The following is a 56,064-nucleotide window of genomic DNA, read 5'->3' on the forward strand; positions in this document are numbered from 1 at the left end:
GCAATACGGTCGACGGGGTGTTCACGACCGTTCAGGACGTCGCGCAGACGGTGTTGTTCCTGTCGGCCTTCCCGAGCGCCGCGCTCACGGGCCAGTCGTTCATCGTCAGCCACGGCTGGTTCATGCAATGAAGCCGCACGCCCGCACCGAAAAGCAGGCCGTCGATGCGGCGGACCTGCATCACGAGGCCGGCGCGCCGGCCGCCGCGCGCACGCTGCCGTACGAAACGATCGCGCTCGTGCTGCAAGGCGGCGGCGCGCTCGGCGCGTACCAGGCCGGCGTGTTCGAAGGGCTGCACGAGGCGGGCATCCCGCTCGACTGGATCGCGGGCATCTCGATCGGCGCGCTCAACACCGCGCTGATCGCGGGCAATGCGCCCGAGCATCGTGTCGAGCGGCTGCGCGAGTTCTGGGAAACGATCTGCAAGCCGGCGTTCTTCCCGACGATTCCGGCCGCATTCGAGTTCGCGCTGTTCAACAGCATCGACCAGGTCCGCACCTTCTTCACCGCGTCGCAGGCCGCGAGCGCGATGATGCAGGGCCAGCAGGGCTTCTTCGTGCCGCGCTTCCCGCCGCCGCTGCCGGGCGTGTCGGATCATCCGGAGAAGATCAGCTGGTACGACACGTCGCAACTGCGCGCGACGCTGCTGAAGCTGTGCGATTTCGACCGGATCAATTCGGGCGAAACGCGCGTGTCGGTCGGCGCGGTCAATGTCGGTACCGGCAACTTCGTGTACTTCGATAACTCGCGCATCCGTCTCGCGCCCGAACACTTCATGGCGTCCGGCGCGCTGCCGCCCGCATTCCCGCCGGTCGAGATCGACGGCGAGTACTACTGGGACGGCGGGGTGGTATCGAATACGCCGCTGATGGAAGTGCTCCGCGCCCGGCCGCGCCGCGACACGCTCGCGTTCCAGGTCGATCTGTGGAGCGCACGCGGGCCGCTGCCGCGCACGATGGCCGACGTCGCGGAACGCACGAAGGACGTGCAGTATTCGAGCCGCACGCGTTTCGTCACCGACACGCTGCAGCGCGAACAGCGCTACCGCAACGTGCTGCGCCACGTGCTCGACCAGGTGCCGGAAGCGCAGCGCAAGGCGGATCCGTGGTGCGTCGAGGCCGATGCGATGTCGTGCAGCAAGAAGTACAACATCCAGCACCTGATCTACCAGCAGAAAGCGTACGAGCATCACTACAAGGACTATCAGTTCGGTCTGTCGACGATGCGTGACCACTGGTCCGCGGGTCTCGACGACATCCGCAAGACGCTCGCAGTCAAGGACGGCCTCGCGCTGCCCAACAACGACGCGGGCTTCGTGACGCACGACATTCACCGCAAGCGGTAATGCCGTGTGCGACGGATCGGCGCGATGCATGCGCCGGTCCGTCCTCTTCTCCGATTCGCCATGCCGATCTTCATCGCACTCTTCGCGCTCATCGCTCTCGGATGGGGCGCGGTTCACCTGTTTCACGTCATCGCCGCGCAGTTCGGCCAGCCGGTCGCGATCGCGGCTGCCGTGCTCGCCGCCGCGATCCTGATCGCGCTCGTCGCCTGGTGGATCAAGCGCCGTCGCGACATCGCACCGAATACGAAGGAAGAAGGCTGGACCCACGTCGTGCATCGCGCGTGGGGCGAGCTGCGGGTGTCCGCGACGCAGGGGCTGCTGTGGCTGTCGCACGACGGCGCGGACGGCCGCTATACGCTGTCGCAGCTCGACGGCTGCCAGGCCGCACCGATCGGCGGCCGCTGGCATCTCGTCGTGCGCGTGCGCGACGCCGTGCGCAGCGAATGGAAGCTGCCGATGACGGACAAGCGCGATGCGCAGCGCTGGGCGCGCGTGCTGACGCTCGCGAAGGACAACCGGCTCTGACACGACGCTCGGCGAATGCGCACGTGCGCCCGGCACGAACCGCCGCGCAGGCTGTCCCGTCGTGCGCGCGCTAGCGCGCCTTCAGCGCCCACAACGCATCGAGCACGTGCTGGGTCGCCCGCTCGACCGGCCCCGCCCGATGCGCGATACCCAGTTCACGCCACAGCGCCGGGCGCAACGCCCGCATGACGATGCGTGCATCGGGTAGCGGGGCGCCCGCCTCGTGCGGCAGCAGCGTCGCGCCGTAACCGGCCGCGACCAGGCTCTTGATCGCATCGTTGTAGTTGAGTTCGATCCGCGGCTCCGGCCGGTGGCCGCCGAGCGCGAACCATTCCGTCGTGAGCCGCGACAGGCGGGTGGTCGCATCGTTGAGAATCAGCGGGCGGGCGGCCAGGTAGCCGGGCGTCACGCGCGCCGGAAGCGGCCAGTCCGCCGGCAGAAACGCCATCACCGGATCGCGCCGCCACGCGCGAATCGACAGCCCCGCGACCGCCGTCTGCGGCAGCGCCACCAGTCCGACATCGAGCGTGCCCTGCGCAATGCGCGCCAGCGTGTCGTGCGACGTGAGCACCGCAATCTGCACATCGATATCCGGATGCGCGTCGCGCAACCGGGCGACCGCCTGCGGCAACAGGTGGGCGATCGCCCCGGTCGATGCACCGAGGCGTACGCGCCCGGACAGCCCCTGCACCTGCCGCTGCACATCGTCCAGCGTGGATTCGACCTCGGCCAGCAGGCGGCGCGCCCGTTCCACCAGCACTTCACCGATCGCAGACGGCCGCACGTTGCCACGCGTGCGGGACAGCAACGGCGCGCCTATCCGGCTTTCCAGTTCGGCAATGTGAAGACTGACGGTTGGCGGCGCGAGATGCAGCCATTGCGCCGCCGCGACAAAGGACCCGTGGTCCGCGATCGCGACCAGCGTGCGCAGGCGGTCCAGGCTGATCTCTCGCATCCTTCACCTCTCGTTCAAGAAAACTGAATCTCGCAGTCAGCAAATTCAACTTTTCCTATTCTAGGTGTTCGGCGGACGATACGGCTTTCCCGACGACCGAACCGAAGGAACGCGACCCTCATGAGCCAGCCCACTGTCTACATCGACGGCGATCAAGGCACGACCGGATTGCTGATCCACGAACGCCTGCGCGGGCGCACCGACCTGCAGCTCGTCACGCTGCCGGATGCCGAGCGCAAGGATCCCGTGCGGCGCGCCGAAGCGATCAACGCAGTCGACATCGCGATCCTGTGCCTGCCCGACGCGGCCGCGCGCGAGGCGGTCGGCTTCATCCGCAATCCGGCGGTGCGCGTGATCGACGCGAGTTCGGCCCATCGCACGCAGCCGGATTGGGTCTACGGCTTTCCCGAGATGGCGAGCGGGCACGCACAGACGATTGCGCACGCACGGCGCGTCACCAATCCGGGCTGCTATCCGACCGGCGCGATCGCGCTGCTGCGACCGCTGCAACAGGCCGGCCTGCTGCCGCGCGACTACCCGGTGAGCATCCATGCCGTCTCCGGGTACTCGGGCGGCGGACGGGCCGCCGTCGACGCATTCGAGTCGAACGATGCTTCGCACGCGAAACCGCTGCAGGTCTACGGCCTCGCCCTCGCGCACAAGCATGTGCCGGAGATCCAGCTGCATACCGGTCTGACGAATCGCCCGATGTTCGTGCCGGCCTACGGTGCCTATCGGCAAGGCATCGTGCTCACCGTGCCGATCGAGTTGCGCCTGCTGCCTGCCGGCGTGACCGGTGAGCAGTTGCATGCGTGTCTTGCGCACCATTACGCCGACGCGCGTCACGTCGACGTCACGCCGCTCGCGGAAACACACGCGATCACGCATCTCGATCCGCAAGCACTGAACGGCACCAATGGCCTGAGGCTCGGCGTGTTCGTCAATGCGGATCACGGCCAGGTGCTGCTGTCCGCCGTATTCGACAATCTCGGCAAAGGGGCATCCGGCGCGGCCGTGCAGAATCTCGACCTGATGCTCGGCGCGGCAAGCGTGGCGCAGGCGGCGTAAGCCGCGTGCGGGCATCATCGTCGGCCGGCCCTGCACATTGCGGCCGCCAATGCGTCGGTGCAAGGTGGACGCTACCGGCTCGCGACGCGATTGCGAGCCGGAAACAAGTGGCTGCCGATGCTCCGCACATGCCCCCGTAAAAGCTCACCTTTAGCCGGTTTCAGGCCGTTTCGTCACCCGCGACGGCATTCAAGCCGGCCAGCGTCTCCACCAGAAAGTCCACGCACACGCGCACTTTCGCCGACGCCGCAACGCGCTCCGGATACACAGCCCAGATGTTCGCGGGCTGGATTGCGTCGGGCAGCACGCGACACAGTGCGCCGCGTTCGATCAGCGGCGCGGCTTCCCAGATCGAACGCAACACGATGCCGCGGCCGGCCAGTGCCCACTGCACCGCCACTTCGCCATGGTTCGTCGACAGCGCGCCGCCGACCTTCACCGTTGCCGTTTCGCCGCGCACGTTGAGCCGCCACACGCCGAACGGGTGATCGCGCTCCTTGATGGCCAGACAGTCGTGCGACGCGAGATCCGCGAGCGAACGCGGCGTGCCGCGTCGTGCGAGATAGTCGGGCGCTGCACACAGCACGCGATAGTTCGCGGCGAGGCGGCGCGCGATCAGGTGATCGGCGATCTCGTCGCCGATGCGCACGTCGAGGTCGTAGCCTTCGCCCGCAACGTCGACGAGCCGGTCGAACAGATCGAGCCGCACGTTCAGCTGCGGAAAGCGCGCGGTGAAGTCGAGCAGCGCCGGCGCGACGACGTGCCGCCCGAAGCCGAAGCTGCTCGAAATGCGCAGCGTGCCGCGCGGCACCGTGCGCGTGGTCGACACGTCCTCGACGAGATGATCGACGTCGTCGAGGATCTTCTCGGCGCGCGCGTACACGCGTTCCCCGGCTTCCGTCACCGTCACGCGGCGCGTCGAGCGATGCAGCAGGCGCGTGCCGAGCTGCGCCTCGAGCAACGCGATGCGCTTGCTGACATAGGCGGGCGATACCGCGAGCTGCTCGGCGGCCGCGCTGAAGCTGGTCAGGCGGACGACCAGGCTGAACACGCGCAGGTCGTCCAGATTCGGCGATTTGTTCACGATTCGTGGAAAGTCGATTAACCTTTCGCACGATTTTAATCTGAATGGAAATAAATAGAATGATGTAACGCGCCGCTACCGCCCGAGGCAGCCGGCCGCCCAGCCAAGGAGATATGCATGACCGACAGGACTTACAAGATTGCCGTGATTCCCGGCGACGGCATCGGCCGCGAAGTGATGCCCGAGGGCCTGCGCGCACTCGACGCCGTGACCGCGCGCTTTGGCGTGCGCTTCGACTTCGTTCAGATCGACTGGGCGAGCTGTGACTACTACGCGCAGCACGGCAAGATGATGCCGGACGACTGGAAGGCGCAACTGTCGGGCATGGACGCGATCCTGTTCGGCGCGGTCGGCTGGCCGGCGACGGTGCCCGATCACATTTCGCTGTGGGGCTCGCTGCTGAAATTCCGCCGCGAGTTCGACCAGTACATCAACCTGCGGCCCGCACGCCTGTTCGACGGCGTGCCGTCACCGCTCGCCGGCCGCCGCGCGGGCGACATCGACTTCATGATCGTGCGCGAGAACACCGAGGGCGAATATTCGTCGGTCGGCGGCACGATGTTCGAAGGCACCGAACGCGAGATCGTGATGCAGCAGTCGATCTTCACGCGTCACGGCACCGAGCGCGTGCTGAAATTCGCGTTCGACCTCGCACAGCGGCGCGCGAAGCGCCTCACCGTCGCGACGAAGAGCAACGGCATCGCGATCAGCATGCCGTGGTGGGACGCGCGCACGGCCGAGATGGCCGAGCGCTATCCCGACATCGCCGTCGACAAGCAGCACATCGACATCCTGTGCGCGCGCTTTGTGCTGCAGCCTGACCGCTTCGACGTCGTCGTCGCGTCGAACCTGTTCGGCGACATCCTGTCGGATCTCGGGCCGGCCTGTACGGGCACGATCGGCATCGCGCCGTCGGCGAACCTGAACCCCGACCGCAAGTTTCCGTCGCTGTTCGAACCCGTGCACGGCTCCGCGCCCGACATCGCGGGGCAATTCATCGCGAACCCGGTCGCGATGATCTGGTCGGCAGCGTTGATGCTCGACTTCCTCGGCAACGGCGCCGGCCCCGAACGCGAAGCGCACGACGCGATCGTCGCCGCGATCGAGGACGTGCTGCGCACGGGGCCGCATTCGCGCGATCTCGGCGGCAACGCGGGGACGCAGGAAGTGGGTGAGGCGATCGCCGCGCGGATCGCGGGCTGACGATCATGCCCGGCGTGATCGCACGCGCCGGGTCGTGACTGCGTGAATCGGTGCGCTGTGAGCGAAGTGAGGTGAGCAACACGCAACGCATTTGCGCACTCGTGCGCGTACCGTCGCCTGCACGGTGAAGTCGAGTGGTGAGCAACACCGCTCCGCAACGCGCCCGGCGCTCGCTATCCGTCGTCGACGTCGACCCGATCGGTGAGTTGCACATCGCGCGCGTGCACACCGATCGTCAATCCACTGCCGGTGCTGAGCGATCGGTGAGATGCATCACGCGGTGAAGCACACCGTTGCGTGCAAACACGTGCATCACGAGAGGCCAACGGGTGCGGCGCTCGGCCTTGCCCGATGCGATGCCGCGTCGAACCGCTCACTGCGCACAGTCCGACGCGACATTTCACCTCCTCCCGAAAAATCTCACCCTCAGCGCACCAGGTCCCGAATTTCCTCACCGTTGCATCCCGGTGATGCGTTCGTCGATCCGTCGAATCGAGCCGACGTGCGCGTCACAGCCCGAGATCGGACAACCCGGGATGATCGTCCGGACGTCGGCCGAGCGGCCAGTGATAGAGACGATCCTGCTCGCGAATCGGCAAGTCGTTGATGCTCGCGTGACGATGCGCCATCAGGCCGTTCTCGTCGAACTCCCAGTTTTCGTTACCGTACGAACGGAACCAGTTGCCGGCGTCGTCATGCCATTCGTATGCAAAGCGCACCGCGATGCGATTGCCGTCGAACGCCCACAGCTCCTTGATCAACCGGTAGTCGAGCTCGCGCGTCCACTTGCGCTGCAGCAGCCCGACGATCTCGTCGCGGCCGGTCACGAATTCCGCACGATTGCGCCATCGGCTTTGCGGCGTATAGGCGAGCGACACGCGTTGCGGGTCGCGCGTGTTCCATCCGTCCTCGGCGGCGCGCACCTTCTGGCGCGCCGTTTCGAGCGTGAAGGGCGGAACGGGCGGACGGACTTCGGGGGAGGCGGACATGGGTTGCTCCTGTTCAGGTTCTGGCCGCGGACAATCGCGGCCGGTTCGGATTCGCTGCTTCGACTAGCGGGACACCGCGTCGAGCAGCAGTTCGGCCGTTGCGCGCGCGTCGCGCGCAGCGTTTGCATCGCCGGTCACGAGTGCCACGCCGATGGCACCGTCGATCAGCACCAGCCATTGGCGCGCCAGACGCGCGAGCCCGCGTCGCTCGATGCCGGTTTCGTCGGCATACGCATCGAACCGCTCGCGTACGAATGCCAGCAGGCGTGCCTTGTGCTCGCGTGCGACGACGCGCACGGGGTCGTCCGCGTCGGGAATCTCGCCCGATGCGTTCAGGAACGCGCAGCCGTGAAAGTCGGGCTGCCCGAACCAGTCGCGCAGCACGTCGAACATGCCGAGCAGTTGCGCGCGCGGCGCCTTGCCGCGCGCCAGCGTGGCATCGACGAACCAGCGCATCCAGCGCTCGTCGCGGCGTTCGAGCGCGGCCACGACCAGCGCCTCCTTCGATTCGAAATGCGAATAAAAGCTCTTTCTGGCCGCGCCGGATCGCTTGACGATCGCGTCGACGCCGGTTGCATGGATACCGCCCGAATAGATCAGCGCTTCGGCTGCATCGAGCAGCCGGTCGCGAACGCCCGGTTCGGCGGAGGAGTCGTGAGGTGTGTTCATGGGTTTACAGTAGAACGATCGTTCTCCGTCGTCAACACCCGCATGAAAAAGCCCTGTCGGCGAGAGGGCTGAATCGAGACTTGGCCGCGTGACGTGGCCCGCCGCGTTTACGACATTTTTTCTTGAAGCGGACGCGCGACGCTCACTACACTTCGGTCACCCTGTCTGGGCGAAAGGACATCATGCAGCGACCGGAATCCGCGCGCCCCGCGCGCGCCTATGCGGCTTATGCGAAGCGGCTCGACGGCCGCGTCGTCGTGCGGCGCTTCGACCCGCGCAGCGATTCGTACGACGCGTTGACCGCGCTGCTGCATCGCGCGTTCGCACCGCTTGGCGCACTGGGCTTCAACTGCCCGGGCGTCGATCAGCCGGCCTCGGCGACGCGCGAATGCGTGCTCACCGGCGAGTGCTTCGTCGCGCTCGGCAACGCGCACCTGGTCGCGACGATGACGATGCGTTCGCACGATCCCGATTCCCGCTGCGATCCGTATCGCAGCCGGCACGTTGCAACGCTCGGCCAACTGGCCGTCGATCCCGTCTGGCAGGATCGCGGCATCGGCCGTTCGCTGCTCGCGTTCGCGCAACGGCGGGCCGCCGCGCGCGGCGCGACGCACCTCGCGCTCGACGCGCCGTATGCGGCCGTCCGGCTCATCGATTTCTATCGACGCGAAGGGTTTCAACCGGTCGATGTGATGCGCTTTCCGGGACACAACTACGACAGCACGATCCTGTGCAAAGCCGTCAGCGTCGGGAGCGGTCGCATCGTTGCCGGCGATACGGCGCAATTCGACGTCACGCGGCACGTCGGGGCAGCGTCATGAAACACGATATGCCGAAGCGCGACGGCGGCGACGATCACACCGGGCTCGACGTCCGGCAGGCACGGGTGCGCGCGGCGCGGCGGCTGCGCGGTGTGTTGAAGCTGACGATTCTCACGATCGCGGTCGCGCAAGTGCTGGCGTTCGCGTTCGAAAGCCTGCTGGTGATGGCCGGCTTCGCGCCGGATGCCGCGACGGTGCTGCTGTTCCGCTTCGTCACGTGCGCGCTCGTCAGTTTCTGGCTGCAGGCGGACGCGTTGCGCGCCTATCAATACGCGGCGCAACACGGGTTCGTCACCGTTCCCGGCGCGCACGGCGATCCGGCCGACATCGCGCCGCAATGCCCGAAGCGCTGGCTCGTCATGTTGAGTCTTCAGCTCGACCCGCGAGGGGCGAATGGTGAACGGATCTAGTAGTGGCCTGCGCACCGGTCGATATCCATCGATGTCGATCGCTTCGCGCATGAGTGAGTCGCAATGACGCGTGAAGGCTCACGGTTGATGATGCGGTTCGGCATGGCATCGCATGGCGTGCGTAGCGAACGATCACGCGGCAAGCCAGGAGGGAGGTGCGTGGAAGAGGGGAACCAGGTGCCGAACGGTGTGATGACGGGAAGCGAGGCAGCTGACGACAGGTGAAGTAAACGTGCGATTGCAGGTCACCGCTGTGCGACGGTGTCGCGATTCGGCGCGCAAACACAGCTCCCGAATAATCTCACCTTGAGCGCGGCTTCGCGTGTTTCGACTCGCACACGCAGACGTAAAACAGAAACGGGGCAGGCGGCAAACACGCCGCACTGCCCCTTCTCGGCACTCAGGCCGTCCAGTCGAGAATCACCTTCCCGCTTTCACCCGACAACATCGCGGCGAAGCCTTTCTCGTAATCGTCAGCCGCAAAGCGGTGCGTGATGATCGGCGACAGGTCGAGGCCGCTCTGCAGCATCGCGACCATCTTGTACCAGGTCTCGAACATCTCGCGACCGTAGATGCCCTTGATCTCGAGCCCCTTGAAGATCACCTGGTTCCAGTCGATCGCCGTCTGCGCCGGCGGAATGCCGAGCAGCGCGACCTTGCCGCCGTGGTTCATCGCCTCGAGCATGCTCGTGAAGGCGCTCGGTACGCCCGACATTTCGAGGCCGACGTCGAAGCCTTCGGTCATGTGCAGGTCGGACATCACGTCGCGCAGCGACTCGCGCGCGACGTTGACCGCACGCGTCGCGCCCATCTTGCGCGCGAGTTCGAGCCGGTAGTCGTTGATGTCGGTGATGACGACGTTGCGCGCGCCGACGTGCTTCGCGATCGCGACGGCCATGATGCCGATCGGGCCCGCGCCGGTGATCAGCACGTCTTCGCCGACGAGGTTGAACGACAGCGCCGTGTGCGTCGCGTTGCCGAACGGATCGAAGATCGATGCGAGATCGTCGGAAATCTCCGGCGGAATCTTGAATGCGTTGAACGCGGGAATCGCCAGATACTCGGCGAACGCGCCTTCGCGGTTCACGCCGACGCCGACGGTGTTGCGGCACAGATGCCGGCGCCCCGCGCGACAGTTGCGGCAGAAACCGCACGTGATGTGGCCTTCGCCGGACACGCGATCGCCGATCGCGAAGCCGCGCACTTCCTGCCCCATCTCGACGATCTCGCCGACATATTCGTGACCGACGTGCATCGGCACGGGAATCGTCTTCTGCGCCCAGTCGTCCCACTTCCAGATATGGATGTCGGTGCCGCAGATCGCCGTGCGGCGGATCTTGATCAGCACGTCGTTGTGGCCGACTTCGGGGCGCTTCACGCGCGTGAGCGTGAGGCCGGGGCCGCGCTCGAGCTTTGCCAGTGCTTTCATGATCGCGCCTCCGTCAGATGATGCCGAGCGACTTGCCGACGCGCACGAACGCGGCGACCGTCCGGTCGATCTGCTCGGGCGTATGCGCGGCGCTCATCTGCGTGCGGATGCGCGCGCGGCCGCGCGGCACGACGGGGAACGAGAAGCCGATCACGTAGACCCCTTCGTCGAGCAGCTTGTCGGCCATGTTCGTCGCGAGCTGCGCGTCGCCGAGCATCACCGGGATGATCGGATGCGCGCCGGGCACGAGCGTGAAGCCGGCTTCGGTCATCTGCTGGCGGAACCGCGCGCCGTTTTCGCGCACGCGCTCGCGCAGCTTTGCGCCTTCGTCGCTGCCGAGCAGCTCCAGCACCTTCAGCGATGCCGCGGCGATGCTCGGCGTGAGCGTGTTCGAGAACAGGTACGGGCGCGAGCGCTGGCGCAGGAGTTCGATGACCTCGCGACGCGCGGCGACATAGCCGCCCGATGCACCGCCGAGCGCCTTGCCGAGGGTGCCCGTGATGATGTCGACGCGGCCTTCCACGCCGCAGTGCTCGGGCGTGCCGCGGCCATGCGTGCCGATGAAGCCGACCGCGTGTGAATCGTCGACCATCACGATCGCGCCGTAACGATCGGCGAGATCGCAGATGCCTTTGAGATCGGCGATGATGCCGTCCATCGAGAACACGCCGTCGGTCGCGATCAGCTTGTGGCGCGCGCCCGCCGCGTCGGCTTCCTTGAGCTTCGCCTCGAGGTCGGCCAGGTCGTTGTTCTTGTAGCGGAAACGCTTCGCCTTGCAGAGGCGAACGCCGTCGATGATGCTCGCGTGGTTCAGCTCGTCGCTGATCACCGCGTCGTTCTCGTCGAGCAGCGTCTCGAACAGCCCGCCGTTCGCGTCGAAGCAGCTCGAATAGAGGATGCTGTCCTCGGTGCCGAGAAACGCGGCCAGCGCGCTTTCCAGTTGCTTGTGCACGGTTTGCGTGCCGCAGATGAAGCGTACCGATGCCATGCCGAAGCCGTCCTGGTCGAGGCCGGCCTTCGCCGCGTCGATCAGGCGCGAATCGTTCGCCAGACCCAGATAGTTGTTCGCGCAGAAATTGAGCACGCCGGCACCACCGGCGAGCCGCACGTCCGCCGCCTGCGGACTCGCGATCTCGCGCTCGGTCTTGTAAAAACCGTCCGCGCGGATCTGGTCCAGCGTCCCGCGCACCTGGGCGAGAAAGGCATCACGCATCGCAAAGCTCCTGACAGGGTTTCGCATTCCGCAACGCGCCGCTCGTGGCGGCGGCGCAATGGCCTGCTACTGTTATAGTCGGTCGTTCGGTTGACCGCATTTATCCGATATTCCGAACTAGAATTCGAAATATCGAACAACTCTAAGCGAACGGAATCCAAATGGCAAGTTCCTCCGGTTCGCGGCGCACGCCCGCCAGCGCCGCACCGCAACCGCCAGCCGCAACGCCGCCGCGTGTCGGCGAGCAGATCCAGCGGCTGCGCAACGAACGCAAGCTGACGCTCGACGACCTGTCGCGCGCGGCCGGCGTATCGAAATCGATGCTCTCCGAGATCGAACGCGACAAGGCCAACCCGACGATCGCCGTGGCGTGGCGGCTGACGAACGCGCTCGGCATCACGCTCGACGAGCTGTTCTCGCAGCCGAAGGCGCCCGAGACGATCCGCGTAGACGGCCCGCACGACATCCCGACACTCGCCGGCCACGACGGCCGCTACCAGTTGCGTGTGTGGGGCCCGATCGACCTCGCCGGCAAGTTCGAGTGGTACGAGCTGACGCTGCCGGGCGGCGGTGCACTGGTATCGAACGCCCACGAACCCGGCACGCGCGAGCACCTCACCGTGCTGCAGGGCGCGATGGAAATCGAAGCCGCGGCCGCCAGCCGGCGCCTGAAGGTGGGCGACACCGCGCGCTACCCGGCCGACGAGCCGCACGCAATCCGCAACCCCGGCAAGACCGAAGCGCGGGCATTGCTGATCGTGATCCATCGCTGACGGCGCGCATAGCTGGCCAAACGGCCAAAGGATCTGTTGCAGGCCAGTTGCGGAAAGTACTGTATGTTTGTACAGTATACGGACATTCCGCCATGCATGGGCCGGAGCCGGCGCACCGAGGCGCCAGCCCGGTCGACAGGAGCCTGCAATGACAGAAGAACAAGATTTGGCCGCGCTCAGCTTCAAGGCTGCCGCGCACGACCTCGAGCTGATCGTCCGGCATATCGCCGGGCGCTACATCCACCAGCGCGTCCCGCTGACGTGGCGGCTGCTGCACGCCATCGAGGCCGAGGCGCTTGCCGATCTCGGCTTTGCCAGCCGGCATGAGGCCGGCATGCGTCAATTGTTCGAGCGACAGTTGGACATGACGTTTCCCGAAACGGACGATCCGATCGACTTCGGGCGCTCGAATGCGCTGCCCGCCGTCTTTTCGTTCGCGGTTCTCGCCTATGAAGCAGCGTCAACCGCGTCGAACGACACGATGCCGCCCGCGCGCGTTCATCGCCCGGCCAAGGCATGGGGCGACTGAGTTCCAGCCCGGGCCGCCGTGTATGGCGGCCTTGTCCCGCCTCTTGCTGCCCGAGACGTTGCGGAAAGGGCTACCATACACGCAACTAACGGAATAAATCACATGTCTCTTCCCGCCTCTCCCGACACCCCTGCACGCCCGGAAGAAACAGATCTGTTCGACCGCGGCGCATCCGACTGGATCGTCTCGCCAGAAGCCGCATTCGATGCGTGGCTCGCGATGCAGGACTATCGCCGCTCGTCAGCCGACGTCTATCGTGCGCAATGGGGCGCGTTTCTCACGTGGATGCGCGCGCACCAGAAGAATCTGGCAACGGTCGATACGGCAACCATCGCGAATTTCGTCGGCGAACTGCCGATCCGGAAAACCCAGCGAATGCGCTATTTGCGGCTGATCGAGCGCGTGCTCGACCACATCCGGCGCACCGAATACGCGTCGACCAACCCGGCCCGGTTCATTGCTCAGGATGGCGAAGCGAACTGGCGCAAGGCGCGCGACAACGAACCGACCGGTTTCCTCACGCCGGCCGAGCGCGCGACGTTGCTCGCGTACCTGTTCTCGCCGATCGGCGTGTCCGGTTCCGCATACTGGAAAGAGCGGCGCGACCGCGCACTCGTTGCCGCCTTTCTCGGTGCCGGCGTCAAAACCGGCGAAGCGCGCGCACTTACGATTAGTTGCATTAATACGAGTGGAACGTCACTGCGGATCGAGTCGACGCATCCGGATTTCGCACGCGAAACCCACCTGGCATCGTTCGCGATCGCGCTGCTGGAAGCGTGGCTCACCGAGCGCAAGCGCCAGGAGATTCCGGGCGAGCTCGTGTTCCCGGCATCCCATGCCGGGCGGCCGATGCACAAGGCGACGATGCTGCGCGCGATCGACGCGATCGTCGAATCCGCCGGCCTCACGTCGTCGCGCACCGCGCGCGCGAGCCCGCAAACGCTGCGCAATACCTATGCGGCTGAACTGTTCGAACACGACGTGCCGCCCGAACGGGTCGGCAAATGGCTGGGCTTCATGCGGCCGATCTCGTCGAACCGCCTGCATCGTGCATGGAAGAACTGGCGTGACGGTCTCGCCGACAGCAACGGTGACGCGTCCGACAGCGACGAAACTCACTGATCACGAATGGGCTGCTCACGCGAAGCGATCCGTGAGCAGCCTTGTGTGGCGTAGCCTCACCGTTTCACAGCTCCCGAAAAACCTCACCTCAAGCTCCCCGGATCGTCTCACCTGTGCCGCGCGGGCTATGCCGGCGTCACGTGTGCGCGAATCGCGCGACCGCTTCGAATCGGGACGGCCATGCGCCCGAAGCATGCTCGCACTCGGGGCAGGCCACTTCGAAACCTTCTTCGCCGTGTGACAGCTCCGGTTCACCGTCGCAATGCGGACAATGGGCCGGCACCGGAATCTCCTGATCCAGCGAGGTGCCGATCGCGGCAAACCCCTCCGCATCCAGTTGCCCGGCATCGGCCAGGCGACGGATCAGCGCGGCGATTTCCGGACTCATGCCGCGGCTCGCGCGCAACGAACTCACATCGCGCGTCGCACGTTCCAGTTCATCACTCTGGCTGCGCAACTGTTCTTCGAGCCGGTCGGCACGTGCCTTGGCCGAACTCAGTTGCTGCAGGAAATCGAATTCCTTGCGTTGAACGTCGCGCAAACCGCTCTGGTAGGTCGACGCCATGCTGCGCAACGAATCCAGCTCGACCAGCATCGGCTTCACGCGGCGTTCGGCTTCGGCCACTGCGTCCTTGATTTGCTGCGCGTAGTGCTCGGTGCGCTGCTGCAGTTCGGCCTGCAGCGCATCGATGCGATCGCGCAGCGCCGCATTTTGCGTCTGCTCGGCTTCGACGCGGCCGGCGGCGGCCGCCAGTTCCTTCTCGAGTCGGGCGACTGTGGTGAGCAACGTCGCTTCACTGGCCGAACCATGCGTCGTTTGCGACGCGAGCTGGACCTCGAGTTCGGTCACGCGAGCCTGCAACTGCTCGTTTTTCGCTTCGCTACGTGCGAGCGCGCCTTCGAGCGTCTCCTGGCGGACGGTTGCGTCGCGCAACCGCTGTTCGGCGTCGGCAATGCCGGCGCGAACCTGCTCGCGATCTGCATCGAGACTGTCCCGCGCGGCTTTCAACGCTTCTTCATAGAGTGCGCCGAGCAACGCACCTGCCTTTTCCTCGACGGCTTTGGGAATTGCGGCACCGTCGAGCCTGATTTTGGAGGCGGAACGGATGCGCTCCCAGAAATGGTCGATGTCTTTCGGGATATCGCTGGCGCTCCCGGTCTGGGTGAGATCGCGGACATTGGCAGCCGACGGCCGGATGCCGAGATCGAAGAACAACCGCTTGCAGGCGTGCAGCGACAGTTCCTGCCGTCGTGCACCGCTCGCACGCAGCGATTCCAGTTCGTCCCGAATGGCTTGACGTATTTCGTCCAGGGTCATCGCTGTGCTCACAGACATTGAAATGTTGCAATCATAACGAAATACGTATCTATCGATACTTGTTTCAGCTTGCCGTTGTGAATTTACGTCGCTTTGCACAGAAATCGGGTCTGTTGGCCAATCCGGACGACTGTGATCTAGGATTCCGTGAAACAAAGCGAAGAAAGTCAGCCAAGTCCTTGTCTCGCAAGCATTTTCCTGCGGACCTCGAATTTCGGCATTTGTTTCACATGACAGCGCATCCGGTTGCCTGTCGGTGTTCAGGGGTTGGGGTGTCTGTGGAAAACTCGTCAGCCGATGTCTTGAGAGTATTAGAAGTAAACACCCTTGAACCCTTAGTTAAAAACGTTAACGCCACGGCACAGCCTTATGCTGCAAGGCTTTCCGGCCGACAAGGTGAAGTTTTACGGGAGCCAAGGTGATCTTCTGCGGGAGCTGACGTGATGGGGTTCAGGGAGCTGCGTGAGCCGTTGCGGGAAAGGTCGTGAGCGGATTCGGGATCACAGTGAAACACGAGATTTACCAAAGGTGAGGCTTTTCGGGGCCTCACAGCCACAGAACCCGCGCGGTGCCTCACTGCACAGTTTTCTGCCTGTGCAGACATAGGTGAGAATTTGCGGGACCTTCTTCGTGCCCCGATTCTGCCCATCTTTTAGGCAGTTTTTCTGAAAGGTGAGGTTTCACGGGACTCCACGGGCGTTTGGTGTGAGGATTTCCGGGAAACGAACGCCATTTTGCACAGCAAAAGCGCCCGTAGGGGCCTGTGAAGCCGTAAAGGTGAGGTTTTTCGGGAGGGAAATCCGGGTTTTCCTGCCCGGATCCCCTTGAGGTGAGATTTTTCGGGGCCCCGATTACAGGCTGTGATGCCGGCTACAGGTGAGACTTTTCGGGAATGGAATTTGCCCGAAAAATGGTCAAAGGTGAGGCTTTTCGGGACCTGTGAACGGCTGAATTCGTCGAAAAGCCCGCCAGGACTGGAAGAAATCTCGTTTTTGCTGTGCCACTTTTTGGCACAGGTGAGATTTTTCGGGGCCCGACATGAGGTTGTCGTATGAAGGATTTCCATCGAAAGGTGAGGTTTTTCGGGGGATGTCGGCGGCGCACAGCCAAATGCCTTCTGTGCATAAGTATCGGAAGGCATTGGGATTTTTGATACCGAGGCGGTTACGGTGAGGTTTTTCGGGAGTCGTTTCCCTGCCTGGGGCGGCACAGCGATTTTTAGGTAAGGTGAGCGTTTTCGGGAGGCCTTGGTAGGGAATCCCCCGCGTGTCGGGCATTCGCCGAGATCCGGACGAATGAAGTCACTGTGCTCGAGGTGAGTATTTTCGGGACCCGATACGGTTTGTGCGCTGTACAATGCGCGCCCGGCCCGGAAAAGCATGCTTGATCGGGTCGCGCGGGCCGGTTTCGCAGGCGTCTTTCGAGATGTCGGATCCGACTCCGATTTCCCGGCAAGTCACGCCTGTACATGCATACAGGCCGATGGAGGGTGATCGGGAGGCGCATCGACGTGGGATCGCAACCCTGTGCCGAACGCACGGCAGCGCAGTCGTAAAATTACGACAAATCGAAAGGTGAGCCGATACGGGAGCTCATTCCGCACGTGTCGTGCACAGGCGAAATTCTGTGAATCGGCGCATCCCGCAGCACGTCTGGACGAGTCCGGAACGCTGCAAATCCGGAGCGGTGAGGGTTTTCGGGAGCGTCTGGGGTGAGTGCCGTTTTGCACGCGCACTTCACCCGCTATGGTGAGCATGTCGTTCTGGACGCACTTCACCGCAGGCGCTATCCTTCCGGAAAACTTCTCCTCCGACCCGACGTATGGCCACGACGAAGCGCGCCAAGAAAACCGATGTGGATGTGGTGAGTGCCAGTTCAGCCGAATTGCGGAAGGCCGTCGAGGCGATCGCAATTCAGCCGAAGAGCGGCAAGATCACGCTCCTCACTCGCAAGCTGTTCAATGTCCTGCTGGCCGTGGCGCAGCAGGCCGACGATTCGGGCGATACGTATCGCGCGCTGCTGTCGGACATCGTCGCCAACTCCGCTTTCGATTCGAACGACACCGCGCTGGTGAAGGAACACCTGCGCCGCATGGTGTCGGTGCAGGTCGAATGGAGCACGGGGACGTCGAGCCAGAAGCCGGGCCGAAAGTGGGGGATCTCGACGCTGATTGCCGACGCGGAAATTCTCGAGGATCCGGCGACCCGCCGCGTGTGGGTCGAATTCTCGTTCGCGCCGAAGATCAAGAAGAAGCTGCTCGACCCGGTTCAGTACGCACGCCTGAGCCTGCAGTTCCAGAGCCAGCTGCGCAGCAGCGCCGGTCTCGCGCTGTACGAAATCTGCGTGCGCTACCTGACGAACCCAAGCCACCTGACGATGCGCGAGCCGTGGGAATGGTGGCGGCCGATCCTGTCGGGCACGCCCGACACGGAAGCCGGCGACGAGGCGAAGCGCGAGTACAAGTACTTCAAGCGTGACTATCTGCGTCCCGCGATCGCGGAAGTCAACGCGGTCACCAACATCTTCGTCGAGCTGATCGAGCATCGTGAAGGGCGCCGGGTCGCGGAGATCCAGTTCCGCGTGACCGAACGCAAGCAGCCGATGCTCGCGCTCGACGAACACCCGAACGTGTTCGACAGCACTCTGGTCGACCGGATGGTGAAGCTCGGGATCCCGTTGAAGGAAGCGCAGACGCTCTACGCGGATAGCGAGGAGAACCGCATTCGTGCGGCGCTGCAGATGACCGAGCAGCGGATGCGCAGCACGACGCTGCCGCCGGTGCGCAGCGCGCCGGCGTTGTTCAAGGATGCGCTGAAGAAGGGGTATGCGCCGCCGGTCGAGTCGGTCGACGCGCTGCCTGCCGGCACGCCGTCCCCGAAGATTGCAGCGGCCCAGCCGGACGATCTGAAGGCACGCCTGCTGAGCGAGTTCGCGGCGTTCCGCCGCAAGGAAGCGAAGGTGCTGTACGAAGAGCAGGGCGACGCGGAGCGCGAAGTGGCGCGCGAGTCGTTCGAATCGGAGGCGCTGCCGACAATGGGCACGCATCTGCGCGATGACTGGCGCAAGCGCGGTCTCGATTCCAAGTTGGCCGAGACGGCCTTTTTCGACTGGCTGGCCCAGAGGACCTGGGGCGAGCCAACGGACGGCGACCTGCTGTCGTTCACGCTGAATCAGTCGCGGGCCGCCTGAGGCCCACTCAGGCCCGCTGACGGGCCGCCGCCGGCCCCGCCCTCGATTGGCGGGCCCGGCGTCCTTACCAGGCCCTGCCGGCCGTTTCCATCACTCCGACAACAGCATCCGCTCGAGCTGCTCGAGGATCGCGTCGCGCTTGTCCTTCGGGAGACCGCGCAGGCGCAATTCGATGCGATCTTCACCATACGACTTCAGGTCGCCGACCGACTTGCCGCCGAGCTTGATCTCGAGACGCTGCGCATAGCGCTGACGGCCCGCGGTCTTCGGCGTTTCCTGCGCCGCGACGCGGCCCTTGACGATGTCCGACACCTGGCGCGTGCTGAGATCGTCGGACACGATCTTGTTGATCAGCCGCAGCGTCGCCTCGGTGCCGCGCGCATTGTGATAGCGGCCGACCTGATACGCCATGTTCGAACCGAAGCGATCGGGGCGCGCGACCATTTCCTGCATGATCGCTTCCGGCAGCTTGCCGATCGACAGCGCGACGGCCACCGTCGATTCGTCGAGGCCGAGGTGCTCGGAGAGCTCCTTCTGGCTCTGGAAATGCTTGTCGTCGAGGAAGCGGCGCCACACGACGGCGTTGTCGAACACCGTTTGTGAATCGCGCTGGACGTTGAGATCGTAGCCGAGCTTGTAGCTCTGGATGCCGATCGGCACGTCGATCACGATCGCCTTGACCGATTCCTTGTTCGCTTCCTTCAGTGCCCGCACGCGGCGGCCGCCGTCGCTGACGAAATACGTGCCCGGGTTCTCGTAGTCCGGAATCACGTGGATCGCCTGCTGCTGCCCTTGCTTGGCGAGGTTGACGGCGAGTTCGGCAATCGACGACTTCAGATAGAAGTGCCGCGGATTGAACGGGCTATGCTTGATCGCCTTCAGCGGCAGCTCGATCACCTGCCCCGGCGCATAGCGGTTCTCGAGACGCCACGCGCGATATTGCGCCGATTCATCGATCGACGGGTCGAGCGTGAGTTCGGTAGCAGGCGACGGCGCGATGTCTTTCTTCGCGGATTTGGTCGGCACCGGAGTGGGGGTCTCGGACTTGACGATGCCGTCGATCGCATTGAGTCGATCAAGCGCCGTGCGCTTCTCGCTCGTCGTGATATCCGGGCGCGCTTGGAATCCTTTGGCAAATTGGGAGGGTTTCATGTGACTCCTTTGTGCGCATAAAGTCAGGGCAGCATGGCGACGATTTCGTCGGCGCATGCGCGAATTTCGGCGGCGGCCAGCTTGCCGCCGCGATCGTTCATCTGCAGTACGGTCTGACCGAGCGCCATCGCCTGCTTGTACGCCTCCCGGGTCGGGATCTGCGTTTTCAGCAACGGGAAGCCGAGCTCTTCGAGCGCACGCTTGAGCTCGCGGGTCAGCATGCGCTTCTCTTCGGTCTTGTTCAGCAGGAAGACGGCGCGGAGGTCTTCGTTCATGACCTGCGCTTGCTGGATCAGTTTGACCAGCCCGACGCTCGACCAGTAATCGGCCGGCGACGACGACGTCGGGATCACGGCAATCGAGGCGGCCAACAGGACGACGCCCGATACCTTCTCGGTGATCGACGGCGGGCAGTCCACGACGATGATGTCGTAGTCGTTGATGAACTTCTTGATCTCGCGATGGATCTGGCCATCGGCTTCGGCCAGGTTGACGACCGGAAACGGAATGCCGGTGTCGCTGTCGCCGGATGCGCTCGACCAGTGAACCAGCGTGTTTTGACGGTCTGCGTCGATGACGAGGACGCGCTTCCCTTTTTCATGGAACGCGGCACCGAGGTGCATGGCAATCGTGCTTTTGCCGACGCCACCTTTTTGTTGAGTGACTGCAATGATTTCCGCGGCCAATTTTCACTCCTATTTTGGTCGTTGGAATTCTACAGGACGATATTTGGATTTCAATGAAATTGTCGTTCAACAACTACGCATTGGCCATTTGGGCTATCGGTTTATGCGCATAAACGAAGCGACGATGGCAGATGACTTGATCGGATGGTGTAGCAGATGCCTGAGAAGTCGGTGAGCGACTCGGTGGCATTGCGTGCGGTGACGTCGGTGTGAGTGCGAGTTGCCGCGCGTGTCGCAGTGCGCTGCCCTATCGTTCGAGGGGGTAAGCCCCGGCTGAGAGCCGCAGAGTTTGTGCGCATAAACTCTCCGCGGAAAGCATGGCGCGCGATCGTGCCGGGAGGGCCGGTGCTTCTGATCGTAGGTTGTGAGTGGTACACCCTCGCTGGGTATGCAGCATCGAGGTGTGCCATTTGCCCTGCGTGCGTCGACCCAACGCGCTATCCTGGCGCCACGTTTATGCGCATAAACCGCGAGCGATAGACGGCGAGTAACGAAGGTCCCCTCCCGGCCGCCGCGCCTGAATCCAGTGCCGGGCGGCCAGCCTGCGAGGCAGCGTACCGACGCTGCAATCCCACCGAAGCAGGCATCCCACCGAAGCAGGCATCACACCGAAGCAGGCATCCCACCGAAGCAGGCATCACACCGAAGCAGGCATCCCACCGAAGCAGGCATCCCACCGAAGCAGGCATCCCACCGAAGCAGGCATCCCACCGAAGCAGGCATCACACCGAAGCAGGCATCACACCGAAGCAGGCATCACACCGAAGCAGGCATCACACCGAAGCAGGCATCACACCGAAGCAGGCACACCGAAGCAGGCACACCGAAGCAGGCACACCGAAGCAGGCACACCGAAGCAGGCACACCGAAGCAGGCACACCGAAGCAGGCACACCGAAGCAGGCACACCGAAGCAGGCACACCGAAGCAGGCACACCGAAGCAGGCACACCGAAGCAGGCACACCGAAGCAGGCACACCGAAGCAGGCACACCGAAGCGCCTGTATTCACCGCGCCGCGAATCGCAGGATCCTCGTGCCCGGCAGTCGCCCGCTTTGTGCGCATAAACCAACCGGCCTGCAGCGCCATCGGCTACACCCTTTGCGGACCGAACCCCATCGTATTGGCCAGGCACGCGAACCTTTAATCACCATCCCGCGATAGAGTTCCGCGCGCCTTTATGCGCATAAACCCACCAATTCATTGAAGCGCGTCCCGACCAGCACTCCCCTTTCGCGATCCATCGCACCGCATCATCCGTCGGCCTCTACGAAGCAGCGAATCCGCGCCCGGTCTCCCGATTACTCGTCGCCTGCCCCGCCAAGCCCCCAATACAGACCTGGCTACAATACAGGGCTCTACCCTCGAGGCCTGAAAGATGATCACGATCTACCACAACCCCCGATGCTCGAAGTCGCGCGAGACGCTTGCGTTGGTCGAGTCGCTGAATACCACCGGTGCGCCGTTGAATGTCGTCGAGTACCTGAAGACGCCGCCGACGGTCGAGGAACTGGAAGCGCTGCATCGGCAGCTTGGCCGCCCGGTTCGCGACATGCTTCGCGACGGTGAGGAGCCGTACAAGGCGCTGAATCTGGCGCGCGCCGATCTGACCGATGCGGAAGCCTATGCGGCGATCGCCGCTCATCCGATTCTGTTGCAACGACCCATCGTCGTTTACCGCGGCAAGGCCGCCATCGGCCGGCCGCCCGAATCGGTGCAGGCGCTGTTCGAATAATTCTTGCCCGCCGTATTTTTCTGATTGTGTCAGCCCAGCGCAAGCACTAGCACGAGCATCGGCAATTGAAGCCAGCTCGATCACCGGGCAGCCCGCCACTACGGCCCGGACGATCGCCGTCGAGCGATCCGGGCTTAGCCTTCCCCGGACGACACACCATCATCATCCGGGGCAGGCCCCCGCCCCGCCGCCGCTTTCGCGGCCGTCCGCAGCAGCGCGATCTGCCCGCGATAGGCTCTGCAGCCACTGCAGGTCGGCAGGTGTATGCGCACCTGCAGGCGCTCATGCAGGGTCAGATGCCGGTCGAGCGCATCCGACAGCAGTCGCGTCACGTCAGTACATTTCCCCGGCAGCATCTTCGGTCGTTAATCCTTGTTCGCTCAGGCAGGTTCGCAGGCGCGTGCGCGCCCGGTAAAGCAGCACGCTGCAATGATTCGTCGTCAGCGTCAATTCGCTGCAGATGTCCGTCATTTCGAAGTCGAGGAATTCGCGCATCATGAACACGCGCCCGATCTGCTCCGGCAGGTGATCGAGGCAGGCCTCGAACAGCGTCCAGAACTGCTGCTGCTGCAACAGCGTTTCGGGGCGTGGCCACGGTCGCGGTTTCGCATGCGCGGCCCAGTGCCCGTTTTCCTTGAACAGCTCGCGATCGAGCACCGATTCGCCGTCGAGCTCGGCATCGAGCGCGGACAGGCTCACCGTCCGCTGCCGCGCGCGCAGCACGTCGATCAGCTTGTTGCGCAGGATGCCGAACACCCAGGTCTTGTGCGCCGACAGCCCGGCGAAATCGCCCGCATGCGACCACGCGGCGGCGAGTGCTTCCTGCACGGCGTCTTCGGCCGCATCGGCATCACGGAGCTGGAGCCGCGCGAAGCGCAGCAGGTCGCGCCGCAGTTGCGCGAGATAAACGGGATCGTCGTAGGCGGACGGCATGAATGGGTTGCAAGTCTCGAAGCGATCGCGCGTGCGCCACAGGGCAGGCGCATCGCTGTGCGAGCAGCTTACTGGGCGCGGTGCCGGCCTGCAATGCATGTTCCGTCACGAATTCACGAAACCGGCCTGCGCACTGCGCTATGCTTGCCGAACCCTGTGTCGCGGGTCGGCAACGACTCGCGGTAGGCAATCTGTAATGTCAGAGCATAACGGCCGAGTTATCCACAATTTCTGTGGAAAACCTTGTGGAAAGTCGGCCGGACGGCCCCGTGGGGCGGTTCGCGGGCTGGCTTGCCTATAAACAGACCTTTGTCGCCCGTTCGGAAGTAATCGATCCGATTCCTCACTCACCGGAAGGAGAATGTCATGTCCTATCGCATCGCTGTGGTCGTCGGCAGCCTGCGTCGCGCTTCGTGGAACCGCGCGCTCGCACACGCCGTGATCTCGCTCGCCCCCGCCGATTTCTCGTTCGAGTTCGTCGAGATCGGCGAGCTGCCGCTATACAGCCAGGACTACGACGCGGATTTCCCGGAAGTCGCGAAGCGCTTCAAGCAGTCGATCGAGGCCGCCGACGCGCTGCTGTTCTTCACGCCCGAGTACAACCGCTCGATTCCGGGCGTGCTGAAGAATGCGCTGGACTGGGGCTCGCGCCCATGGGGTTCCAATTCGTGGTCGGGCAAGCCGGGTGCCGTGCTCGGCACGTCGCCGGGAGCGACGGGCACCGCGCTCGCACAGCAGCACCTGCGCAACGTGCTCGCGTATCTCGACGTGAAGACGCTCGGGCAGCCCGAGATGTTCATCAAGCACGATCCGGCGCGCATCGACGACCAGGGCCAGATCGTCAGCGAAGACACCCGCAAGTTCCTGCAGGGCTTCGTCGATCGCTACACGGGCTGGGTGCGCTTGCTGAAGTCGGCCTGAGCGCCCCACCCGATCACGCCGCCGGCACCGGCGCGGGCCCGCACGCAGCGGGTCACGTGCCGGCGTGCCGCGCGTGTCGTGCATCGCGCGCTTCACGGATGCCCAGCAGGATCTCGTCGAGCAGCGCGATGTCGAACGGCTTCGACAGCACGCGAACGTTGACGGTGCGCGTGCGGTCGAGCTCCTCCGCGTAACCCGTGACGAGTATCACGGGCAGTTTCTCCGGCCGTTGTTCGACCGCTTCGGCGAGGTCGATACCGTTCAGGCGGCCCGGCATGTGGATATCCGAAATCACGAGATCGAACGCGTCGTTCGCGGCCGCGCCTTCGATCAGGCGCAACGCGTCGTCGGCGGTGGGCGCGTAGGTCACCCGGTGCCCGAGCAGCGACAGTAGCGCTTCGGTGCCGGCCGCGACTTCGCCGTTGTCCTCGACGAGCAGCACATGCAGCCCGGCGAGCGCCCCCGCCCCCGCATCTTGCACGACCGCCGGCGGCCGCGCGACGACATCCTCGACGCGTGCGCGCGGCAGGTAGAGGCGCACCGACGTGCCGGCGCCGACCGCGCTGTCGATCGTCGCGAGGCCGCCCGAGCGTTCGCAGAACGCGAACACCTGCGGCAGGCCGAGCCCCGTCCCCATCCCCTGCGCCTTCGTCGTGAACAGCGGCTCGAACGCACGCGCGAGCACGTCGGGCGCCATGCCCGAGCCCGTGTCGTCGAGCGAGATCTGCACGAAATCGCCGGTGAGCGGAAAACCGTCTTCGCGACGCAGCGTCACGTTGCGCGCGCCGACGGTGAAGCGGCCGCCGGTCGTCATCGCGTCGCGCGCGTTGACCGCGAGGTTGATCACCGCGAGCTCGAGCTCCGCGACGTCGACGCGGATCGGCCAGACACCCGGCTCGATCGCGACGACCAGCGACGATTTCGAGCCGAGCGATGTCTTCAGCAATTCGCGGCACGTGCCGAGCCATTGCCCGACGTCGATCGTTTCGTTGTGCAGCGGCTGCTTGCGCGCGACACCGAGGAGCTGGCGCGTGAGCGACTGCCCGTTCTTCAGCGCGCGCTCGATCGCGCCGAGTTCCTTGTCGAGATGCTGGACCCCGCGCCGCCGCGCGATCTGCACGTTGCTCGAGATGATCATCAGCAGGTTGTTGAAGTCGTGCGCGACGCTGCCGACGAGATTGCCGAGCGCCTGCATCTTGCGCGACTGCCGGTACGCGGATTCGATCGAGCGCCGCATCGACGCTTCGGCCTGCCAGCGGTCCCACGCCTCCTCTTCCGCCTTCAGCCGCTTGAGCGACAGCCAGATCACGGACCACAGCGCGACCGACGGCGCGAACATCGAGATGAACAGCACGCTCAGGTGTTCGTACCATTCATGCCAGATCGCCGACGTGCGGTACGCGCATGTCACGTAGACGGGATAGCTGCCGACCTGGCGATACGCGACGATCTCGCTGCTCGCGCCGTCGTGGCGCACGCGCACGACGCCGGCGCGCGGATCGTTGCGCGCGTCGCCGAACGTGACCGCGCGATCGGTGTGCGCGAGTGCCGGCGGCGGCGGATATGACGCGATCACCGCGCCGTCCGAGCGCGCGAGCGCCATCGTCATCGGCGTGCTCACTCCGCCGAGCAGGTCGCGGTAGAACGCGTTGAAATACGACGACTTCAGCGCGATCGACACCATCCCGGCGAACGAACCGTCGCTATGGCGCCGCGCGACGCCCGTGTTGAACACGGGAATGTTCTCGAGCTTGAGCGGCCCCATCATCAGCCGCGAGATGTGTTCGATGACCTTGCCGTCGCGGATGCCGGCGAAGTCGTCGCGGTTCGCGATCGACGCATAGGGCGCCGGATAGTAGAGGCTGTTCGCGAGCAGCATCCCGCTCGCGCCGAAGATCGACACGGCGGCCACCTGCGGATAGCCGCCGCCGATCGTGTTCAGCGCTTCGTGGATGTCGGACTCCCGGTTGCGCACGGTCGCGTCGTCCATGTCCTGCACGAGATCGACGATGCGCGCATCGAGCGTCTCGCTCAGGTCGAACACCTTGAGCGCGTGCTCCTCGGCCACCCGCACCGTGCGCATCGTCACGTCGCTCGCGGCGGCCTCGCGCGTCTTCAGGTCGTTGTACGCCATCACCACGACGTAGATGCACGGCAGCACGATCGCCGCGACGAGCAGCACGATCAGCGTCATGCGACGCACCGCGAAATCGTGCTCGGGCGCACCGGCCGCATAGTTGCCGTCGTCCTGCCAGTCGTCGGCGGGCGGGGGGGCGGGAGCGTGGGAATCGGCGGGCCGGTTGGACATCATCGAGGAAGCGGGTGAGGCGGAGGTGCCTGCCATCATAAACGAGTTGCGACGGCCCGCCGCACGGCCCCGGACGCCAGCCATCCTGTCGATTTCGACAGGGGGAAATTGTCAGATTGAAAACGCGACGAATCCGGCAGCGCAAACGTACACAAGGAAAAATTTTGCGTACTTATCTCGAAAATGGTCGTGACTGTTTTCGGAATGGCGCGTGTTCGGACCAATTCTGTTCGAAATGCTGAAAATGGCGAGTTGCATCGCCTCCGGTTTACTCAGAGAATCGCGCCTTGCTTTCCCTATGACAGATATATGCGCCCGCCGGTGTTCGCCGCGCGGTGCGTCGCGCGCACTCCGCGTCGCGGCGCCCGCGCGCGGCCGCCAGACGGTTGCCCGCACACCCGAACGCATGGCGCCTAAAGAAGTGCGCCGCGCGGTCGTTAACGCGAGAGAGACCATTCCGTATACCGCATCGCCCCATGCCTTTGCCGATTGTAATTGCCGACGATTCGCTGCTCGCTCGCAAACTTCTGACAAAGGCGCTGCCGGGAGGCTGGGACGTCGAAGTCGCGTATGCCGCGAATGGTCGAGAGGCCTTGGCGCTCTATCGTGACGGCAAAGCTTCCGTAATGTTTCTGGACCTGACGATGCCCGACATGAGCGGATATCAGGTCCTGGAAACACTGCGCCACGAAGATCTGAACACGTTCGTGATCGTGGTATCCGCCGATATTCAGCCGCAGGCGCAAGCACGCGTGCGCGAATTGGGCGCGATCGCATTCGTAGCCAAGCCCGTGACGTCGGAGGCATTGCTGCCCATTCTCAAGGAGTATGGGTTGTATGCCTGACTCGGTGTTCACGGCGGAGCAACGCGACGCGTTGCAGGAGATCGCCAACCTCGCAATGGGCCGCGCCGCCGCGCGGCTCGCGTTGTTGCTCGGGCACTTCATCGAGCTGTCGGTGCCGCGCGTGCGGGTCGTGAAAGCGACCGACGCAGGCGACGCGCTGCGCGAGATGACGGGCATTCACGACAACGTGACCGCCGTGCGCCAGGGTTTTCGTTCCGACATCAAGGGCGAGGCGATCGTGTTGTGCCGCACCGCGAGCATCGCGCGGCTCATGTCGGTCGTCGACCGCACGTTCGGCGATGGCGTGTACGGCGGGATGGCGACCCCCGACGAAGTCGTGTTCGACGTCGCGAACGTGCTGATGGGCGCGTGCGTCGCGTCGATCCTCGACGAGCTCGGCCGCAAGCCCGTGTTCTTTCCGCCGGGGCTGCTCGGCGCGAACGTGTCGTTCGACGACGTATTCCAGCCGACCGAGCTGGCCTGGAGCGTGGCATTGCTGCTGGAAGTGAACTTCGGGCTCGAGGACCACGCGTTCCGCGCCCACTTCGTGATGCTGATGGCCGAGGATTCGATCCGGCTGATGGGCGACGCGCTCGACGCGTTGCTGTCCGCGCTATGACGGCCGCCACCTCGTCGCTGAGCGACCTCGTGATCGAGCGGGTGGGCTTCGGCCTGTTCGTGCTCGACCGCGCGATGACCGTGCTGATGTGGAATCGCTTCATGCAGGACCACAGCGGCATCCCGGCCGCGGACGTGATCGGCCGCAACCTGTTCGACTGTTTTCCCGACCTGCCGCGCGCGTGGCTGTCGCGCAAGCTCGAGAGCGTGTTCCAGCTCGGCAGCTTCGCGTTCAGCTCGTGGGAGCAGCGGCCCTACCTGTTCCGCTTCGAGCACGACCGGCCGATCACGGGCGGGGTCGACTACATGCAGCAGGACTGCACGTTCATGCCGCTCACGCGCGGCCGCGACGTCGAAGCCGTGTGCGTGACGATCTCGGACGTCACGCATGTGAGCGTGATGCAGCGCGAGCGCGAGGAAGCGGTCGCGAAGCTGCGCGAGCACGCGAATCGCGACGGCCTGACCGGCATCGCGAACCGGCGCTTCTTCGAGGCGCGGCTCAGCGACGAATTCGCGCGCTGGCAGCGCTATGGCGGCGACCTGTCGGTGCTGCTGTTCGATCTCGACCACTTCAAGACGATCAACGACCGCTTCGGGCATGCCGCCGGCGATGCCGTGCTGCGCGAGACCGCGCGTCGCGTCGCGTCGATCGTGCGTGCGCAGGATACGTTCGGCCGCTTCGGCGGCGAGGAATTCGCGCTGCTGCTGCCGTGCACGAATCTCGACGAGGCGATGCTCGTGGCCGACAAGGTGCGCGATGCGATCGGCAGCGTGCCGGTCGATGCCGAGGGGGTCAGCGTGCCGGTGACGGCGAGCGTCGGCGGCGCGTGTGCGAAGGCGGGCGCGCCGACCAGCGACGTGCTCGTCAACGAGGCCGACGCCGCGCTCTATCGCGCGAAGCGGCTCGGGCGCGACCGGTCGGTCGCGTATGCGTAGGTGGCGCATACGCCCCGCCGTGCGCGGAGCGTATGCGCCGGGCGCGTGCCGCGCTCAGCTTTTCGCGATGTCGGCCAGTACGCCGGCGAGCACGGCCGGCTGCGACATGAACGGCGAATGGCTGCTGTCGAGCTGGTGCACGTGGGTCGGGTTGCCGGGCGCGAACGCGTCGGCTTCGTCGATGAAGCGCTGCTGCAGCGCGGGCAGGATCACGCGATCCTGCAGGCACTTGATGTAGTGACGGTCGATCGCGCCCCAGCGTGCGGCCGTCGTCGGGATCGCGGTCGCGAACGGCGCGGCCGGCACGTCGCAGCTCATCAGGTTCGCGACGGCCTCGAAGTCGGCCTGCGGCACGTCGTCGTATAGCGCGCGCTTCGCGAGCTCGCGATAGGCGGGGTCGCCGCTGCGCGGATCGATGCGCAGCGCACCGGCGACGCGCGGGCTCGCCAGCATCAGCGGGCCGAGCATTTCACCCTGGTTTTCAGGTGCGCGCACGTAGTCGAGGCCCGGCACGCCCGACGCGGGCATGAAGGCCGCGAGATAGACGATCTTCGCGATCTTGTCCGGCGCGCGTTCGGCGGCCGCCGTGATCGCGAGGCCGCCCATGCTGTGCCCGACGAGCACGACCTTGCCGCGGCCGAGCGCGTACGCGTCGTCGACCGCCTGCATCACCTGCGTGGCGTAATCGTCGAGCGTCGTGTTCGCGACCGGCGACGGCTCGGCGCCGAACGCGTCCTTGTCGAGCGGGCGTGCGAAGTAGGAAGCGGGAAAACGGGCGTTGATGCCGTGCGCGGGCAGGTCACGCGCGATCGACAGGTGGCCGCGCGCGGCCAGCGCGGCCGCGACGTGCGCGTAGCACCACGCGCCGTGCCAGGCGCCGTGCACGAGCACGAAAACGGGATGATCGGACTGCGGGGTGGCGCTTGCGTTCGTCTCCATGGTGTCCGGGTCTTCAGATCTTGAGAAAGGTGTCATCTTAGACGAACCCGTGTACGCCCTGACGGGCCGGATTCGATCCGTCCCTCTTGTCTCGTACAGGCCACATTTCGTTCGTATCTGATTTGAATTTATCGCGAAGCACGCTAATTTGTTGCTTTGCCTGCGATTGCGCCCCATGAACGTCGACTATCTCTTCTACCGGAGGCCGGACAAGCCCGGCCCCTATTCGCTCGACGACCTCGGCGACATCGCGCCGGCGATCGGCCCGGGCGACCTGGTGCGTGCGGGCATCGCACGCGTGTTCGCGCAGATCGACTGGCAGGAATCGCCCGATGTGCCGGGCGCGTGGTTCGGCACGGGCGGCGCGACATTCCAGTTCACCGCGGAGCCCGACGGCCGCGTGACGAGCTTCATGGGCTCGCGCCTCGAACGCCGCTCGATGCTGCAGCTCACCCGCGAAATGGGGCTCATTGCGCTCGACCTGCAACGCGACATCGTCTACGGTTGACGCGCCGCCGGCGCCGGCGCCTGCCCGGGCCGGCCGCGCTTGCCGGTCAACGGCTTCCGGCCTGCCGCCGCATGCGGCGCGTGTCCGCCATCGAACTTCAAAGATTGCTATACTTTCGCCCAATTCCGGCTTCCGGCCGGCAATTTGTGCCTGTCTGTGTCGATCGTTCGCATATCTCGCACGCATTTGACACCCTGACCATCCCAGCCGGGCATGGCTTCTTCAATCGCCCCGCGTGGGTGTCTCCGTGGAGCTCGTCTTGGCCGTTTCCCATTCCGTCGTGGACGAACAAGAAACCGACGCCGCTGCCGTCACATCGGGCAGTTCTTTCTATCTTGCGATGCGCATCCTGCCGGCTGCGCAGCGCGATGCGATGTTCCAGGTCTACGCGTTTTGCCGCGCGGTCGACGACATCGCCGACAGCGACCTGCCGCGCGCCGAGCGCCACGCGGGCCTCGACCGCTGGCGCGCGGACATCGACGCGTGCTTCGCCGGCCGCCCGCCGCGCCACCTGGCCGCGCTCGATCGCGAGATCCGTGCATTCAACCTGCAGCGCGACGACTTCCACGCGATGATCGACGGGATGGCGATGGATGCGGTCGAAGACATCTGCGCGCCCGACGAACCGACGCTCGACCTCTTCTGCGATCGCGTGGCGAGCGCGGCCGGCCGGCTGTCGGTGAGGATTTTCGGGATGCCGGAAGCCGAAGGGATCAAGCTGTCGCATCACCTCGGCCGCGCGCTGCAACTGACGAACATCCTGCGCGACATCGACGACGATGCGGCGATCAACCGTTGCTACCTGCCGCGCGAGCTGCTTGCGCGCGAAGGCATCGCGATCACCGACCCGGCGACGATCGTGCGCGATCCGGCGCTGCCGCGCGTGTGCGCGACGCTCGTCGAGCGCGCGCTCGAGCACTTCCGCCAGGCCGACGCGGTGATGGACACCTGCGCGCGTGCGCAGGTGAAGGCGCCGCGCATCATGTCGGGCGCGTATCGCTGCATCCTCGAAGCCGCGATCGCACGCGGCTTTGCGTTCCCGCGCGCGCCGCTGCGCAAGCCGAAAGCACGCATGCTGATGATCGCCGCGCGCTACGCGCTGTTCTGAGCCGACCGAGTCGATGCCCAGGACCGTCCACGTGATCGGCGCCGGCGTTGCCGGCCTGTCGGCCGCGGTCGAACTGCAACGCCGCGGGCGACGCATCGTGCTGCACGACGCGCACGCGCATGCGGGCGGCCGCTGCCGCTCGTGGTTCGACGGGACGCTGAATACGACGCTCGACAGCGGCCTGCACACGGTGTTCGCGGGACAGCCCGCGACGCAGCGCTACCTGCGCGCGATCGGCGCGGCCGACCAGCTCACGGGGCCGGCGCTGCCTGAATTCCCGGTCGTCGACGTCGCGTCGCAGCAGCGCTGGACGCTGCGCTTCGGCGGCGGGCGCTGGCCTTCGTGGCTGTTCGATGCCGCGTCGCGTGCGCCGGACACGACGCCGCTCGACTACCTCGCGCTCGCGCCGCTCGCGTTCGCGCGCATGGGCCGCTCACTCGCACAGACGATGCGATGCGACGGCATGTTGTGGGAACGTTGGCTGCGGCCGTATTTCCTCGGTGTGCTGAACGTCGAGCCGCGTCACGCGAGTGCCGAACTCGCGCGCGCGGCGCTGTGCAGCACGTTTTCCGCGGGCGGCGCCGCTTGCCGCCCGCTCGTCGCGCGACACGGCCTCGGCAGCGCATTCGTCGAACCGGCGCTGCGGATGCTGCAGCACGGCGGCGCGCAGATCCGGCTGAACTCGCGGCTCGACGCATTCGAATTCGGCGCGCACGGCAACGCGGTCGATGCGGTTTCGGTTGGCGGCGAGCGGATCGATCTCGCGCCGGGCGACGCCGTCGTGCTGGCCGTGCCGCCCGAGGTCGCGCAGCCGCTCGTGCCGGAACTCACCGCGCCCGAGACGTTCAGTGCGGTCGTGACCGCGTATTTCGCGGTCGAAACCCCGGCCGGCAATCCGCTGCAGACCACCGTCATCAACGGCGTGGTGGATACGGTGCGCACCGGCGGCGGCCAGCTCGCGGCGACGATCCGCGACGCGGGCCGCTGGCTCGACACGCCGCGCGACACGCTCGCGCGGCGCATCTGGGAAGACGTCGCGCGCGTGACCGGCGCGAACCCGGAAACCATCCCCGCGTGGCAGCTCGTCGTCGAGCCGCGCGCGGGTTTTGCGGCGGTGCCGTCGCAGGAAATGAAGCGTCCGGCCGTGCGTACGCGCTGGACCAATCTCGTGCTGGCGGGCGACTGGATTGCCACCGGCTTGCCCGCCACGATCGAGGGTGCGATCCGCTCCGGCCAGCTGGCCGCGGACGTGCTCCAGACACAGTAAGTAAAAGAGGGACCGATGAACGATCTCACCGAAATGGCTACCCTGTCCGCCGGCGCCGTGCCGGCCGGCGTCGATACGGCCGTCGCGCGTGCGACCGACGCGCTGCTGGCCGCGCAGAACGCGGATGGCCACTGGGTCTACGAACTCGAAGCCGATTCGACGATTCCCGCCGAATACGTGCTGCTCGTCCACTATCTCGGCGAGACGCCGAACCTCGAGCTCGAACAGAAGATCGGCAAGTATCTGCGCCGCATCCAGCAGGCCGACGGCGGCTGGCCGCTGTTCACCGACGGCGCGCCGAACATCAGCGCGAGCGTGAAGGCGTATTTCGCGCTGAAGGTGATCGGCGACGACGAGAACGCCGAGCACATGCTGCGTGCGCGCCGTGCCATCCACGCGATGGGCGGCGCCGAGATGTCGAACGTGTTCACGCGCATCCAGCTCGCGCTGTACGGCGCGATTCCATGGCGCGCGGTGCCGATGATGCCGGTCGAGATCATGCTGCTGCCGCAGTGGTTCCCGTTCCATCTGTCGAAGGTGTCGTACTGGGCGCGCACGGTGATCGTGCCGCTGCTCGTGCTGAACGCGAAGCGCCCGCTCGCGAAGAACCCGCGCGGCGTGCGCATCGACGAACTGTTCGTCGATCCGCCCGTCAACGCCGGGCTGCTGCCGCGCCAGGGCCACCAGAGCCCCGGCTGGTTCGCGTTCTTCCGCGTGGTCGACCATGCATTGCGCGCGGTCGACGGCCTGTTCCCGAACTACACGCGCGAACGCGCGATCCGTCAGGCCGTGTCGTTCGTCGACGAGCGCCTGAACGGCGAGGACGGCCTCGGCGCGATCTATCCGGCGATGGCCAACGCGGTGATGATGTACGACGCGCTCGGCTACGCGGAAGATCACCCGAACCGCGCGATCGCGCGCAAGTCGATCGAGAAGCTGCTCGTCGTGCACGATGACGAAGCGTATTGCCAGCCGTGCCTGTCGCCGGTGTGGGACACGTCGCTCGCCGCGCATGCGCTACTCGAAACGCGCGACGCGCGTGCCGAGGATGCCGCGATCCGCGGCCTCGAATGGCTGCGCCCGCTGCAGATCCTCGACGTGCGCGGCGACTGGATCTCGCGCCGCCCGCACGTGCGGCCCGGCGGCTGGGCGTTCCAGTACGCGAACGCACACTACCCGGACGTCGACGATACGGCGGTGGTCGCGGTGGCGATGGAGCGCGCGCAGCAACTCAAGCAGAACGACGCGTATCGCGATTCGATCGCGCGGGCGCGCGAGTGGGTCGTCGGGATGCAGAGCAGCGACGGCGGCTGGGGCGCGTTCGAACCGGAAAACACGCAGTACTACCTGAACAACATCCCGTTCTCGGATCACGGCGCGCTGCTCGATCCGCCGACGGCCGACGTGTCGGGCCGCTGCCTGTCGATGCTGTCGCAGCTCGGCGAGACGCCACTGAACAGCGAGCCGGCGCGTCGCGCACTCGACTACATGCTCAAGGAGCAGGAGCCGGACGGCAGCTGGTATGGCCGCTGGGGGATGAACTACGTGTACGGCACGTGGACGGCACTGTGCTCGCTGAATGCGGCCGGCCTGACGCCGGACGATCCGCGCATGAAGCGCGGTGCGCAATGGCTGCTGTCGATCCAGAACAAGGACGGCGGCTGGGGCGAGGACGGCGACAGCTACAAGCTGAACTATCGCGGTTTCGAGCAGGCGCCGAGCACCGCGTCGCAAACCGCGTGGGCGCTGCTCGGCCTGATGGCGGCCGGCGAGGTGAACAACCCGGCGATGGCGCGCGGCATCGACTACCTGATCGCCGAGCAGAACGAAGAAGGCTTGTGGGACGAGACGCGCTTCACGGCGACGGGCTTCCCGCGCGTGTTCTACCTGCGCTACCACGGCTATCGCAAGTTCTTCCCGCTGTGGGCGCTCGCCCGCTATCGCAACCTGAAGCGCGACAACACCACGCGCGTGACGGTCGGGCTGTAACGCGTGGCGCCGCAATCCACCGGCTCGCTGCCCGTCATCGCCGTGACGGGGATGGCGTTCGAGGCGCGCATCGCGCGCGGCGACGGCGTCGAAGCCGTCTTTGCCGCACGGGCCGACCGCCTCGAACGCGCGCTGACCGAGGCGACCGCACGCGGTTGCGCAGGCATCGTGAGCTTCGGCACGGCAGGCGGGCTCGCGCCCGACCTGGCGCCCGGCGCGCTCGTGGTCGCGAGCGCGATCGACGGGCCGTTCGGCCGTGTCGAGACCGACGCAGGCTGGAGCGCACGGCTCGTCGCCGCGCTGCACGACACGCCCGTCTGGGCGCGCGTCACGCGCGGCACGATCGCGGCCGTCGGCGCACCGGTCATCAGCGAGCAGGACAAGACGTCGCTGCATCGCGCGAAGGACGCGCTCGCCGTCGACATGGAGTCGCATATCGCGGCGGCCTTCGCGGCGGCGCGCGGCGTACCGTTCGCGGTGTGCCGCGCGATCGTCGATCCGGCGTGGCGCACGTTGCCGCGCGCGGCAACGGCCGGCCTGCGCGACGACGGCAGCACGGCGATCCTGCCGATCCTGCGCGAACTGCTGAAGCAGCCGTCGCAGCTCGGCCCGCTGCTGCAGGTCGCGAGCGATGCGCGCGCGGCGCGCACGACGCTGATCCAGGCGCGGCACGCGTTCGAGCGTGCCGGTGCGATGCGGATCGCCTGAGCGGCACGCGCCGCCTGTCTCGCCCTTCTCCCCCCGGTTTTCCGTTTCTCGCGGACAAAAAAAGAGCGCTGCATCTGCAGCGCTCTTTGTCTTTGTGGCGGGGGCCGCTGCAGCGTTACTGCTGCACGGCCGGCGCGCTCGCGGGTGTCGCGGGTGCGGCCGCCGATGCCGCAGCCGGCGCAGCGGCCGATGCAGCAGCAGGCGCGCTCGCGGGCATCGCGTTGTCCGCGCCCGGATCGTCGTACTGGGGCAGCCCCGGCGCGGCCGGTGCATTGCTCGGCGTGGCGCCCGATGCACCGCCCGACTCGCCCGGATCCTCGTAGTTCGGCAGCCCCGGCACGGCCGGCGTCGCGGCCGGCACGGCGCCCGCTTCACCCGGTTCGTTGTAGGCCGGCAGCGCGGCCGACGACGACTGGCTGCGATACGTCAGCGACTTGCGCTGCTGCAGGTACGCGTCGCGCACGAACGAATACGGATCGAGCGCGGCCTGCTTCAGCAGGTCGGTCGCGCCGAGCAGATCCGAACGCGCGCTGATGAACTGCGCGATGTACATCGGGTTGCGCGCGGCCGGCTCGATGTAGTTCAGCAGGTTGAAGCGCACGTCCACCGCGCGGCCGACGCCGTCGCGGATCGTGCTCGGCCCGAACACGGGCAGCACGAGGTACGGGCCCGACGGCACGCCCCAGCGCGCCATCGTCAGGCCGAAGTCCTGGTGATGCTTCGGCAGCCCGGCGGGCGTCGCGATGTCGATCAGGCCGGCGACGCCGAACACCGAGTTCATCGCCACGCGCATCAGATCCTCGGTGGCATCGGTGATGCGGAGCTGCAGCAGGTTGTTCGCGATGTTGCCGAGATCGCCGAGGTTCGAGAAGAAGTTGCTGATCGCGGTGCGCACGGGCGTCGGCGTGACCTTCTGGTACCCCTTCGCGATCGGCTGGGCGATGTTCGTGTCGACGGTGTCGTTGAACTTGTACATCGCCCGGTTCATCGGCTCGAGCGGGTCGTTGGGGTTGCGGTTCGGTCCCGTCGCGCAGCCGGTCAGCGCCGCGCTGGCGGCAACGGTCGCCGCAATGATTCGCACCTTATTCATTGATTCCTTGCGATTGGTTCTTGGCGCGTTTGACGCGCGGTTTGCCCATCAGGACGGGCTGGAACACCACGGCGCCGATCAGCGTGCAGGTCAGGGCCAGCGCGAGCAGCTTGCCCATGCTCGACGTGCCCGGGTGGTGCGACAGCCACAGGCTGCCGAATGCGGTCGCCGTCGTCGCGGCGCTGAACAGGACGGCATGCGTGAGGCTCGAGTGCAGCAAGCCGGTTTGCCCCGCGCGCCACGCCATCACGAAATACACCTTGAACGCGACGCCGACGCCGAGCATCAGCGGCAGCGCGATGATGTTCGCGAAGTTGAGCGGCATGCCGAGCACGACGCACAGCTCGAGCGTCACGACGCCCGACACGAGCAGCGGCACCAGCGTGCGCAGCACGTCGCCGAAGCGGCGCAGCGTGACCCACAGCAGGACCGTGATCGAGATGATCGACCACAGCGCCGCATGCAGGAACGCGTTGATGATCGTGTCGGCCGAATGCAGGATCGAGATCGGCCCGCCGGTCGTGCCCGGCTCCGCGGCTTTCACGGCCTTCGCGAAGCGGCGCAGCATCGTGTCGTCGCCCGGGTCGACGCCCTTCGGCACCTTCGGCGAAATCTGCACGAGCGCATGGCCGTCCGGCGCGACCCAGTCGCGCACCAGCTGCGGCGGCAGCGATTCGCGCGTGACGCCCTGCGGCTGCAGCAGCGACGCGAGCTGGTTGAGCGCGATGCGCAGCGTGTCGGAGAACGCGCGTTCGGCGCGGTCGCGCGTCGCGGCATCCGCGGCGGCGAGCTTCGCGAGCGACGCCGACAGGTGCTGCGCGGCGGCCGCGCCCGGGCCCGGGTGATCTTCGGCCGCGTAGCTCAGCAGGTCCGACACGCGCTTGAGCGCGGCGACGCGCTGCGCGTCGGTCGCGGGCGGCGCGGGCGGCTGCGTCAGCGCGGGCAGCAGGTCGCTCGCGGCCGCGGCGATCGCCGCGCGCTTGGCCGGCTGGTCGGCGGGGATGAAGGTCGACAGCGTGGTCGTGCGGCCGACTTCGGGCAGCGCGTCGAGGCGCTTCGCGGCCGCATCGGCCTGCGCGAGCGACGGCGCGAGCAGCGTGACGTCGTTGACGGCGGCTTCCGGCGAATCCTTCAGCGCGAGCAGCGTCGCCATCGATTCGCTGTTCGGGTCCTTCAGGTGCAGCGGGTTGAAGTCGAAGCGCAGGAATGCGAGCAGCGGCAGCGCGCCGATCACGACCACGAGCGTACCGATCAGGATCGGCTTGCGATGGCGGTCGAGGTAATCGTCGACCGGCGCGAGCCACGGAAAGCCCGGCGTCTTCGATTCGCCCGGCGGCGCGAACAGGCGCAGCAACGCGGGCAGCAGCGTGATCGTGGTGAGCAGCGCGACGAACATCCCGACGCCCGCGATCAGGCCGAGCTCGGACACGCCGCGATAGGCGGTGGGGATGAACGAGAAGAAGCTCGCCGCGACGGCCGCGGTGGCCAGCGCGAGCGGCATGCCCATCGAGTGCGCGGCGCCGATCAGCGCATGGTCGATGCGCGGATCGCGGAAGCGCTCCTCGCGGTACTTCACGCCGTACTGGATCGAGAAATCCACGCCGAGGCCGACGAACAGCACCATGAACGCGACCGAGATCATGTTCAGCGAGCCGACCATCGCGAGGCCGAGCGCGGCGGTCACGACGAGGCCGACGAACAGCGTGACGAGCACCGAGCCGATCATCCGCTTCGAGCGCAGCGCGAGCCACAGGATGACGAGCACGGCGAGCAGCGTGAAGACGCCGTTGAGCGCCGCGCCGTCCTCGACCGACGCGAATTCGTCGTCGGCGAGCGGCTGTTCGCCGGTCAGGCGCACGACCGCGCCGTAGCGCTTCTCGAGGTCGATCGAACGGGCCGCGTCGCGGATCACCTGGCTGGTTGCCGCGCCGGCCTTCAGCGCGCCGTAGTTGACCACGGGCTGCACGGTGACGAACGCGCGCGCGGGCTGCCGCGCGGCATCGTTATCGACCAGCGCGCGCCACGAGAACGCGGCCGGCTTGCCGGCCAGCACGTCGTCGACCGTCGCGGCGCTGCGGGCGAGCAGCTTCGCCATCGTCGGCAGCTTCACCTGGCCGGTCAGCAGCGGCTGGCCGAGCGTGGTGGAGAGCGTCGTGGCGAGCCCGGTCAGGCTAGGGTTCTTCGCGAGTTCGTTGACGAGCGGGCGCGCACTCGCGAGCTGCGCGGTCGTATCGGTGACTTCCTGCGGCGACAGGAACAGCAGCCCGTTGTGCTCGAAGAACGGCCCGCCGCCGGGCTCGGCGACCTGGCCGATGCGGCCGGCGGCGGCATCCTTCTGCAGTGCTTCGGTCAGCGCCTGTGCGGCGGCATTCGCGAATTCGGGCGCGGGCGCCTCGACGACCGCGAGGATCGTGCCGTTGCGTTGCGGGAACGCTGTGTCGACGGCGTGGCCGAGCGCGGCGAATTGCGGTTCCGCATCGACGAGCTTGCTGATGTCGGTGTTGATCTTGAAATGCTGCGCGACATAGACGCCGCTGAGCGCGGCGATGACGAGCGACAGCACGACGACCCAGACGGGCCGGCGTACCGACCATGCAACGAGTCGGACGATGAGAGATGTCACCATGTGGCGGTGGGGAGCGGCTGGAAAGGGCAAAGTAGCCAAGTATACCGGCGCGGCGTGGCGGCGGTCGTGACGTTGGGGGTTACGAGAACGGAAGGAGATTTGTTCGCGGCGGCGGAATCGATACCGGTGGCTGGCCGGTTTGTAAGGGGATATTTACATAAACGGCGCCGGGCTGCTTCGACGCGCCGCCGCCGGCCTGTGACAAAGGATCTGAAAGGTAACAGTCGGTCACGGCGGCGCACCGAGGCGTCGGGCCCGGTATACTTTGCTCCGTCGGCCGGTGCAATGAACCGGTCGTTTTTTCTCATCGAGCGATATTCGTATGAAACGTCAACTGTTTGCTTTCGTCGCGGCGGCCGCCGTGTCGGTTTCCGCTTTTGCGCAGAGCGCGCCGGTCGATATCGTCCGCAATGCGGTCGAGGGTACCGTCAACGCGATGAAGGCCGATCCGGCCGCACGCGGCGGTGACATGGCGAAGGTCTCGGCGGTCGTCGAGCAGCGCTTCCTGCCCGCGACCAACTTCGAGCGCACGACCCGCATCGCGGTCGGCGACGCGTGGAAGCAGGCCACGCCGCAACAGCAGCAGGAGCTGTACAAGCAGTTCAAGCTGCTGATGACGCGCACCTACGCCGCATCGCTCGCGCAGCTCGGCAGCCAGGACGCGAAGTTCTCGTTCAAGGCCGGCGGCGCGTCGGGCGCCGACGCGCTCGTCCAGTCGACGGTCACGACGCCGGGTGACAGCCAGTCGGTCGGCTATCGTCTCGGCAAGGTCGGCAACGACTGGAAGATCTACGACATCGACATGTCGGGCGCGTGGCTGATCCAGGTCTACCAGGGCCAGTTCAAGAGCCAGCTCGCATCGGGCGGCATCGATGGGCTGATCGCGTACCTGCAGAAGCACAATTCGCGGACGAATTGATCGGCCGCTGAGCGGTCCGGATTCCGGATGCACGAAGGGCGCCCTCGGGCGCCCTTTTTCATGGCTGTGCGCTGGCGGCGCGTTACGCGCCGACGCCGAGCATCCGCAGGCAATCGTCGACCACCGCATCGACGAACGCGGCACGATCCGCTTCCGGCGCCGCGATGATGTGATCGGTCGCACCATGCACGCCCGCATAGATCAGCAGCGCGGTGACCTGCGGGTGCGCGAGCCGCCAGGTGCCGGCCCGCGCGCCGCCGTCGAGAATCGCGCCGAGCTGGTCGAGGATCGCGTTCTTGTCGGCATTCGCGCGATCGTGGTGATGGTGGTTCGTGTAGACGATGTCGTGCGTGCGGTAGGTCGCCGCGTAGGTTTCGATGTTGGCGCGGATCCACGCGCGCAGGCGCGCAAGCCAGTCGTCGGCGTCGCATGCGTCCACCGCGTGCTGCAAACGGTCGAGGAACGACGCCGTGTAGCGCTGCGCGAGCGCGGCGAGCATGTCGGACTTCGATTCGAAGTAGTGATAGAACGTGCCCTTCGCGACCTGCGCGTGCTCGACGATCTCGCTGATGGTCGTCGCTTCCACGCCCTGCGCGAGAAACAGCGTCTCGGCCGCCGCCATCAGTTCCTCGAGGCGCACTTCCGCCGGCTTCGTGCGCGGCTTGCCTGCCGGCGTGTCGTCTTTCACTGTCCTGAGTCCTGCCTTGGTCCTGTCCGTCATCGCGCGGCTCGACGCCCGTTCATGCAAAGCCCGCAGTTTAGGCCAGCGTCCCGCTCACGGCCAACGCAGTCCATTGACCGACGGTCGGTCGATATATATGATGAGAATCATTCTCATCTCGATGCCCGTCAAGGGCTGACCACCATGCCTCGCTCCCGTCGCGCCGCACTCGTCCTGGCCGCCTGTCTCGGCACCTTTCTCGCCACGCTCGACATCAGCATCGTCAACGTCGCGCTGCCGACGCTGCAGACGGCGCTCGATACCGATATCGGTGGCCTCCAGTGGGTCGTCAACGCGTATGCGCTGGCGCTGTCCGCGTTCATGCTGTCGGCCGGGCCGCTCGGCGATCGCTACGGGCACAAGCGTGTTTGGCTCGCCAGCGTCGTCCTGTTCACGGCGGGGTCGGTGGTGTGCGCATGCGCGGGCAGCATCGAGCCGCTGCTGATCGGGCGCGCGATCCAGGGGCTCGCCGGTGCGTTGCTGATACCGGGCGCGATGCCGATCCTCACGCATGCGTTTCCCGATGCGCGGGAGCGTGCCCGCGCGATCGGCGGGTGGTCCGCGTTCAGTGCGCTCGCGCTGATCGTCGGGCCGCTGGTTGGCGGCCTGCTCGTCGAGCACGGCGGATGGCAGAACATCTTCCTCGTCAACGTGCCGATCGGCATCGTGACCGTGCTGCTCGGCGCATGGGGCATTCCGGAGCGCCGGCATCCGCAGCACGCGGCGTTCGATCCGCTCGGCCAGGCGCTGAGCGTGATCTGGCTCGGGTTGCTCACGTACGGGCTGATCGGCATCGGCGAAGCCGGCGCGTGGCACGCGAAGGTGCTCGCGCCGCTGGCGGGCGCAGCGGTGGCGTTCGTCGTGTTCGTGCGAGTCGAGACGCGTGTCGAGCGGCCGCTGCTGCCGGTCTGGCTGTTTCGCGACCGGCGGCTGGTGCGCGCCAATCTCGCGTCGTTCGTGCTCGGGTTCTCGGGGTACAGCAGCCTGTTCTTCCTGTCGCTGTTCCTGCAGCAGGCGCAGGGGCGCACGCCGGCCGAGGCCGGCTGGCAACTGATGCCGCAGTTCGTGATGACGGCGATCACGTCGATGCTGTTCGGGCGCATCGCGGCGCGTATTCCGTTGCATGCGCTGATGGTGGGGGGATACGGGCTGATCGGCGCGATGCTGTCGCTCATGGCCGGCTTCGGCGCGGACACGTCGTATGTGCCGGTCGGTGTCGCGCTGGCGTTGCTCGGCGTCGGCATGGGGCTCGCGGTGCCCGCGACCGGCATGACCGTGATGGAACTGGCGCCGGCCGAACGCGCGGGCATGGCGTCGGCGACGATGAACGCGTTGCGTCAGACCGGGATGAGCATGGGCATCGCGGTGCTCGGCAGCGTGATGAGCGTCGGGGCGCTGCACCGGATGACGGCCGCGATGCTGGTGGCCGGCAGCGCGCAAGCGGATACGCTCGCGCGACAGGCGGTGATGGAGCATGTATTTGCGGCAGGGCAGCCGGCGCTGCTCGGCGCGTATCGGGATGCGATGGCGCACGGGTTTTCGGTCGCGGTTTTGTGTTCCGGGATCCTCAGTATTGTGGTTGCGGTGATGCTGATGGTGCGGCGTGAAGTCAGTCGAAAGCAGGGTATTGCGCCGGTGTCGTGCTCGACGCAATCGCGGCCGGAACGACCGTGACCGGTCAACTTCGCCACCTATCGAATCACATATGACGCGATGTAGATCAGCATCGTGGGCGTTGCCAAGGCGGTCAAGGAAAGCACCAATTTTCGTGCTGTGACACGTTGACGCGCGATCCGCCAACCCGCGAAGGCGAATGCAAGCGATGGGCCGAGCAGCAACACGATGAGCAGCGCGAAAACTGGCCAGGGTGGTGAACAGAGATCGATTTCGCGGCAGGAATGCTGACCGAAGTGCATTCGCCAACCGGTATGAATCCGCCAATCGATCCGGCTTCCGATCCAGCATGCGAGCCAGGTAGTTACCAGACCTGCGATCCTGTACAAGAGCGAGAGTCCTACACGTCTTATTCTTGGCCGCATGTCCGAGGATTAACGTGATTTCCTGCGAGTCACGATGCTCGCCGAAACGATCGCAAAGATGGCAGACAGCCCACCCCATCCTGCGAAGAACGCATCCGCGATTTCCGGGTTCGTATCGAAAAGGCTACCTCTGCCATGCAGGACGAGTGTTCCGTATGCGTAGAGAGAGCCCCAGCAGATCAAGGTGGCGAAGGCTACGCCGACAAGTGCGCTCGCTACAGCGGCAACGAATTTCATTTGACGGGAAAGAACAAAATGGTTTTTGAGTTGCGGAAATCCGACCAGAAACCCGCTATGACAATATTCCACGAAATCCGAATGCCTGATGCGAAACCGGTGAGCCTGCCTCCATTCCAGAGGTCGATATGGCCGCCGCTCAAATTGTCCGGCGAATCGCCGTCCTGCAGCCAATAGCCATCGAAGAAGACAATTTCGGTTCGACTTGCTACCTTGCTCGCCCAATCGCGTCCCGTAATGTTCTCGGGAGCCAGTACGCCGGCGACCGGCCGTAGCTTCAACCATTCAGCAAACTCGTATGCGCGTGTGGCGGTCGATTTGCCGTTGAGCATGAGGCGGCCCAGTGTCGGCTTGCCTGGCATTGGCCGGACCCGCTTCTGCGAAAACGACTTCATCTCGATGCCGACGTTGTGCAGCGTTACACTCATCCGGATGGCGCACTGGTTCTGGTACTGTCCGTTTGGATCGTCGTATGGATTTCCGTGAGCATAGTTGCTCCAGAGTTCGGAAAACGTCACCGACTTCAGTTGGACTTCCTTGTGCGAGTTTTGCACGGCGGTCGTCCTCACGACTGTTTTTGCGTTTGGCATTACGCATCTCCGCTCAGTCGTGCGAGCGCTTCGTCGCCCCAATAGACCGTGTACGTGCCCTCATGGCTCGTATGAACACGCGGCAGGTATCCGGTGGCATCGAGTCGGCCCGAGTGAACACGCCCGTCCGATGTTTCGATGATGTACGGATAATCCGGCACTGCGCCGTTTCCGACGGCGCGAACGCATTCGTCATAGGCGCCCGCGGCTACGGCCGCCGTATTGCGTTGCGGATTCGATCCGGACGAAACGACGCCTTCCGTTTCCGCTTCGTCATCGCACCATGAATTGCCGGAGAGCACCGCGATGATGCGTGGCGGTGTCGCACATCGACATAAAACGATGTCGCCATCGGCCGCCGTTTCGCCCATGAATGCGATGCGCTTCGGTCCGCCGGCCTTGGCAATCTGTCCAGTACTTCCGCATGCTTTGCAGAACGCGAGGCCGCCGATCAGCGCAACCTGATGGCCAGCGTCGCCAAACGTGAATGGCGGCCCTGCGTAGGCAACAACGTGTCCTCCGGTTTCCAACTCGTCGCCGACAACGGCGATGCGGCGCATCATGATTTCGCTCCTCGGTCCAGATCACCGATATCTGCCGGTGATGCCGGTTGCCGCACGACGAGTTCATGCAGGCGTCATGCGAAACACGAGCACGATGCTCGTTCCGGCAAGCGAAAGGATTCCATCGACCCGGGGAGCGGTCGATTGGACGAGTATGAAATTGGACGGCGAATCGTGAGGTGGATGCCGTTGACGTGCTGGCCTACCTCCGCCGATGCTCGACCGCGAACTTGATCAGCTCGGCCTGCCCTTCTATCTCCAGCTTGCGCTTCAGATTGAGCCGGTGCGTCTCGACCGTGCGCACCGACAGCCCCGTCTGCTGCGCGATCTGCTTGCTCGACAGCCCTTCCGCCAGCGCGTCGAGGATGTCGCGTTCGCGCGGCGTGAGCCGGTCGAGCGGCGACGCGGTCGCGCTCGCGTGGATCATCCGCGCGGCGAGCCCCTCGCTGAAGAACGTCTGGCCGGCCAGCACCGCGCCGATCGCACGCACGATCTCGCTCGCGGGCGAATCCTTCAGCAGGTAGCCGCTCGCGCCGGCACGCACGGCCTGCGTCACGTATTCGATGTTGTCGTGCATCGACAGCATCAGCACGCGGATGGCCGGAAAGCGCTCGTGGAACACGCCCGCGAGCGTGATGCCGTTCATCCCGTTCATGCCGACGTCCATCAGCGCGAGATCGGGTTCGAGCGACGCGGCAAGCGCGAGCGCCTCGTCGGCGTTGCCGGCTTCGCCGACCACGGACAGGTCGGCCGCTTCGAGCCGCATCCGCAAGCCGTCGCGCACGAGCGGGTGGTCGTCGACGAGCAGCAGTCGGGCGACGGGCCGGGCAGTGTCGGGGGCGCTCATGCGTGAAAGGTCTCCTGTGATGGGGCGCGTCATGACGCGGCGCGGGGCAGCGGCACGCGCGCGGCGACGATCGTGTGGCCGACCTGCGACGTGATCGTCAGCATGCCGCCGAGCGCGTCGAGGCGCTCGCGCATGTTGCGCAGGCCGATGCCGCGCCGCGCGTCGGCTTGCGAGCGTTCGGCGTCGAAGCCGCAGCCGTTGTCGGCGATGGTCAGCAGGACGGATTGCGCGCCGACGTCGAGCGTGACGGCCGCGCGCGACGCCTGCGCATGATGCACGATGTTGCTGAGCGCTTCCTGGGCGATCCGGAACAGCGCGGTGTTGACGGCTTCGGGCAGCGGCCGGGCGCCGCTGTGCGCGACCTGCGTATAGCCGATGTCGATGCCGCTTTCGGCGCCGAGCTCGCGCACCAGTTGCTCGAGCGCGGCTGCGAGGCCGAGGTCGTCGAGCATCGACGGACGCAGCGCATGCGAGATGCGCCGCACTTCGCGCAGCGTGTCGCCGAGCCGCCCGACGCCCGATGCCAGTGCCTGCTCGGCTTCGGGCAGGCGGGCCGTGCCGCGTTCGAAGCGGGCGAGCGCGGATTCGAGCATCAGCTTCGCGGACACCATCATCTGGCTGATCCCGTCATGCAGCTCGCGCGACAGCCGCGCCCGCTCCTGCTCCTGCGATTCGACGACACGCTGCGCGAGCAGCTTGAGCTTCGCGTCGGCGCTGCGCGACTCGCTGACGTTCAGCACCAGCGCGCACACGGCGATCGCCGCCGCGCCGGTGAGCGCGATCGCGGTCAGCCAGCTCATCGTGCGCTCGATGTTCGCGGATGCGCGTGCGTCGATGCGCTGTAGCGCGGTGTCGACGTCGTCGAGATAGATGCCGGTGCCGACCATCCAGCCCCAGCGCTCGAGCGCGACGACGTAGCCGAGCTTCGGCGCGACGCGGCCCGTCGACGGTCGCTGCCATGCGTAGCGCACGTAGCCGCCGCCGCTCGACGCCGCGCCGATCAGCTTCTGGATCGTCAGCGCGCCCTGCGGGTCGCGCATCGACCAGTAGTTGTGGCCGACGCGCTCGGGCTCGCGCGGATGCATCAGCGAATTGCCGTGCAGGTCGTACACGAAGAAATAGCCGTCCGGGCCGAAATCCATCTTCTGCAGCATCGCGAGGGCCTGCGTCCGCAGCATCGCGTCGTCGCGCGCGTTGCGGCCGCTCGCGTCGTAGAGCGGCATGATCGCGCTCGTCGCCAGCTCGACGTAGTGCTTCAGCTCGACTTCCTTGCTCGACAGGTACGCGGCCTGGATCGTCGCGTGCTGCGTGCGCGCGAGGGACGTCGCCTGCTGGCGCACGCCGAAGCCGATGCCGGCGATCGCGAGCAGGAACGGCACGATGGCCAGAAGGAAGATCTTTGCCTTGAGTCTCATGGTGGTGCGAAGCGGCCGTGCACCCGCGCGGGCCGGCCGGGTGCGTCAGCCGTGCGGCGGCAGGTCGAGGCGACATTGTCGGCGATTTTGCGCACGGGCGGCGACGGCGGCCCGGCGGCCGCCCGGCCGTTGCGCGGCCGTCGCCCGGCGGCGTGGCGTGTCCGGCCGTTCAGGCCTGCCGCGCCGCGAGGCCGCCGGAAGCGGCCGGGTGCACGACGATGCGGTTGCGCCCGCCTTCCTTCGCGCGATACAGCGCGTCGTCGGCGAGCTTCAGCGCGCCCTGCATGTCGTCGTCGTGTTCCGGATAGCTGGTCGTCACGCCGATGCTCACCGTCAGTCGGCCGGCGGCACCGGCGTCGTGCCGGATGCCGAGATCGAGGATGCCGGTGCGGATCGTCTCGGCGATCGTCACCGCGCCGTCCGTGTCGATGTCGGGCAGCACCACGACGAATTCCTCGCCGCCGTAGCGCGCCGCGTAATCGGCCGGGCGGCGCAGGCAGCCGGCGATGCAGTGGCCGACCGCGGCAAGCGCGTCGTCGCCGGCCTGGTGCCCTTGCGTGTCGTTGTAGCGCTTGAAGTAATCGACGTCGATGAACAGCAGCGACAGCGCGTGCTGCGAGCGCGCGGCGCGGCGCCATTCGCGCGCGAGCGTGACGTCGAGCATCCGGCGGTTGTCGAGGCCCGTGAGGCCATCGGTGCGCGCGAGCGCCTGCAGTTCGGTTTCCGCGCGGTGGCGCTTGCGCAGCTGCACGTCGAGCAGCAGCGACAGGCCGACGAAGCCGATCGCGAGCGCGACCATCGCGGAGCCGATCGGAATCGCACGGTCGTACCACGCGGCGTAGGTATCGGCTTCCGAGCGCGCGACCATGATGATGAGCGGCAGGTTCTCGAGGTGCCGGAACACGTACAGGCGCCGCACGCCGTCGATCGACGCGGTGTCGGCGAAGCTGCCTTGATTGGCGGTCATGAACCGCCGGAACGTGCTGGCATGGCTGATGTCGCGGCCGACGATCTTCGGGTCGTACGGCTCGCGCGCGAGCATCCTGCCGTCCGTGTTGATCAGCGCGATCGAGCCGCGATCGCCCAGCGACAGGCGGGAGAACAGGTTCTGGAAATATTCGAGCCGGATCGACATCACGGCGACGCCGCCGAACGAGCCGTCGGGCTTCGTGATCCGCCGGCTGAGCGCGATGCTCGGCGAGCCGCCGCGCATCCGCGAGTGATACGGGGGGCTGACGTACAGGCCGGCGTCGGGGTGATCGCGGTGCACGACGAAGTAAGGTTCGTTGCCGAAGTTGGCCTTGCGCGGCACGTCGCTCTTGCCGTCGACCTCGATGTCGCCCTTCGCGTCGAGCACGTAGATCCCGCCAAGGTACTTGGCGGTCGTCGCACGGTCGAACAGCACCTGGCGCCGCAGCGGCATCGGCAGCTTGACGACCTCGGGGTCGTTCTCGCCTTCGACGACGGCCTGCAGCGACAGCGAATAGATCTCGATGTTGCGCTCGATGTCCCACGACGCCATCAGCGCAAGATTCTGCTGCATCGCGGCCGAACGGTCGCGCGCGTCGATGCGGCCCTCGTACAGCACGACCCCGCACAGGAGCAGCAGGACCAGCGCGATCAGCAGCCCGGTATAGAAGATCAGGTGCGGCAGCAGGAACCGGCGCAGATGCGTGGCGACACGGCTCGTCAGGCCGGATTCGCTGGGCATTGCGTAGTCGGTTTCTGCCATGGTCGGTGGATCGGTGGGCATTGCCGCCGGGAGGCGGGCCGATGCGATTGTTCGTATGTCGTGCCGGCGGCGATCCGGTACGCGGCCATTCCGACGCCTTCCTGCCGGCCGGCGGGGAAAATGGACGCCGATTATCGTTAATCGCGGCCAGATATACCGGTAAATCACGCATTCACTGGTGACATCTGCGCCGATTCAACGATCCGACGAATCGGGCAACGCGAATTCAACGGAGTATAACGCGCGCATCCGCACGCGCGAGAAATGTTGCGGGCGGTTGATCCGGATCAAATTACTGTGTAATCCCGTGCTTGCGAATCCCGGGCAGAGCGTTGTGGCACAAGGCTTTGCGGCATGAACGGTCGTGGTGTGCGGCATGCAGCCGCCAATTCCGTCCGGTGAGCGACATACGCACGCGGAAAAGAAGGCATGCGATAGGCGCCGATTATTCGTTTCAACGGCCGGGCGAACGTGAAAACGAAAAACGGGCGGCCGGGGCGGCCGCCCGTTTCGTGAAGCACGCCTGCGCTTAACCGCCGTGCTGCTGTGCCTTGAACGCGAGGCGGAACCGGTGCAGCAGCGGCTCGGTATAGCCGCTCGGCTGCGACGTGCCCTGCAGCGCGAGCGCGCACGCGGCCTTGAACGCGGTCGACTGGTCGTAGCCGGGCGCCATCGGGCGATAGTTCGGGTCGCCGGCGTTTTGCTGGTCGACGACGCGCGCCATCCGCTTGAACACGTCGAGCACGAATGCCTCGGTGATCACGCCGTGGCGCAGCCAGTTGGCGATGTGCTGGCTCGAGATGCGCAGCGTGGCGCGGTCTTCCATCAGGCCGACGTCGTGGATGTCGGGCACCTTCGAGCAGCCGACGCCCTGTTCGACCCAGCGCACGACGTAGCCGAGGATGCCCTGCGCGTTGTTCTCGACTTCGCTCAGGATCTCGGCCTCGCTCCACGCGGCGCGCTCGACGACCGGCACGGTCAGCAAGCCTTCGAGCAGCGCGTCGCGTTCGCTGGCGTACGGCGTCTTCTCGAGTTCCTGCTGGACGGCCTGCACGTCGACGAGGTGGTAGTGCAGCGCGTGCAGCGTCGCGGCGGTCGGCGACGGCACCCATGCGGTGTTCGCGCCGGCGCGCGGATGCGCGATCTTCTGCTCGAGCATCGCGTGCATCAGGTCCGGCATCGCCCACATGCCCTTGCCGATCTGCGCGCGGCCACGCAGGCCGGCCGACAGGCCCGCGAGCACGTTGTTGCGCTCGTACGACTGGATCCACGCCGACGACTTCATGTCGCCCTTGCGGATCATCGGGCCCGCTTCCATCGCGGTGTGCATCTCGTCGCCGGTGCGATCGAGGAAGCCGGTGTTGATGAACGCCACGCGTGCGGCGGCCGCGGCGATACATGCGGCGAGGTTCACGCTGGTGCGGCGCTCCTCGTCCATGATGCCCATCTTCAGCGTGTTGCGCGGCAGGTTGTACAGATCCTCGATGCGCGCGAACAGCGTATCGGCGAACGCGACTTCGACCGGGCCGTGCATCTTCGGCTTCACGATGTAGATCGAGCCGGTGCGCGAGTTGCGCTTGGCCTTCAGGTCGTGCAGCGAGCACAGCACCGTGACGACGCCGTCGAGGATCCCCTCCGGAATCTCGTTGCCGTCGCGGTCGAGCACCGCGCCGTTGGTCATCAGGTGGCCGACGTTGCGCACGAACAGCAGCGAGCGCCCGTGCAGCGACAGCGTGCCGCCGGCCGGCGTGGTGTACTCGCGATCGGCGTTCAGGCGGCGCGTGAAGGTCTTGCCGCCCTTCGCGACTTCCTCGACCAGCGTGCCCTGCATCAGGCCGAGCCAGTTGCGGTAGAGCTGGACCTTGTCTTCCGCGTCCACCGCCGCGACCGAATCCTCGCAGTCGATGATCGTGCTGACCGCGGCTTCGAGCACGACGTCCTTCACGTTCGCGAGATCGGCGCGGCCGATCGGCGTCGACGCGTCGATCTGGATCTCGAGGTGCAGGCCGTTGTGCTTCAGCAGGATCGCGGACGGCGCGTCGGCCGCGCCCTGGTAGCCGACGAACTGCGCCGGCTGCGCGAGAGGCACGACGCCCTTCGCGGTTTCGACGGCGAGCTGGCCGTCCTGCACGCGGTAGCGCAGCGCGTCGCGGTGCGAGCCGCTCGCGAGCGGCGCCGCGTTGTCGAGCACGTTGCGCGCGTAGTCGATCACGCGCTGGCCGCGCGTTGGGTTGTAGGCCGTGGTGCGCTCGGCGCCGCCGTCTTCAGGCAGCGCATCGGTGCCGTACAGCGCGTCGTACAGGCTGCCCCAGCGGGCATTCGCGGCGTTCAGCGCGTAGCGCGCGTTCGACAGCGGCACGACGAGCTGCGGGCCGGCCTGCGTGGCGATCTCGCTGTCGACGTTCGCGGTGGCTGCCGCGACGTTCGACGGGACCGGCACGAGGTAGCCGATCTGTTCGAGGAACGCGCGATACGCGGCGTGGTCGCGCACGGGGCCGGGGTGCGCACGGTGCCAGGTGTCGAGTTCCTGCTGCAGGCGGTCGCGTTCCGCGAGCAGCTCGCGGTTACGCGGCGCCAGGTCGTGCACCAGGGCCGAGAAACCGCTCCAGAACGCGGCCTTGTCGATGCCGGTGCCCGGCAGCGCTTCGTTTTCAATGAACTGGCTCAGCGCTGGCGCGACTTGCAGTCCTGCTTGGTCGATCATCGTTAATCCTCCCGGGGAAAAAATCGCGCGCGGCTTTGGCTGGTTACGCTGCGACGCTTTGTGTGCCGGCGCGGGCGATCTGCGCGTCCTGTTCGGACTTTACGCCAGACACGCCGATCGCGCCCGCGATCCGGCCGCCGACCGTGACCGGCACGCCGCCTTCGAGCAACCCCGTCAGCGGCGCGCTGAGAAACGCGGTGCGGCCACCGTTGATCATATCCTCATACGCTTTCGTCTCGCGCCGGCCGAGCGCCGCCGCGCGCGCCTTGTCCTGCGCGATATACGTGCTGGCCGGCGAGGCACCGTCCAGGCGCGCAAAAGCGAGCAGGTGGCCGCCGTCGTCGACGACGGCGATCGACACGGCCCAGCCGTGGCGCTCCGCTTCCGCGCGGGCGGCGGCGAGCATGCGGTCGGCATCGGCGAGTTCGAGTTCGGGTTTCGTCTGCATGGCAATCCTCCGGAATCAGTCAGTTGACGAGATGGTTGTCGACGAGCTCGATCCAGTGGCGCACGGGCGTGCGGCCCGCGCCGTTCAGATGAGTCTGGCAGCCCACGTTGGCCGTGACAATCAGGTCCGGCCGCGCGGCTTCGAGCGCATCGAGCCGGTTGTCGCGCAGTTTCGTCGCGAGTTCGGGCTGTGTCAGCGAATACGTGCCGGCTGAGCCGCAGCACAGATGGCCGTCGGCGACATTCGTCAGATCGAAGCCGAGCTGCTTCAGGATGCGTTCGACCGCGCCGCCGAGGCGCTGCGCGTGCTGCAGCGTGCACGGGCAATGCACCGCGATGCGGCGTGGCGTCGAACCGGCCAGCGCGTCGAGCGGCTCGGCCTCGATCACCTCGGCGAGATCGCGCGCGAGCGTGCTGACGCGCTGCGCTTTCTCTGCATAGACGGGGTCGGAGCGCAGCAGGTCGCCGTATTCCTTGACGAAGGCGCCGCAGCCGCTCGCCGTCAGCACGATCGCTTCCGCGCCGGCTTCGATCGCGGGCCACCAGGCGTCGATATTGCGGCGTGCGCGGGCGAGGCCGGCCTCCTGCGCGTTCAGGTGATATTCGGTCGCGCCGCAGCAGCCGGCTTCGCGCGCGGGGCTCACGCTGATACCGAGCCGGTCGAGCACGCGCGCGGCGGCTGCGTTGGTGTTCGGCGACAGCGACGGCTGCACGCAGCCTTCGAGCATCAGCACGCGTCGCGCGTGGCGCACGGGCGGGCGCGGCGCGGCCGCGGGGACGGCGGCCGGGATCTTGTTTTGCAGCGTGCCGGGCAGTAGCGGGCGCAGCGCGCGGCCGGCCTTCAGCAACGCGGCGAACGTCACCGGGCGCGGCACGACATGCCGCAGCCCCGCGCGCAGCAGGCGCTCGCGTGCCGGCCGCTGCACGCGCTTTTCGGCTTCCGCGCGGCCGATGTCGAGCAGCGTGTGATAGCGCACGCCGGACGGGCAGGTCGTCTCGCAGTTGCGGCACGTCAGGCAGCGGTCGAGATGCTGCTGCGTGCGCTCGCCGCACGGCTCGCCTTCGAGCAGCTGCTTGATCAGGTAGATGCGCCCGCGCGGCCCGTCGAGCTCGTTGCCGAGCACCTGGTAGGTCGGGCAGGTCGCGTTGCAGAAGCCGCAGTGCACGCACGCGCGCAGGATCGCTTCCGCTTCGTCGGCCCGGGCGAGGGCCTTGCTTGCTTCGCTGAGATTGGTTTGCATCGGCGGGTCGGGATCGGGTTCGCGTCAGAAATCGGCGTACAGGCGGCCGGGATTGAAAATCGCATGCGGGTCGAGCTGTGCCTTGAGCTGCCGATGCACGCGCAGCAGCGCGGGCGGCAGCGGCTGGAACGGCTCGCGCGTCGCGCCCGGTGTGAAGCAGGTTGCGTGGCCGCCCCATTGCGCGGCGAACCGCTGCACGTCGGCCGGTGCCGCGTCGCTCTTCAGCCAGCGCTGCGCGCCGCCCCAGTCGACGAGCTGCGCGCCGGGCAATGCGTCGAGCGGTGCGGAGGCCGGCACCGACACGCGCCACAGCGGGCGCGGATCGTCGAAGAACGGCAGCGCCAGGTCGCGCAGCCGGGCCCAGAATGCATCGTCGCGATCGTCCATGCGTTCGCCGCCGATCGTGTCGCGCGCGGCCTTCACCGAGCCCTCGCCGCCTTCGATCCGAACGCGCAGCACGCCGTCCGCGTGGCATGCGCCCGCGAGCGGTAGCCCCGCGCGCCGCCATGCGGCGACGCGCTGCACGGCTTCGCCCACGCCAAGCTGTAATGCGAGATCGCCCGTCGCGCGCGGCTTCGGCAGCACCTTCAACGACACCTCGGTCACGACGCCGAGACAGCCGAAGCTGCCCGCCAGCAACCGCGACACGTCGTAGCCCGCGACGTTCTTCATCACCTCGCCGCCGAAGCGCAGGTGCTTCGCCTGGCCGGTGATCACGCGGCAGCCGAGCACGAAGTCGCGCACCGCGCCGGCCCACGGGCGGCGCGGGCCCGACAGCGCCGCCGCGAACATGCCGCCGACCGTGGCCGCGCCGCCGAACGTCGGCGGCTCGCACGGCAGCATCTGGCCGGCCGCGTCGAGCATCGCTTCGAGTTCGGCGAGCGGCGTGCCCGCGCGCGCGGTGACGACGAGTTCGGTCGGGTCGTACGACACGACGCCGCGATGCGTGCGTACGTCGAGCGTGCGGCCTTCGACGGGACGGCCAAGGAATGCCTTCGTGCCGGCGCCGCGGATGTGCAGCGGCTGGCGATCGTGGATCGCCGCGTCGACCTGCGCGACGAGCGCCGCGCTGTCGTCGATCGATTCGATGTCGCGTCGCATCAGAAGCGCTCCAGTTCGGGAAACGGCAGCTTGCCGTGATGGACGTGCATCGCGCCAAATTCGGCGCAGCGGTGCAGCGTCGGGATGTTCTTGCCGGGATTGAGCAGGCCCTGCGGATCGAATGCGGCTTTCACCGCGTGGAAGAACGTGATTTCGTCGGCGTTGAACTGCACGCACATCTGGTTGATCTTCTCGCGGCCGACGCCATGCTCGCCCGTGATGCTGCCGCCCGCCGCGACGCACAGCTCGAGGATCTTGCCGCCGAGCGCTTCCGCGCGGTCGAGTTCGCCGGGCCGGTTCGCGTCGAACAGGATCAGCGGGTGCATGTTGCCGTCACCCGCGTGGAACACGTTCGCGACCGGCAGCGCGTATTCGGCGGACAGCGCGGCGATGCCTTCGAGCACGCGCGGCAACTCGCGGCGCGGGATCGTGCCGTCCATGCAGTAGTAGTCCGGCGACATGCGGCCGACTGCCGGGAATGCGTTCTTGCGGCCGGCCCAGAAGCGCTGGCGCTCGGCTTCGTCGCGCGCGACGCGGATCTCGGTTGCGCCCGCGTCGCGCAGTAGCGCGGCGACGCGTTCGGCGTCTTCGTCGACGTCGGCCGGCGAGCCGTCGAGCTCGCACAGCAGGATCGCCTGCGCGTCGACCGGGTAGCCCGCGTGGATGAAATCCTCCGCCGCGCGGATCGCGAGGTTGTCCATCATCTCGAGGCCGCCGGGGATCACCCCCGCGCCGATGATTCGCGCGACTGCCGAGCCGGCTTCCGCGACGTCGTCGAAGCTCGCCATCAGCACCTTCACGCTCGGTGGCTTCGGCAGCAGCTTCACGGTGACTTCAGTGACGATGCCGAGCATTCCTTCCGAGCCGGTGAACAACGCGAGCAGATCGAAGCCGGGGGCGTCGAGCGCGTCGGCGCCGAGCGTGAGCGTCTCGCCGTCGATCGTCAGGATCTCGACCTTCAGGATGTTGTGCACCGTGAGCCCGTACTTCAGGCAGTGCACGCCGCCCGCGTTTTCGGCGACGTTGCCGCCGATCGAGCAGGCGATCTGCGATGACGGATCGGGTGCGTAGTAGAGGCCGTAGGGCGCGGCCGCCTGCGAGATCGCGAGGTTGCGCACGCCGGGCTGCACGCGCGCGATGCCGGCATCGGGGTCGATGTCGAGAATTCGGTTGAACTTCGCCATCACGAGCAGCAGGCCTTTCTCAAGCGGCATCGCGCCGCCCGACAGCCCGGTGCCCGCGCCGCGCGCGACCACCGGCACGCCAAGCGCGGCCGCGACGCGCAGCACCGCGCGCACCTGCTCGACCGTATCGGGCAGCACGACCGCGAGCGGCACCGTGCGGTACGCGGCGAGGCCGTCGCATTCGAACGGCTTGAGCGCCTCGCGTTCGTGCAGCACGTCGAGGCCGGGCGCCGCCGCGTGCAGCGCGGCGACGAGTGTGTCGCGGCCGACGGTCGCGAGTGGGCCGTCGATCCGTTCGTCGTAGATGAAACTCATCGGGGTTGTCTCCGTCTTCTTCATGCGGCGGCCGCGATGGGCGATGCGCCGGATGGACGGGATTCTTGGTGGGCGGCGCGCGCGTGTCCAGACGTGGCGAATGTGGTCATACCAGTTTTTATGAGGCGGCCGGAAATCTGCTATATCGGTCGCCATAAAACTGAATGGCTAAAAGGGTTTGTGGGAAAATCGCCGATATCCTTCCGGAGTGGTCATACCAGTATGGAAACGCAGGATCGAGTGGGCCCGGCGCGGAACGTGGCCGACGTCGTTGCCGAGCGCATCGAGCAGCTGATCGTCGACGGCGTGCTGAAGGCCGGGCAGGCATTACCGTCCGAACGGCGGCTGACCGAGAAGCTCGGCGTGTCGCGCACGGCCGTGCGTGAAGGGATGAAGCTGCTGCGTGCGCGCGGGATCATCGACACCACGCACGGCAAGGGCTCGTTCGTGGCGAGCCTGACCCCGCAACGCGAGATCACGCCGATGATGCATCTGCTCGGCTCGCAGCCGCGCACGCTGTACGATCTGTTCGAGGTGCGCGGGATGCTCGAGACGGAGGCCGCGCGGCTCGCGGCGCTGCGTGGGACGCCGGCCGATTTCATCCTGATCAAGCGCCGCTATGAGGAGATGACCGCGGCCGATGCGCAGGATCTCGACCCGGCCGCGCGCGCGAAGCTCGATCACGCGTTTCATCTGGCGATCTGTGAGGCGTCGCATAACCCGGTGCTCGTGAATACGCTGCAGTCGTTGACGGATTTGTTGCTGAGTTCGGTGTTTGCGTCCGTGAACAATCTCTATCACCGCGAGCCGTTGAAAAAGCAGATAGATCGGCAGCATGCGCGGCTTTATAACGCGGTGACGGGGCGGTTGCCCGATCAGGCGCGCAAGGCGGCGAGCGAGCATATCCGGCAATGCGTGGAGTATCTGCGGGAGATTGAGCAGGAGGAGCAGCGGTTGGTGCGGTCGACGTTGAGGCTCGAAGGGTGGACTTGAGGTCGG

49 protein-coding genes and 1 pseudogene are annotated in these 56,064 nt (G+C 66.4%); 24 read left to right on the forward strand and 26 right to left on the reverse strand.

Translation table 11 applies throughout. The annotated features are described in order from the left end of the window. The 3 genes and pseudogenes from CFB43_RS37765 to CFB43_RS17515 all read left to right on the forward strand — a co-directional run. Positions 1–131: pseudogene (locus CFB43_RS37765) on the forward strand (3-hydroxybutyrate dehydrogenase); the annotation flags it as partial. Next, positions 128–1,345 (forward strand): patatin-like phospholipase family protein, encoded by a 1,218-nt coding sequence (locus tag CFB43_RS17510; RefSeq protein WP_179243675.1) that lies wholly within the window; start codon positions 128–130, stop codon positions 1,343–1,345. The pseudogene CFB43_RS37765 and the gene CFB43_RS17510, both read left to right, overlap by 4 nt. Before the next feature lie 60 nt (positions 1,346–1,405). Further along, positions 1,406–1,870 carry a hypothetical protein gene (locus CFB43_RS17515; RefSeq protein ID WP_039344585.1) on the forward strand — a complete coding sequence of 155 codons (465 nt, stop codon included), beginning with the start codon at positions 1,406–1,408 and terminating at the stop codon, positions 1,868–1,870. A 70-nt stretch (positions 1,871–1,940) separates the two neighbouring features. Here CFB43_RS17515 and CFB43_RS17520 read toward each other — a convergent pair whose 3' ends face one another. Continuing rightward, positions 1,941–2,825 (reverse strand): LysR family transcriptional regulator, encoded by an 885-nt coding sequence (locus CFB43_RS17520; protein ID WP_089431911.1) that lies wholly within the window; start codon positions 2,823–2,825, stop codon positions 1,941–1,943. 120 nt (positions 2,826–2,945) lie between these two features. On the opposite strand from CFB43_RS17520, the gene argC reads away from it, so the two are divergent. After that, positions 2,946–3,893: an N-acetyl-gamma-glutamyl-phosphate reductase gene (gene argC / locus CFB43_RS17525; RefSeq protein ID WP_089495911.1), complete on the forward strand. Its 948-nt coding sequence runs from the start codon at positions 2,946–2,948 to the stop codon at positions 3,891–3,893. Between the two features lie 160 nt (positions 3,894–4,053). Here argC and CFB43_RS17530 read toward each other — a convergent pair whose 3' ends face one another. Beyond that, positions 4,054–4,977 (reverse strand): LysR substrate-binding domain-containing protein, encoded by a 924-nt coding sequence (locus CFB43_RS17530; RefSeq protein WP_089495912.1) that lies wholly within the window; start codon positions 4,975–4,977, stop codon positions 4,054–4,056. Positions 4,978–5,094: 117 nt separating this feature from the next. On the opposite strand from CFB43_RS17530, the gene CFB43_RS17535 reads away from it, so the two are divergent. Then, entirely contained in the window at positions 5,095–6,180 is a 1,086-nt protein-coding gene (locus CFB43_RS17535) for a tartrate dehydrogenase (protein ID WP_089475959.1), read from the forward strand. A gap of 509 nt (positions 6,181–6,689) precedes the next feature. Here CFB43_RS17535 and CFB43_RS17540 read toward each other — a convergent pair. Both CFB43_RS17540 and CFB43_RS17545 read right to left on the reverse strand, forming a co-directional pair. After that, positions 6,690–7,169 carry a nuclear transport factor 2 family protein gene (locus tag CFB43_RS17540; RefSeq protein WP_069250362.1) on the reverse strand — a complete coding sequence of 160 codons (480 nt, stop codon included), beginning with the start codon at positions 7,167–7,169 and terminating at the stop codon, positions 6,690–6,692. Positions 7,170–7,232: 63 nt separating this feature from the next. After that, entirely contained in the window at positions 7,233–7,838 is a 606-nt protein-coding gene (locus tag CFB43_RS17545) for a TetR/AcrR family transcriptional regulator (RefSeq protein ID WP_089495913.1), read from the reverse strand. A gap of 182 nt (positions 7,839–8,020) precedes the next feature. On the opposite strand from CFB43_RS17545, the gene CFB43_RS17550 reads away from it, so the two are divergent. After that, positions 8,021–8,659, forward strand: a complete 639-nt coding sequence (locus tag CFB43_RS17550) for a GNAT family N-acetyltransferase (RefSeq protein WP_089495914.1) — start codon at positions 8,021–8,023, stop codon at positions 8,657–8,659. Continuing rightward, positions 8,656–9,069 (forward strand): hypothetical protein, encoded by a 414-nt coding sequence (locus CFB43_RS17555; protein WP_089495915.1) that lies wholly within the window; start codon positions 8,656–8,658, stop codon positions 9,067–9,069. The genes CFB43_RS17550 and CFB43_RS17555 overlap by 4 nt, the downstream gene beginning before the upstream one ends. A 400-nt stretch (positions 9,070–9,469) precedes the next feature. Here CFB43_RS17555 and tdh read toward each other — a convergent pair whose 3' ends face one another. Continuing rightward, positions 9,470–10,498, reverse strand: a complete 1,029-nt coding sequence (gene tdh / locus CFB43_RS17560) for an L-threonine 3-dehydrogenase (protein ID WP_011356765.1) — start codon at positions 10,496–10,498, stop codon at positions 9,470–9,472. Positions 10,499–10,511: 13 nt separating this feature from the next. Then, positions 10,512–11,711 (reverse strand): glycine C-acetyltransferase, encoded by a 1,200-nt coding sequence (locus tag CFB43_RS17565; protein WP_089495916.1) that lies wholly within the window; start codon positions 11,709–11,711, stop codon positions 10,512–10,514. Between the two features lie 161 nt (positions 11,712–11,872). Here CFB43_RS17565 and CFB43_RS17570 point away from each other — a divergent pair, with 161 nt between their 5' ends. The 3 genes from CFB43_RS17570 to CFB43_RS17580 all read left to right on the forward strand — a co-directional run bounded on the left by CFB43_RS17570 (position 11,873) and on the right by CFB43_RS17580 (position 14,135). Further along, positions 11,873–12,484, forward strand: coding sequence for a helix-turn-helix domain-containing protein (locus CFB43_RS17570; protein WP_089443717.1), 612 nt, complete (start codon positions 11,873–11,875; stop codon positions 12,482–12,484). Positions 12,485–12,632: 148 nt separating this feature from the next. Beyond that, positions 12,633–13,013, forward strand: a complete 381-nt coding sequence (locus tag CFB43_RS17575) for a DUF2471 family protein (RefSeq protein ID WP_089495917.1) — start codon at positions 12,633–12,635, stop codon at positions 13,011–13,013. Positions 13,014–13,115: 102 nt separating this feature from the next. Further along, entirely contained in the window at positions 13,116–14,135 is a 1,020-nt protein-coding gene (locus tag CFB43_RS17580; RefSeq protein ID WP_089495918.1) for a tyrosine-type recombinase/integrase, read from the forward strand. 136 nt (positions 14,136–14,271) lie between these two features. Here the strand turns inward: CFB43_RS17580 and CFB43_RS17585 are convergent, their stop codons facing one another. Beyond that, positions 14,272–15,453, reverse strand: coding sequence for a DNA-binding protein (locus tag CFB43_RS17585; protein WP_089495919.1), 1,182 nt, complete (start codon positions 15,451–15,453; stop codon positions 14,272–14,274). A gap of 1,821 nt (positions 15,454–17,274) precedes the next feature. Between CFB43_RS17585 and CFB43_RS17595 the strand changes: the two genes are divergently transcribed. Then, positions 17,275–18,642, forward strand: a complete 1,368-nt coding sequence (locus CFB43_RS17595) for a replication initiation protein (protein ID WP_011353619.1) — start codon at positions 17,275–17,277, stop codon at positions 18,640–18,642. 90 nt (positions 18,643–18,732) lie between these two features. Here the strand turns inward: CFB43_RS17595 and CFB43_RS17600 are convergent, their stop codons facing one another. Further along, positions 18,733–19,794, reverse strand: coding sequence for a ParB/RepB/Spo0J family partition protein (locus CFB43_RS17600; protein WP_089495920.1), 1,062 nt, complete (start codon positions 19,792–19,794; stop codon positions 18,733–18,735). Between the two features lie 23 nt (positions 19,795–19,817). Continuing rightward, positions 19,818–20,480 (reverse strand): ParA family partition ATPase, encoded by a 663-nt coding sequence (parA, locus tag CFB43_RS17605; RefSeq protein WP_011353621.1) that lies wholly within the window; start codon positions 20,478–20,480, stop codon positions 19,818–19,820. Positions 20,481–21,857: 1,377 nt separating this feature from the next. Here parA and arsC point away from each other — a divergent pair. Then, the gene (gene arsC / locus CFB43_RS17610; protein WP_089495921.1) at positions 21,858–22,214 is read left to right on the forward strand and encodes an arsenate reductase (glutaredoxin); all 357 of its coding nucleotides are present in this window, start codon (positions 21,858–21,860) and stop codon (positions 22,212–22,214) included. Between the two features lie 134 nt (positions 22,215–22,348). Here arsC and CFB43_RS17615 read toward each other — a convergent pair whose 3' ends face one another. Further along, complete coding sequence (locus CFB43_RS17615) at positions 22,349–22,570, reverse strand: zf-HC2 domain-containing protein (RefSeq protein ID WP_089446749.1); 222 nt, start codon at positions 22,568–22,570, stop codon at positions 22,349–22,351. After that, a complete protein-coding gene (locus CFB43_RS17620) occupies positions 22,548–23,147 on the reverse strand; it encodes an RNA polymerase factor sigma-70 (protein WP_069252807.1) in 600 nt (199 codons plus the stop codon). Before CFB43_RS17620 ends, CFB43_RS17615 begins: the two co-directional genes overlap by 23 nt. 366 nt (positions 23,148–23,513) lie before the next feature. Here CFB43_RS17620 and CFB43_RS17625 point away from each other — a divergent pair, with 366 nt between their 5' ends. After that, positions 23,514–24,068 carry an NADPH-dependent FMN reductase gene (locus tag CFB43_RS17625; protein ID WP_011353625.1) on the forward strand — a complete coding sequence of 185 codons (555 nt, stop codon included), beginning with the start codon at positions 23,514–23,516 and terminating at the stop codon, positions 24,066–24,068. 52 nt (positions 24,069–24,120) lie between these two features. Here CFB43_RS17625 and CFB43_RS17630 read toward each other — a convergent pair whose 3' ends face one another. After that, complete coding sequence (locus tag CFB43_RS17630; RefSeq protein ID WP_089495922.1) at positions 24,121–26,379, reverse strand: hybrid sensor histidine kinase/response regulator; 2,259 nt, start codon at positions 26,377–26,379, stop codon at positions 24,121–24,123. A gap of 473 nt (positions 26,380–26,852) precedes the next feature. Between CFB43_RS17630 and CFB43_RS17635 the strand changes: the two genes are divergently transcribed. The 3 genes from CFB43_RS17635 to CFB43_RS17645 are packed head-to-tail and all read left to right on the forward strand — an operon-like array spanning position 26,853 to position 28,775. Next, entirely contained in the window at positions 26,853–27,221 is a 369-nt protein-coding gene (locus CFB43_RS17635; RefSeq protein ID WP_039344648.1) for a response regulator, read from the forward strand. Further along, on the forward strand, positions 27,214–27,840 hold the full coding sequence (locus CFB43_RS17640) for a chemotaxis protein CheC (protein WP_039344650.1): 627 nt from the start codon (positions 27,214–27,216) through the stop codon (positions 27,838–27,840). The genes CFB43_RS17635 and CFB43_RS17640 overlap by 8 nt, the downstream gene beginning before the upstream one ends. Beyond that, entirely contained in the window at positions 27,837–28,775 is a 939-nt protein-coding gene (locus CFB43_RS17645; protein WP_089443728.1) for a GGDEF domain-containing protein, read from the forward strand. The genes CFB43_RS17640 and CFB43_RS17645 overlap by 4 nt, the downstream gene beginning before the upstream one ends. A 54-nt stretch (positions 28,776–28,829) precedes the next feature. On the opposite strand, the gene CFB43_RS17650 is transcribed toward CFB43_RS17645, so the two are convergent. Beyond that, the gene (locus CFB43_RS17650; protein ID WP_089495923.1) at positions 28,830–29,714 is read right to left on the reverse strand and encodes an alpha/beta fold hydrolase; all 885 of its coding nucleotides are present in this window, start codon (positions 29,712–29,714) and stop codon (positions 28,830–28,832) included. A 175-nt stretch (positions 29,715–29,889) separates the two neighbouring features. Here CFB43_RS17650 and CFB43_RS17655 point away from each other — a divergent pair, with 175 nt between their 5' ends. The 5 genes from CFB43_RS17655 (at position 29,890) to CFB43_RS17680 (ending at position 35,294) form a co-directional block, all read left to right on the forward strand. Further along, a complete protein-coding gene (locus CFB43_RS17655; RefSeq protein WP_089495924.1) occupies positions 29,890–30,222 on the forward strand; it encodes a hypothetical protein in 333 nt (110 codons plus the stop codon). A 259-nt stretch (positions 30,223–30,481) separates the two neighbouring features. After that, positions 30,482–31,330: a presqualene diphosphate synthase HpnD gene (gene hpnD, locus CFB43_RS17665; RefSeq protein WP_089459305.1), complete on the forward strand. Its 849-nt coding sequence runs from the start codon at positions 30,482–30,484 to the stop codon at positions 31,328–31,330. Positions 31,331–31,343: 13 nt separating this feature from the next. After that, complete coding sequence (hpnE, locus tag CFB43_RS17670) at positions 31,344–32,597, forward strand: hydroxysqualene dehydroxylase HpnE (protein WP_089495925.1); 1,254 nt, start codon at positions 31,344–31,346, stop codon at positions 32,595–32,597. A gap of 15 nt (positions 32,598–32,612) precedes the next feature. Then, positions 32,613–34,586, forward strand: coding sequence for a squalene--hopene cyclase (gene shc, locus CFB43_RS17675; protein ID WP_089495926.1), 1,974 nt, complete (start codon positions 32,613–32,615; stop codon positions 34,584–34,586). Between the two features lie 51 nt (positions 34,587–34,637). After that, on the forward strand, positions 34,638–35,294 hold the full coding sequence (locus CFB43_RS17680) for a phosphorylase (protein ID WP_241022391.1): 657 nt from the start codon (positions 34,638–34,640) through the stop codon (positions 35,292–35,294). 115 nt (positions 35,295–35,409) lie between these two features. Here the strand turns inward: CFB43_RS17680 and CFB43_RS17685 are convergent, their stop codons facing one another. Both CFB43_RS17685 and CFB43_RS17690 read right to left on the reverse strand, forming a co-directional pair. After that, a complete protein-coding gene (locus tag CFB43_RS17685) occupies positions 35,410–36,384 on the reverse strand; it encodes an MlaA family lipoprotein (RefSeq protein WP_089495927.1) in 975 nt (324 codons plus the stop codon). Continuing rightward, positions 36,377–39,010 carry an MMPL family transporter gene (locus CFB43_RS17690; protein ID WP_089495928.1) on the reverse strand — a complete coding sequence of 878 codons (2,634 nt, stop codon included), beginning with the start codon at positions 39,008–39,010 and terminating at the stop codon, positions 36,377–36,379. Before CFB43_RS17690 ends, CFB43_RS17685 begins: the two co-directional genes overlap by 8 nt. Positions 39,011–39,332: 322 nt before the next feature. Between CFB43_RS17690 and CFB43_RS17695 the strand changes: the two genes are divergently transcribed. Next, complete coding sequence (locus tag CFB43_RS17695) at positions 39,333–39,929, forward strand: MlaC/ttg2D family ABC transporter substrate-binding protein (RefSeq protein WP_089495929.1); 597 nt, start codon at positions 39,333–39,335, stop codon at positions 39,927–39,929. Positions 39,930–40,011: 82 nt separating this feature from the next. Here the strand turns inward: CFB43_RS17695 and CFB43_RS17700 are convergent, their stop codons facing one another. Continuing rightward, complete coding sequence (locus tag CFB43_RS17700; RefSeq protein ID WP_089475944.1) at positions 40,012–40,650, reverse strand: TetR/AcrR family transcriptional regulator; 639 nt, start codon at positions 40,648–40,650, stop codon at positions 40,012–40,014. Positions 40,651–40,794: 144 nt separating this feature from the next. Here CFB43_RS17700 and CFB43_RS17705 point away from each other — a divergent pair, with 144 nt between their 5' ends. Beyond that, entirely contained in the window at positions 40,795–42,324 is a 1,530-nt protein-coding gene (locus tag CFB43_RS17705; protein WP_089495930.1) for an MFS transporter, read from the forward strand. Between the two features lie 598 nt (positions 42,325–42,922). On the opposite strand, the gene CFB43_RS17710 is transcribed toward CFB43_RS17705, so the two are convergent. The 10 genes from CFB43_RS17710 to glcD form a co-directional block, all read right to left on the reverse strand. Beyond that, complete coding sequence (locus CFB43_RS17710) at positions 42,923–43,516, reverse strand: type VI secretion system amidase effector protein Tae4 (protein WP_089495931.1); 594 nt, start codon at positions 43,514–43,516, stop codon at positions 42,923–42,925. Next, a complete protein-coding gene (locus CFB43_RS17715; RefSeq protein ID WP_089495932.1) occupies positions 43,516–44,079 on the reverse strand; it encodes a PAAR domain-containing protein in 564 nt (187 codons plus the stop codon). The genes CFB43_RS17710 and CFB43_RS17715 overlap by 1 nt, the downstream gene beginning before the upstream one ends. A gap of 202 nt (positions 44,080–44,281) precedes the next feature. Continuing rightward, positions 44,282–44,926, reverse strand: a complete 645-nt coding sequence (locus tag CFB43_RS17720; RefSeq protein ID WP_089495933.1) for a response regulator — start codon at positions 44,924–44,926, stop codon at positions 44,282–44,284. 29 nt (positions 44,927–44,955) lie between these two features. Beyond that, entirely contained in the window at positions 44,956–46,341 is a 1,386-nt protein-coding gene (locus CFB43_RS17725) for a cache domain-containing protein (protein ID WP_089495934.1), read from the reverse strand. Positions 46,342–46,510: 169 nt separating this feature from the next. Next, the gene (locus tag CFB43_RS17730) at positions 46,511–48,073 is read right to left on the reverse strand and encodes a sensor domain-containing diguanylate cyclase (RefSeq protein WP_089495935.1); all 1,563 of its coding nucleotides are present in this window, start codon (positions 48,071–48,073) and stop codon (positions 46,511–46,513) included. 529 nt (positions 48,074–48,602) lie between these two features. Next, positions 48,603–50,777, reverse strand: a complete 2,175-nt coding sequence (locus tag CFB43_RS17735; protein WP_089495936.1) for a malate synthase G — start codon at positions 50,775–50,777, stop codon at positions 48,603–48,605. A gap of 43 nt (positions 50,778–50,820) precedes the next feature. Further along, positions 50,821–51,225, reverse strand: a complete 405-nt coding sequence (locus tag CFB43_RS17740; RefSeq protein ID WP_089443739.1) for a GlcG/HbpS family heme-binding protein — start codon at positions 51,223–51,225, stop codon at positions 50,821–50,823. A gap of 19 nt (positions 51,226–51,244) precedes the next feature. Beyond that, positions 51,245–52,465, reverse strand: coding sequence for a glycolate oxidase subunit GlcF (gene glcF, locus CFB43_RS17745; protein ID WP_089495937.1), 1,221 nt, complete (start codon positions 52,463–52,465; stop codon positions 51,245–51,247). A gap of 24 nt (positions 52,466–52,489) precedes the next feature. Next, complete coding sequence (gene glcE, locus CFB43_RS17750; protein ID WP_089495938.1) at positions 52,490–53,566, reverse strand: glycolate oxidase subunit GlcE; 1,077 nt, start codon at positions 53,564–53,566, stop codon at positions 52,490–52,492. Beyond that, positions 53,566–55,065, reverse strand: a complete 1,500-nt coding sequence (gene glcD, locus CFB43_RS17755) for a glycolate oxidase subunit GlcD (RefSeq protein WP_089495939.1) — start codon at positions 55,063–55,065, stop codon at positions 53,566–53,568. Before glcD ends, glcE begins: the two co-directional genes overlap by 1 nt. A 222-nt stretch (positions 55,066–55,287) precedes the next feature. Here glcD and glcC point away from each other — a divergent pair, with 222 nt between their 5' ends. Further along, positions 55,288–56,058 carry a transcriptional regulator GlcC gene (gene glcC, locus CFB43_RS17760; protein WP_089428743.1) on the forward strand — a complete coding sequence of 257 codons (771 nt, stop codon included), beginning with the start codon at positions 55,288–55,290 and terminating at the stop codon, positions 56,056–56,058. The last annotated feature ends 6 nt before the right edge of the window (positions 56,059–56,064 follow it).

The organism is Burkholderia sp. AU15512 (assembly GCF_002223325.1).
Taxonomy (GTDB): domain Bacteria; phylum Pseudomonadota; class Gammaproteobacteria; order Burkholderiales; family Burkholderiaceae; genus Burkholderia.

What these genes read in the sequence shown, in the direction of transcription:
- CFB43_RS17510 (WP_179243675.1), top strand. Translation starts at nt 128, where the DNA reads ATGAAGCCGCACGCCCGCACCGAAAAGCAGGCCGTCGATGCGGCGGAC.
- CFB43_RS17515 (WP_039344585.1), top strand. Translation starts at nt 1,406, where the DNA reads ATGCCGATCTTCATCGCACTCTTCGCGCTCATCGCTCTCGGATGGGGC.
- CFB43_RS17520 (WP_089431911.1), bottom strand. Translation starts at nt 2,825, where the DNA reads ATGCGAGAGATCAGCCTGGACCGCCTGCGCACGCTGGTCGCGATCGCG.
- argC (WP_089495911.1), top strand. Translation starts at nt 2,946, where the DNA reads ATGAGCCAGCCCACTGTCTACATCGACGGCGATCAAGGCACGACCGGA.
- CFB43_RS17535 (WP_089475959.1), top strand. Translation starts at nt 5,095, where the DNA reads ATGACCGACAGGACTTACAAGATTGCCGTGATTCCCGGCGACGGCATC.
- CFB43_RS17540 (WP_069250362.1), bottom strand. Translation starts at nt 7,169, where the DNA reads ATGTCCGCCTCCCCCGAAGTCCGTCCGCCCGTTCCGCCCTTCACGCTC.
- CFB43_RS17545 (WP_089495913.1), bottom strand. Translation starts at nt 7,838, where the DNA reads ATGAACACACCTCACGACTCCTCCGCCGAACCGGGCGTTCGCGACCGG.
- CFB43_RS17550 (WP_089495914.1), top strand. Translation starts at nt 8,021, where the DNA reads ATGCAGCGACCGGAATCCGCGCGCCCCGCGCGCGCCTATGCGGCTTAT.
- CFB43_RS17555 (WP_089495915.1), top strand. Translation starts at nt 8,656, where the DNA reads ATGAAACACGATATGCCGAAGCGCGACGGCGGCGACGATCACACCGGG.
- tdh (WP_011356765.1), bottom strand. Translation starts at nt 10,498, where the DNA reads ATGAAAGCACTGGCAAAGCTCGAGCGCGGCCCCGGCCTCACGCTCACG.
- CFB43_RS17565 (WP_089495916.1), bottom strand. Translation starts at nt 11,711, where the DNA reads ATGCGTGATGCCTTTCTCGCCCAGGTGCGCGGGACGCTGGACCAGATC.
- CFB43_RS17570 (WP_089443717.1), top strand. Translation starts at nt 11,873, where the DNA reads ATGGCAAGTTCCTCCGGTTCGCGGCGCACGCCCGCCAGCGCCGCACCG.
- CFB43_RS17575 (WP_089495917.1), top strand. Translation starts at nt 12,633, where the DNA reads ATGACAGAAGAACAAGATTTGGCCGCGCTCAGCTTCAAGGCTGCCGCG.
- CFB43_RS17580 (WP_089495918.1), top strand. Translation starts at nt 13,116, where the DNA reads ATGTCTCTTCCCGCCTCTCCCGACACCCCTGCACGCCCGGAAGAAACA.
- CFB43_RS17585 (WP_089495919.1), bottom strand. Translation starts at nt 15,453, where the DNA reads ATGACCCTGGACGAAATACGTCAAGCCATTCGGGACGAACTGGAATCG.
- CFB43_RS17595 (WP_011353619.1), top strand. Translation starts at nt 17,275, where the DNA reads ATGGCCACGACGAAGCGCGCCAAGAAAACCGATGTGGATGTGGTGAGT.
- CFB43_RS17600 (WP_089495920.1), bottom strand. Translation starts at nt 19,794, where the DNA reads ATGAAACCCTCCCAATTTGCCAAAGGATTCCAAGCGCGCCCGGATATC.
- arsC (WP_089495921.1), top strand. Translation starts at nt 21,858, where the DNA reads ATGATCACGATCTACCACAACCCCCGATGCTCGAAGTCGCGCGAGACG.
- CFB43_RS17615 (WP_089446749.1), bottom strand. Translation starts at nt 22,570, where the DNA reads ATGCTGCCGGGGAAATGTACTGACGTGACGCGACTGCTGTCGGATGCG.
- CFB43_RS17620 (WP_069252807.1), bottom strand. Translation starts at nt 23,147, where the DNA reads ATGCCGTCCGCCTACGACGATCCCGTTTATCTCGCGCAACTGCGGCGC.
- CFB43_RS17625 (WP_011353625.1), top strand. Translation starts at nt 23,514, where the DNA reads ATGTCCTATCGCATCGCTGTGGTCGTCGGCAGCCTGCGTCGCGCTTCG.
- CFB43_RS17630 (WP_089495922.1), bottom strand. Translation starts at nt 26,379, where the DNA reads ATGATGTCCAACCGGCCCGCCGATTCCCACGCTCCCGCCCCCCCGCCC.
- CFB43_RS17635 (WP_039344648.1), top strand. Translation starts at nt 26,853, where the DNA reads ATGCCTTTGCCGATTGTAATTGCCGACGATTCGCTGCTCGCTCGCAAA.
- CFB43_RS17640 (WP_039344650.1), top strand. Translation starts at nt 27,214, where the DNA reads ATGCCTGACTCGGTGTTCACGGCGGAGCAACGCGACGCGTTGCAGGAG.
- CFB43_RS17645 (WP_089443728.1), top strand. Translation starts at nt 27,837, where the DNA reads ATGACGGCCGCCACCTCGTCGCTGAGCGACCTCGTGATCGAGCGGGTG.
- CFB43_RS17650 (WP_089495923.1), bottom strand. Translation starts at nt 29,714, where the DNA reads ATGGAGACGAACGCAAGCGCCACCCCGCAGTCCGATCATCCCGTTTTC.
- CFB43_RS17655 (WP_089495924.1), top strand. Translation starts at nt 29,890, where the DNA reads ATGAACGTCGACTATCTCTTCTACCGGAGGCCGGACAAGCCCGGCCCC.
- hpnE (WP_089495925.1), top strand. Translation starts at nt 31,344, where the DNA reads ATGCCCAGGACCGTCCACGTGATCGGCGCCGGCGTTGCCGGCCTGTCG.
- shc (WP_089495926.1), top strand. Translation starts at nt 32,613, where the DNA reads ATGAACGATCTCACCGAAATGGCTACCCTGTCCGCCGGCGCCGTGCCG.
- CFB43_RS17680 (WP_241022391.1), top strand. Translation starts at nt 34,638, where the DNA reads ATGGCGTTCGAGGCGCGCATCGCGCGCGGCGACGGCGTCGAAGCCGTC.
- CFB43_RS17685 (WP_089495927.1), bottom strand. Translation starts at nt 36,384, where the DNA reads ATGAATAAGGTGCGAATCATTGCGGCGACCGTTGCCGCCAGCGCGGCG.
- CFB43_RS17690 (WP_089495928.1), bottom strand. Translation starts at nt 39,010, where the DNA reads ATGGTGACATCTCTCATCGTCCGACTCGTTGCATGGTCGGTACGCCGG.
- CFB43_RS17695 (WP_089495929.1), top strand. Translation starts at nt 39,333, where the DNA reads ATGAAACGTCAACTGTTTGCTTTCGTCGCGGCGGCCGCCGTGTCGGTT.
- CFB43_RS17700 (WP_089475944.1), bottom strand. Translation starts at nt 40,650, where the DNA reads ATGACGGACAGGACCAAGGCAGGACTCAGGACAGTGAAAGACGACACG.
- CFB43_RS17705 (WP_089495930.1), top strand. Translation starts at nt 40,795, where the DNA reads ATGCCTCGCTCCCGTCGCGCCGCACTCGTCCTGGCCGCCTGTCTCGGC.
- CFB43_RS17710 (WP_089495931.1), bottom strand. Translation starts at nt 43,516, where the DNA reads ATGCCAAACGCAAAAACAGTCGTGAGGACGACCGCCGTGCAAAACTCG.
- CFB43_RS17715 (WP_089495932.1), bottom strand. Translation starts at nt 44,079, where the DNA reads ATGATGCGCCGCATCGCCGTTGTCGGCGACGAGTTGGAAACCGGAGGA.
- CFB43_RS17720 (WP_089495933.1), bottom strand. Translation starts at nt 44,926, where the DNA reads ATGAGCGCCCCCGACACTGCCCGGCCCGTCGCCCGACTGCTGCTCGTC.
- CFB43_RS17725 (WP_089495934.1), bottom strand. Translation starts at nt 46,341, where the DNA reads ATGAGACTCAAGGCAAAGATCTTCCTTCTGGCCATCGTGCCGTTCCTG.
- CFB43_RS17730 (WP_089495935.1), bottom strand. Translation starts at nt 48,073, where the DNA reads ATGGCAGAAACCGACTACGCAATGCCCAGCGAATCCGGCCTGACGAGC.
- CFB43_RS17735 (WP_089495936.1), bottom strand. Translation starts at nt 50,777, where the DNA reads ATGATCGACCAAGCAGGACTGCAAGTCGCGCCAGCGCTGAGCCAGTTC.
- CFB43_RS17740 (WP_089443739.1), bottom strand. Translation starts at nt 51,225, where the DNA reads ATGCAGACGAAACCCGAACTCGAACTCGCCGATGCCGACCGCATGCTC.
- glcF (WP_089495937.1), bottom strand. Translation starts at nt 52,465, where the DNA reads ATGCAAACCAATCTCAGCGAAGCAAGCAAGGCCCTCGCCCGGGCCGAC.
- glcE (WP_089495938.1), bottom strand. Translation starts at nt 53,566, where the DNA reads ATGCGACGCGACATCGAATCGATCGACGACAGCGCGGCGCTCGTCGCG.
- glcD (WP_089495939.1), bottom strand. Translation starts at nt 55,065, where the DNA reads ATGAGTTTCATCTACGACGAACGGATCGACGGCCCACTCGCGACCGTC.
- glcC (WP_089428743.1), top strand. Translation starts at nt 55,288, where the DNA reads ATGGAAACGCAGGATCGAGTGGGCCCGGCGCGGAACGTGGCCGACGTC.